The 57,671-nt window shown below is 71.8% G+C and carries 44 protein-coding genes and 4 tRNA genes (2 of these 48 cut by a window edge); 22 read left to right on the top strand and 26 right to left on the bottom strand.

Translation table 11 applies throughout. The features are described 5' to 3' along the window. The 4 genes from ACVCAG_RS00495 to ACVCAG_RS00480 form a co-directional block, all read right to left on the bottom strand. Positions 1-861, bottom strand: partial view of a hypothetical protein gene (locus tag ACVCAG_RS00495; RefSeq protein ID WP_447189281.1) — the beginning only. 1,389 nt of this gene lie to the left of the window's left edge; only the first 861 of its 2,250 coding nucleotides appear in the window; it begins with the start codon at positions 859-861; the stop codon falls past the left edge of the window. Positions 862-1,071: 210 nt separating this feature from the next. Next, a complete protein-coding gene (locus ACVCAG_RS00490; RefSeq protein WP_440086376.1) occupies positions 1,072-2,001 on the bottom strand; it encodes a hypothetical protein in 930 nt (309 codons plus the stop codon). Between the two features lie 889 nt (positions 2,002-2,890). Next, positions 2,891-3,994: a mannose-6-phosphate isomerase, class I gene (gene manA / locus ACVCAG_RS00485; RefSeq protein ID WP_447189280.1), complete on the bottom strand. Its 1,104-nt coding sequence runs from the start codon at positions 3,992-3,994 to the stop codon at positions 2,891-2,893. Next, positions 3,991-4,134 carry a hypothetical protein gene (locus ACVCAG_RS00480; RefSeq protein ID WP_440086378.1) on the bottom strand — a complete coding sequence of 48 codons (144 nt, stop codon included), beginning with the start codon at positions 4,132-4,134 and terminating at the stop codon, positions 3,991-3,993. The genes manA and ACVCAG_RS00480 overlap by 4 nt, the downstream gene beginning before the upstream one ends. 599 nt (positions 4,135-4,733) lie before the next feature. On the opposite strand from ACVCAG_RS00480, the gene rfbC reads away from it, so the two are divergent. Continuing rightward, positions 4,734-5,327: a dTDP-4-dehydrorhamnose 3,5-epimerase gene (gene rfbC, locus ACVCAG_RS00475; RefSeq protein WP_440086379.1), complete on the top strand. Its 594-nt coding sequence runs from the start codon at positions 4,734-4,736 to the stop codon at positions 5,325-5,327. Here rfbC and ACVCAG_RS00470 read toward each other — a convergent pair. After that, positions 5,306-6,403: a TetR/AcrR family transcriptional regulator gene (locus tag ACVCAG_RS00470; protein WP_447189279.1), complete on the bottom strand. Its 1,098-nt coding sequence runs from the start codon at positions 6,401-6,403 to the stop codon at positions 5,306-5,308. The genes rfbC and ACVCAG_RS00470 overlap by 22 nt on opposite strands. Positions 6,404-6,657: 254 nt before the next feature. On the opposite strand from ACVCAG_RS00470, the gene ACVCAG_RS00465 reads away from it, so the two are divergent. Further along, positions 6,658-8,202 carry an MFS transporter gene (locus ACVCAG_RS00465; RefSeq protein ID WP_440086381.1) on the top strand — a complete coding sequence of 515 codons (1,545 nt, stop codon included), beginning with the start codon at positions 6,658-6,660 and terminating at the stop codon, positions 8,200-8,202. Here ACVCAG_RS00465 and ACVCAG_RS00460 read toward each other — a convergent pair. Then, positions 8,108-9,148, bottom strand: coding sequence for a carboxymuconolactone decarboxylase family protein (locus ACVCAG_RS00460; protein ID WP_447189278.1), 1,041 nt, complete (start codon positions 9,146-9,148; stop codon positions 8,108-8,110). The genes ACVCAG_RS00465 and ACVCAG_RS00460 overlap by 95 nt on opposite strands. Positions 9,149-9,387: 239 nt before the next feature. Here ACVCAG_RS00460 and ACVCAG_RS00455 point away from each other — a divergent pair, with 239 nt between their 5' ends. Then, on the top strand, positions 9,388-10,593 hold the full coding sequence (locus ACVCAG_RS00455; protein WP_447189277.1) for a sensor histidine kinase: 1,206 nt from the start codon (positions 9,388-9,390) through the stop codon (positions 10,591-10,593). A 37-nt stretch (positions 10,594-10,630) separates the two neighbouring features. Next, positions 10,631-11,302: a response regulator gene (locus ACVCAG_RS00450; RefSeq protein ID WP_447189276.1), complete on the top strand. Its 672-nt coding sequence runs from the start codon at positions 10,631-10,633 to the stop codon at positions 11,300-11,302. 30 nt (positions 11,303-11,332) lie between these two features. Here the strand turns inward: ACVCAG_RS00450 and ACVCAG_RS00445 are convergent, their stop codons facing one another. The 10 genes from ACVCAG_RS00445 to ACVCAG_RS00400 form a co-directional block, all read right to left on the bottom strand. Continuing rightward, positions 11,333-12,250, bottom strand: a complete 918-nt coding sequence (locus ACVCAG_RS00445; protein ID WP_440086385.1) for an NAD(P)H-binding protein — start codon at positions 12,248-12,250, stop codon at positions 11,333-11,335. 351 nt (positions 12,251-12,601) lie between these two features. Next, complete coding sequence (locus ACVCAG_RS00440) at positions 12,602-13,150, bottom strand: hypothetical protein (RefSeq protein WP_440086386.1); 549 nt, start codon at positions 13,148-13,150, stop codon at positions 12,602-12,604. Continuing rightward, complete coding sequence (locus ACVCAG_RS00435) at positions 13,147-13,605, bottom strand: hypothetical protein (RefSeq protein ID WP_440086387.1); 459 nt, start codon at positions 13,603-13,605, stop codon at positions 13,147-13,149. The genes ACVCAG_RS00440 and ACVCAG_RS00435 overlap by 4 nt, the downstream gene beginning before the upstream one ends. A gap of 34 nt (positions 13,606-13,639) precedes the next feature. Further along, complete coding sequence (locus ACVCAG_RS00430) at positions 13,640-14,422, bottom strand: hypothetical protein (RefSeq protein WP_440086388.1); 783 nt, start codon at positions 14,420-14,422, stop codon at positions 13,640-13,642. 25 nt (positions 14,423-14,447) lie between these two features. Then, positions 14,448-14,948 carry a hypothetical protein gene (locus ACVCAG_RS00425; RefSeq protein ID WP_440086389.1) on the bottom strand — a complete coding sequence of 167 codons (501 nt, stop codon included), beginning with the start codon at positions 14,946-14,948 and terminating at the stop codon, positions 14,448-14,450. Between the two features lie 48 nt (positions 14,949-14,996). Next, a complete protein-coding gene (locus ACVCAG_RS00420; protein ID WP_440086390.1) occupies positions 14,997-16,538 on the bottom strand; it encodes a hypothetical protein in 1,542 nt (513 codons plus the stop codon). Further along, a complete protein-coding gene (locus tag ACVCAG_RS00415) occupies positions 16,535-17,986 on the bottom strand; it encodes a pyridoxal-dependent decarboxylase (RefSeq protein WP_440086391.1) in 1,452 nt (483 codons plus the stop codon). The genes ACVCAG_RS00420 and ACVCAG_RS00415 overlap by 4 nt, the downstream gene beginning before the upstream one ends. 1,011 nt (positions 17,987-18,997) lie before the next feature. Next, positions 18,998-19,069: transfer RNA gene (locus tag ACVCAG_RS00410), tRNA-Val, on the bottom strand. Positions 19,070-19,083: 14 nt separating this feature from the next. Beyond that, positions 19,084-19,154, bottom strand: a tRNA-Cys gene (locus ACVCAG_RS00405). A gap of 27 nt (positions 19,155-19,181) precedes the next feature. After that, positions 19,182-19,253: transfer RNA gene (locus ACVCAG_RS00400), tRNA-Gly, on the bottom strand. Positions 19,254-19,406: 153 nt separating this feature from the next. Here ACVCAG_RS00400 and hutH point away from each other — a divergent pair. After that, positions 19,407-20,954, top strand: coding sequence for a histidine ammonia-lyase (gene hutH, locus ACVCAG_RS00395; protein WP_447189275.1), 1,548 nt, complete (start codon positions 19,407-19,409; stop codon positions 20,952-20,954). A gap of 96 nt (positions 20,955-21,050) precedes the next feature. On the opposite strand, the gene ACVCAG_RS00390 is transcribed toward hutH, so the two are convergent. Continuing rightward, the gene (locus tag ACVCAG_RS00390) at positions 21,051-22,385 is read right to left on the bottom strand and encodes an NAD(P)-binding domain-containing protein (RefSeq protein ID WP_447189274.1); all 1,335 of its coding nucleotides are present in this window, start codon (positions 22,383-22,385) and stop codon (positions 21,051-21,053) included. A 73-nt stretch (positions 22,386-22,458) separates the two neighbouring features. Between ACVCAG_RS00390 and ACVCAG_RS00385 the strand changes: the two genes are divergently transcribed. Genes ACVCAG_RS00385 through ACVCAG_RS00375 form a run of 3 tightly spaced genes read left to right on the top strand, consistent with a single transcriptional unit; the run spans position 22,459 to position 25,197 of the window. Next, the gene (locus ACVCAG_RS00385) at positions 22,459-23,346 is read left to right on the top strand and encodes a LysR substrate-binding domain-containing protein (RefSeq protein ID WP_440086394.1); all 888 of its coding nucleotides are present in this window, start codon (positions 22,459-22,461) and stop codon (positions 23,344-23,346) included. 4 nt (positions 23,347-23,350) lie between these two features. After that, the gene (locus ACVCAG_RS00380; RefSeq protein ID WP_447189273.1) at positions 23,351-24,370 is read left to right on the top strand and encodes a chorismate-binding protein; all 1,020 of its coding nucleotides are present in this window, start codon (positions 23,351-23,353) and stop codon (positions 24,368-24,370) included. Further along, positions 24,367-25,197, top strand: coding sequence for an aminotransferase class IV (locus tag ACVCAG_RS00375; RefSeq protein ID WP_440086396.1), 831 nt, complete (start codon positions 24,367-24,369; stop codon positions 25,195-25,197). Before ACVCAG_RS00380 ends, ACVCAG_RS00375 begins: the two co-directional genes overlap by 4 nt. Positions 25,198-25,316: 119 nt before the next feature. On the opposite strand, the gene ACVCAG_RS00370 is transcribed toward ACVCAG_RS00375, so the two are convergent. Next, entirely contained in the window at positions 25,317-26,714 is a 1,398-nt protein-coding gene (locus ACVCAG_RS00370; protein ID WP_440086397.1) for an LVIVD repeat-containing protein, read from the bottom strand. 100 nt (positions 26,715-26,814) lie between these two features. Here ACVCAG_RS00370 and ACVCAG_RS00365 point away from each other — a divergent pair, with 100 nt between their 5' ends. Next, the gene (locus tag ACVCAG_RS00365) at positions 26,815-27,417 is read left to right on the top strand and encodes a DUF305 domain-containing protein (RefSeq protein WP_440086398.1); all 603 of its coding nucleotides are present in this window, start codon (positions 26,815-26,817) and stop codon (positions 27,415-27,417) included. A 99-nt stretch (positions 27,418-27,516) separates the two neighbouring features. Here ACVCAG_RS00365 and ACVCAG_RS00360 read toward each other — a convergent pair whose 3' ends face one another. Then, the gene (locus ACVCAG_RS00360) at positions 27,517-27,933 is read right to left on the bottom strand and encodes an SsgA family sporulation/cell division regulator (RefSeq protein ID WP_184547867.1); all 417 of its coding nucleotides are present in this window, start codon (positions 27,931-27,933) and stop codon (positions 27,517-27,519) included. Between the two features lie 472 nt (positions 27,934-28,405). Here ACVCAG_RS00360 and ACVCAG_RS00355 point away from each other — a divergent pair. From ACVCAG_RS00355 to ACVCAG_RS00335, 5 genes are all read left to right on the top strand, one after another. Beyond that, positions 28,406-28,477: transfer RNA gene (locus ACVCAG_RS00355), tRNA-Val, on the top strand. A 535-nt stretch (positions 28,478-29,012) separates the two neighbouring features. Further along, positions 29,013-31,916 (top strand): AAA family ATPase, encoded by a 2,904-nt coding sequence (locus ACVCAG_RS00350; RefSeq protein WP_440086399.1) that lies wholly within the window; start codon positions 29,013-29,015, stop codon positions 31,914-31,916. Between the two features lie 1,165 nt (positions 31,917-33,081). Continuing rightward, positions 33,082-36,684: a discoidin domain-containing protein gene (locus tag ACVCAG_RS00345; RefSeq protein ID WP_440086400.1), complete on the top strand. Its 3,603-nt coding sequence runs from the start codon at positions 33,082-33,084 to the stop codon at positions 36,682-36,684. A 260-nt stretch (positions 36,685-36,944) separates the two neighbouring features. Then, on the top strand, positions 36,945-38,846 hold the full coding sequence (recQ, locus tag ACVCAG_RS00340; RefSeq protein WP_440086401.1) for a DNA helicase RecQ: 1,902 nt from the start codon (positions 36,945-36,947) through the stop codon (positions 38,844-38,846). 137 nt (positions 38,847-38,983) lie between these two features. Beyond that, a complete protein-coding gene (locus ACVCAG_RS00335; protein ID WP_440069884.1) occupies positions 38,984-39,646 on the top strand; it encodes an NAD-binding protein in 663 nt (220 codons plus the stop codon). A gap of 117 nt (positions 39,647-39,763) precedes the next feature. On the opposite strand, the gene ACVCAG_RS00330 is transcribed toward ACVCAG_RS00335, so the two are convergent. Next, complete coding sequence (locus ACVCAG_RS00330) at positions 39,764-40,147, bottom strand: winged helix-turn-helix transcriptional regulator (RefSeq protein ID WP_440086402.1); 384 nt, start codon at positions 40,145-40,147, stop codon at positions 39,764-39,766. 87 nt (positions 40,148-40,234) lie between these two features. Between ACVCAG_RS00330 and ACVCAG_RS00325 the strand changes: the two genes are divergently transcribed. Together ACVCAG_RS00325 and ACVCAG_RS00320 are read left to right on the top strand one after the other, a co-directional pair. After that, complete coding sequence (locus ACVCAG_RS00325; RefSeq protein ID WP_440086404.1) at positions 40,235-41,239, top strand: zinc-dependent alcohol dehydrogenase family protein; 1,005 nt, start codon at positions 40,235-40,237, stop codon at positions 41,237-41,239. Positions 41,240-41,394: 155 nt separating this feature from the next. Further along, a complete protein-coding gene (locus ACVCAG_RS00320; RefSeq protein WP_440086405.1) occupies positions 41,395-42,291 on the top strand; it encodes a TIGR03564 family F420-dependent LLM class oxidoreductase in 897 nt (298 codons plus the stop codon). An 89-nt stretch (positions 42,292-42,380) separates the two neighbouring features. Here the strand turns inward: ACVCAG_RS00320 and ACVCAG_RS00315 are convergent, their stop codons facing one another. Then, positions 42,381-42,998, bottom strand: coding sequence for a hypothetical protein (locus tag ACVCAG_RS00315; RefSeq protein WP_440086407.1), 618 nt, complete (start codon positions 42,996-42,998; stop codon positions 42,381-42,383). A gap of 316 nt (positions 42,999-43,314) precedes the next feature. Beyond that, positions 43,315-44,292, bottom strand: a complete 978-nt coding sequence (gene dapD, locus ACVCAG_RS00310) for a 2,3,4,5-tetrahydropyridine-2,6-dicarboxylate N-succinyltransferase (RefSeq protein ID WP_440086408.1) — start codon at positions 44,290-44,292, stop codon at positions 43,315-43,317. Between the two features lie 93 nt (positions 44,293-44,385). On the opposite strand from dapD, the gene ACVCAG_RS00305 reads away from it, so the two are divergent. Together ACVCAG_RS00305 and thrS are read left to right on the top strand one after the other, a co-directional pair. After that, the gene (locus ACVCAG_RS00305) at positions 44,386-44,991 is read left to right on the top strand and encodes a GH25 family lysozyme (protein WP_440086409.1); all 606 of its coding nucleotides are present in this window, start codon (positions 44,386-44,388) and stop codon (positions 44,989-44,991) included. 68 nt (positions 44,992-45,059) lie between these two features. Beyond that, complete coding sequence (gene thrS, locus ACVCAG_RS00300; protein ID WP_440086410.1) at positions 45,060-47,027, top strand: threonine--tRNA ligase; 1,968 nt, start codon at positions 45,060-45,062, stop codon at positions 47,025-47,027. Positions 47,028-47,129: 102 nt separating this feature from the next. Here the strand turns inward: thrS and ACVCAG_RS00295 are convergent, their stop codons facing one another. Beyond that, positions 47,130-47,792: an Asp23/Gls24 family envelope stress response protein gene (locus ACVCAG_RS00295; RefSeq protein WP_440086411.1), complete on the bottom strand. Its 663-nt coding sequence runs from the start codon at positions 47,790-47,792 to the stop codon at positions 47,130-47,132. Positions 47,793-48,127: 335 nt separating this feature from the next. Between ACVCAG_RS00295 and ACVCAG_RS00290 the strand changes: the two genes are divergently transcribed. Beyond that, positions 48,128-48,676: an HIT domain-containing protein gene (locus ACVCAG_RS00290; protein WP_440086412.1), complete on the top strand. Its 549-nt coding sequence runs from the start codon at positions 48,128-48,130 to the stop codon at positions 48,674-48,676. On the opposite strand, the gene ACVCAG_RS00285 is transcribed toward ACVCAG_RS00290, so the two are convergent. The 3 genes from ACVCAG_RS00285 to ACVCAG_RS00275 form a co-directional block, all read right to left on the bottom strand. Next, the gene (locus ACVCAG_RS00285) at positions 48,622-50,937 is read right to left on the bottom strand and encodes a hypothetical protein (protein ID WP_447189272.1); all 2,316 of its coding nucleotides are present in this window, start codon (positions 50,935-50,937) and stop codon (positions 48,622-48,624) included. The genes ACVCAG_RS00290 and ACVCAG_RS00285 overlap by 55 nt on opposite strands. A gap of 164 nt (positions 50,938-51,101) precedes the next feature. Next, complete coding sequence (locus ACVCAG_RS00280; protein ID WP_440086414.1) at positions 51,102-52,706, bottom strand: family 10 glycosylhydrolase; 1,605 nt, start codon at positions 52,704-52,706, stop codon at positions 51,102-51,104. 159 nt (positions 52,707-52,865) lie between these two features. Next, positions 52,866-54,998 (bottom strand): elongation factor G-like protein EF-G2, encoded by a 2,133-nt coding sequence (locus ACVCAG_RS00275; RefSeq protein WP_440086415.1) that lies wholly within the window; start codon positions 54,996-54,998, stop codon positions 52,866-52,868. A 289-nt stretch (positions 54,999-55,287) separates the two neighbouring features. Between ACVCAG_RS00275 and pgsA the strand changes: the two genes are divergently transcribed. The 3 genes in view from pgsA to ACVCAG_RS00260 are tightly spaced (at most 12 nt apart) and all read left to right on the top strand, a layout consistent with a single transcriptional unit that may run on beyond the window. Next, the gene (gene pgsA / locus ACVCAG_RS00270) at positions 55,288-55,905 is read left to right on the top strand and encodes a phosphatidylinositol phosphate synthase (RefSeq protein WP_440086417.1); all 618 of its coding nucleotides are present in this window, start codon (positions 55,288-55,290) and stop codon (positions 55,903-55,905) included. Between the two features lie 12 nt (positions 55,906-55,917). After that, positions 55,918-56,850 carry a phosphatidylinositol mannoside acyltransferase gene (locus ACVCAG_RS00265; RefSeq protein ID WP_440086418.1) on the top strand — a complete coding sequence of 311 codons (933 nt, stop codon included), beginning with the start codon at positions 55,918-55,920 and terminating at the stop codon, positions 56,848-56,850. Further along, on the top strand, positions 56,847-57,671 hold the 5' portion of the coding sequence (locus tag ACVCAG_RS00260; protein WP_447189271.1) for a glycosyltransferase family 4 protein. 432 nt of this gene lie beyond the right edge of the window; 825 of the gene's 1,257 nt are visible here — the first part of the coding sequence; its start codon is at positions 56,847-56,849; its stop codon lies beyond the right edge, outside the window. The genes ACVCAG_RS00265 and ACVCAG_RS00260 overlap by 4 nt, the downstream gene beginning before the upstream one ends.

Here is a 57,671-nt window from a genome sequence, read left to right as displayed (position 1 = left end):
GCCCACGAAGAGGCCGGGGGCGCTGATCGCAGTCCCGCCGTCGCGCCTGCTGGAGTATCCGGCGCCGCTGATCGCCTCGGTGGGCTCGAGGGTGGCGTCGCGGATCAGGAACTGGCCGGAGATCCGGGCGTTGCCCAGGTCGACGCGGCCGCGGATCAGCGGGCGACGGCCCGTCTGGTCGCCGATGAGGAAGACGCTGCCGCCGATCTGCGCGTCGCCCAGGTCCAAGGCCAGCCCGCGGTCGGGACGGGTCAGCCGGGCACCGGTCAGGTCCAGCGAGCCCGCCACCTGAACCCCCAGCAGCCGCATCCCGCCGCGTGCCTCGAAGCCGTGCAGCAGCCGGATCGTCCCGCCGACCCGCATCCGGTCGGCCTGGACCGCCCGCATCGCGGAGTCGATGACCGTGTCCAGGCAGATCAGGCGCCCGCCGATCTCCGACTCGCACAGCCAGACGGCCGCGCTGCGGGAGGTGCTGGCCGAGGTCCACAGATCGCCGGTGACGTGCGACCTGGACAGGTCCAGGTCGCGGCGGACCCGCAGCCCGTTGGCCAGGATTCCCGGCACCGCGCAGCCGTCCAGCACCAGCAGGTGCAGGCCGGCCCCCTCCAGCAGGAGGGGCCGGTCGAACACGCAGCCGGTGAAGCGCAGGGGGAAGGGCACCTCCATCCCGCTCAGGTCGAGGTCGCCGCAGATTCTCGCGCCCTGGATCGCCGGCCCGCGCGGGTCCATCTCCTCGCGGCCGCGCCGGCACAGCTCACGGATCAGGCGGCCCTCGACGACGAGCTCCTCGCCGTCCCGAGCCCGCAGGACCCGGCCCGCCACGCAGGCCCGCAGCAGGGTCACCTCGTCGATCACGGTCACGCCGCGCGGCCTCCCGTCGGTCCAGGAGAAACAGGGGGAGCCGGCTCCTCGGCGGGAACCGGCCCGGCCACCCTACCCAGGGGGCTCGCGGTGTGGCCTCGACGCGGCGACGGGACGCGGGCCGCCCCGGCCGCCGTCGCGCCCGCTGTGGCGGGCGTCCCCGTCGCCGCGCGCTGCGGCCGCCGCCCAGGCCGCCGCCCAGGTCGCTGCCTAGGCCGGTGGCGCGAGCCGTTTCACCTGGTCGCGGGCGTTCGCGTCGAGGTTCGCCTGGAGCAGCCCGTTGTTGACCCCGGGGTCGCAGTCGGTCAGGACCCGGACGGCCGCGGGCGGTCCTTCCGGGTAGCCGAACAGGAGAAGGAGGGTGTCGCCCTGTGCGCCCCCGCCTCCGCGGCACACGTTCTCGCTCGGCCGGGTGTCCAGGGAGTTCAGCGTCGCCGCCAGGGCCTCGGCCGTCGGCCCGCCGTGTTCCAGCCGGGGAGACGGCCTGTCGTACGAGGCCTGCCCGCAGACCAGGACCGAGACGGGTTCGCCGGGCACCATCCGCTCGTTCTGGCCCCTGCGCCCGGGAAACCCGTGGCAGGGGTCGTCCGGCCGCGCGGGGCTCCACGTACCGGTCCGGTAGGCGGTGGTGATGTCCCGCCCGACGTACGAGCGGCTGCCGACGGTGCCGTTCGTCGTCGTCACGCAGGAGTTGACCTCCTCGGCGCTGCCCACCCACAGGGCCTCCCCGCGGGGATAGGCGAACCTGATGAGGTAGTTGGTCATCGCCCCGCCCTTCTGCGTGCACGGGCCGCCGGGATCGGCCGTGGTCACCGGGAGGTAGTCCAGGTCGCGGGCCATGGCCCCGGCATCGCCGGTCAGGGTCCGGGATCCGGCGAGCCGCTCCCCTCCCGGGCGCGCGTTGTGCCCCGGGTAGGCGCAGATCATCGCCGTGACCGGCTCTCCGGGGACGAGCGACTCCCCGACCCCGTCGAGGTCGGCGGCTGCGGGCACCCATCCGCCTGGCCTGTCGCCGTCCCAGCGTTCCGGGCACGATGCGGGCACGGACGACGGTGCGCGCACCGCCTGCGAGATCAGCGTGGCCGCCGCGCACACCGCCATCACGGCCAGGGCGACGCGGACACTGCGGAGAAGTCTCACGATGCTGGAACGTCAATTCTCTGAGAAAGGTTCGAACGGTGGTGGGGAGGAGCCGTGCGCCTCGCCGGCTCGGGGACCTTTCACGAGATTTCCGCGTACGCGTCAGGTACCGGGCGGCGTTCCGTCTCCCCGTGGGAGGCGGACGCGAACGTCGGGAGATTCCTCACGTCTGCCTCCTGGTTCACTTCCTGGGGGCGAATCCGTGCCTGACCTCGCCCTTGGTGCAGCGCGGGCAGGGGCGGTACTGGCGAGGGAAGAAGGTGGCTTTCAGTGTGCCAGATCCGCTGCATTTGCGGCATTTTGATAGATAGTTACGGATCCAATCGGAAATAACCCATATAGCGAGAACGGCGATGATGAGCAGCGCGGTTTCCACGGTGAACTCCACCTGGTGAGGGTTCCATGAGGCCTTCCCTCATAACACCCCGTGTTCACGCCGACGCGTTACGTTTCGATGGGCGGTATATCGCCTGCTCATATCGGTTGCGGCGACACCCGGAATGTGATTACCCCTCTTGTGGTGTTTTGGGGTGGGGCGGCGGCCGGTGCAGGCAGGTCGGCACCGGATAAACCGGACGGCACACCTTCATCCCCGCGCCCGTCCCCGGCTCCCCCCGTGGGAGCCGGGACCGGGACGCTCAGCCGGTCGCGAGGTGCTCGGCCTCGTGGTGCAGTACCTCGACCAGGATCAGCTCCAGACGGAGGTCCGGATCCGTGAGGTCGTCGGACGGTGTCATCGAATACCTCCAGCCTCGCCGGTGGGGACGCCCCGCCTACCTCGGGGGTGTATCCGCCATACCAGGCCGGTATGAACGCGAGGGCCCCGCGCGGCGTCCCGCGCGGTCCCGCCCTCCGGCCCCGGCGCCCTCAGGGGCGGCCGGGGAGCACGTCAATCGATTCCGGGTTCCGCCCAGAAGACCGTTCCCGAGCCGTGCAACCCGACGGGCCCGTGGGCGGCCGGGACGAAGACGGACTCACCGGGACGCAGGGTGTGCTCGCCGGTCTCGATCTCGCCCTCGGTGCACAGCAGGATGCGCGGCACCCCGCCCTCCAGGGTGAGGCCGGAACCCGGGACGGCCGTCCCGAGGCGGAACTCGGGGACGGGGGTCCGGTAGAGGTTGCCGACCGGCTCGACCCGCAGGGCGGGGACCGAGGGGTCGGTGACCCGCAGCAGCTCCTCCACGTCCATCGGCTTGCCGGTCAGCCCGGCGCGCAGCACGTTGTCGGAGCCGCCCATGATCTCCACGCCGAACCCGCTCAGGTAGCAGTGCAGGACCCCGGCGCCCAGGAAGAGCGCCTCGCCCGGCCGCAGCTCGTGGCGCCGCAGGAACAGCGGTGCCAGGCAGGCGGGGTCCTCCGGGTGGATTTCCGCCAGGCGTACGACCAGCTCGTTGTCGGGGCCGCCGGCGGTCGAGGCGGCCCGCGCGACGGCGGCCACGAGGTCCGCCCTGCCGTCCTTCGGCCACTCCACCAGCGCGCGGAGCGCGGCGGAGGCGTCTCCGGCGGCCAGCGGCGCGACGACGGGCTCCAGCTCCGCGACGCCCAGCCCGCCGATGAGGGCCGCCGCCTCCCGGGGAGGACGGAATCCGGCCAGCGCGGTGAACGGGGTCAGCGCGCAGATCAGCTCGGGCTTGGGGAACGGGTCGACGTAGGTGCCCCGGGCGAACCCCTCCCGCGCCTGCTCCTGCGAGGGGTGGACCTGGAGCGAGAGCGGCAGGTCCACGGCGATCAGCTTCAGCAGGTACGGCAACCGCGAGCCGAACCGCTCGACGGTCTTCTCGCCCAGCTCGGACACCGGGTCGGCGGCCACCGTCTCGGCGAGGGAGTGCCACGTCCCCCGGCGCAGCACCGACGACGAGCCGGACGGGTGGGTGCCGAACCACATCTCCGCCTCGGGCAGCTCCGCGGGGGAGGAGCGCCCGGCCAGCGTGGCGATCGCCGTGCGCGAACCCCAGTCGTAGTTCTTCACGGGGTTGCGCAGGAGGTCCGTCATGACGCCTCCACCGATGCGGGCACGGCGGTGCCGGGCCGCCCGCGGCCGTTCTCCGGCCGGGAGGACCGTCGCGCGCGCGTGCCGCCGGGCCCGGTCTTGCCTGCCGCCGCGCGGGCGGTGGGGATGAAGGAGTCGTTCATGATCCTCTGTGTCCGTGTGAGTCCGCGAGCGGTAATCGGAATGCCGCAGAACGCCGATGTTACGCGTCCTCGATGTCGTACGGCCGCCGGGGCGTGCCAAGACACCGTACGGCCGTCGGGGCGTGCGCCGAGATCTGGTGCCTGATCCGGGGCCGGGGACGGTCGCGTACCGGCGGGAGCGTGACGACGCGGTGCCGTACGCCGCGAGGGGAGAACGTCGGCGCCGCGTTCCGGTGACGGGCGCACGGCCGGCGACGCGCTGAACGTGGGGCGGGTTTCATGGTGTCCGGGAGGTTGCCGGACGCCCGGAAGAGGTCCTCGAGGGGTGTCACGCGATCGCGTGACACCCCTCGCCGTCCCCGCTGGCCGGAAGTGGCCAGACCGGCCGGTCACCGGCCTGACGGGTGCCAACCTGGGACGACCCGGTCACGGCGCCCCGGAACGGTCCCGCGGAAGGCCGTGCGCGCCTTCACGACGTACGGCGGCGGGTTCACAACGGGCCGGTGGTCCTGGAGACTCCGCTGGGGAGCACCCGCCACGCGTGCCGTTCCTCTGGGAGCCGCCCCGGACGGGGCGGGGCCACGGAAGGAGAGGTGAGCATGCGTTCGCTCGGCATCGAGGGTGCGTGGGTGTTCGAACCGAAGGTGTTCCTCGACGACCGGGGCAGTTTTCACGAGTGGTTCCGTCTGGAGGCCTTCCGCGAGACCACCGGCCGGGCCCTGGCCCTCTCGCAGGCGAACTGCTCGGTCTCACGCCGGGGGACACTGCGTGGCGTACATTTCGCCGATGTCCCACCAAGTCAGGCCAAATACCTCAAATGCGTCAAAGGTGCGGTTTTCGATGTGGTCGTCGACATCCGCGTCGGATCGCCCACCTTCGGGCAGTGGGAATCGGTGATCCTGGACGACGAGGACCACCGGGCCGTCTACGTCTCCGAGGGGCTCGGCCACGCCTTCATGGCGCTGACCGACGACGCGACCGTGGTGTACCTCTGCTCCGAGGGATACGCGCCGGGGCGCGAGCACGGGGTCGATCCGCTCGACCCGGAGCTGGGGATCGAGTGGCCCTCGGGGGTGGCGCCGCTGCTGTCGGACAAGGACGCGACGGCCCCCACCCTCGCCGAGGCCCGGCGGCAGGGCCTGCTCCCCGCGTACGAGGAGTGCAGCCGGTTCTACGCCAGGCTCCGGGCCTGAGGCGGCGTCTCGCTGTCACGGGGGCCGGCGGTCGAGGCTTCCGGGCCCACCGCCGCGGCCTTTCCGCCGCCTCGGGACGTCGCGCCCGCGGGCTCGACGTCGTGCCCCGGCTCTCCGTCGTGTGCCGGCCGGTCAACCCCCGGCCGGTCGGCCCCCGGCCCCGTCCGGTGGCCCTCTATCAGGACGGCGAGACCGTCGAGGAGGCGCCGCAGCCCGAACTCGAACCACTCGTCGAGGTCGATCGCGTCGCCCCGCTCCTCGTGGAGCCTGGACAGCATCGGGAACCGGCCGGACTCCAGGATCTCCTGGAGCATCGGGGCCTTCAGGGCGCGCCGCTGCCTCATGGTGACACCGGTGCGCCGCTCGCTCTCCACCTCGTTGACGAGCAGCAGGGCCCAACCCTGCACGTGGGCGCTCACCATGATGGCCACCCGGTGCATCGTCATCAGGTCCAGGCCGAGACCGTCGACGGCCCGCATCGACCGTTCGACGTCGGCGAGCACGTTCGGCCCGAGCGGCGGCTGGGGCGTGGCGATGACCCGCAGCACCCACGGATGCCTGGAGTACATCGCCCACTCCCGCCTCGCGGCGAGCTCGAGCCCCGCGCGCCAGTCCCCGGGGACGGGGTCGCAGGGCGCGCTCTCGCCGAAGACGGCCTCGACCATCAGCTCGATCAGGGTGTCCTTGCCCGGTACATAGCGGTACGGCGACATCGTGCCCGCCCCCAGTTCGGCCGCGACGCGGCGCATCGACAGCGCGTCCAGTCCCTCGGCGTCGGCGACGCGGATCGCGGTGCGGACGATCCGCCCGGTGCTCAGCCCGTCCTGAGGCTCACGGCGCTCCGGCTCGGTCTCCGCCGCCCGGCCGCCCCCTTCGGCGGGCTTCGCCCGCTCGGCCCGCGCGAGCGTGCCGGAGGCGTCGCGGGCAGGCGTGAGGGAGGGCCCGGGAGGGGTGGCGGCCCGCTCGGCCGCCCTGGTCCGGTACGCCCGCGCCTGGCACGCCCGCGAGCAGTATCGGGGACGCCGCCCCCGGCGCGCCGCGTTCAGGGGTGCCCCGCACTGTACGCACGTCGACATGCGTTGTCCTCGCTCGATTACGTCACTTCCGGCTGCTGGTGACGAAATTCTAGCACGCGCTTTCGTGACGTAATAGCTGCGGCAGGGGGAGGTGGGCGTGATGAAATATCCAGCACGACGAAAAGGAATCCTTGTTTTCGCAGGAATAAAGCGGAAATCTTGAATGCCGATCGGATCATTGATGATTCCCGATACTTGTGCGTACGATGTATGCGTCCAGGTGCGTACGCTGTACTCGCGGGAGGTCGGGATTCATGGTGAAAGGTGCGGCGGGGGGAAGGGAGTGGCTCGGGCTCGCGGTGCTGGTGCTGCCCGTGCTGCTCGTCTCGGTGACGGTGACGGTGCTGTACTTCGCGCTGCCCTTCCTGAGCGCGGACCTCGCGCCCACCGGATCCCAGCTGCTGTGGATCGTCGACGTCTACGCGTTCCTGCTGGCGGGTCTGCTGGTCGCGATGGGCGCCCTGGGCGACAGGATCGGCCGCCGCAGGCTGCTGCTGGTCGGCGCGGCCGTCTTCGGCGTCACGTCCGTCGCCGCCGCGTACGCTCCCAGCGCCGAGCTGCTCATCGCGGCCCGCGCCCTGCAGGGGGCCGCGGCGGCGAGCCTGATGCCGCCGACCCTGGCGCTGATCCGCGACATGTTCCGCGACCCGCGGCAGCGCCGGACGGCCGTCGCGCTGTGGGCCGCGAGCTTCGCCGGGGGAAGCGTGCTCGGGCCGATCGCGGGCGGGTGGCTGCTGGAGCGCTTCTGGTGGGGGTCGGTCTTCCTGATCAGCGTTCCGGTCATGGTCCTGTTGCTGGTCCTGGGCCCCTTCCTGCTGCCCGAGCACCGAGCCCCGGCCTCGGGAGGGTTCGACCTGCCCGGTGCCGCGCTGTCGCTGGCGGCGGTGCTGCCGGTCGTGTACGGGATCAAGCAGCTCGCCACCGGCGGCCCGGCTCCGGTGGCGGTGCTCGCGGTCGCCGCGGGGCTGGCGCTCGGCGCCGCGTTCCTGCGCAGGCAGCGCGGCCTGGCCGACCCCATGCTCGACACGCGCCTGTTCGCCGACCGGGACTTCACCCTGCCGCTGGTCACGAGCACGCTCGCCGTCTTCGCGCTGGTGGGCCTGTTCTACTTCGTCGCGCAGTACCTGCAGCTGGTGCTCGGGCTGGGGCCGCTGGTGGCCGGGCTGCTGACGCTGCCCGCGGCCGGCATGGCACTCGTCGGCTCGCTCGTGGCCGCGGGGATCTCGCGCCGGGTCCGCCCCGGGCACATCCTGGGAGCGGGCATGGCGCTCGCCGCCGCGGGATTCCTGGTGGTGAGCACGCTCGACGCGGACTCCGGCCGGTGGCTGCTCGTCACCGGACTGCTCCTGCCGGGAGCGGGGATCGGCGCGGTGCAGGCCCTGGCCTCCGGGATGATCGTCGACGCCGCCCCGCCGGAGCGCGCGGGCTCGGCCTCGGCGGTCCTGGAGGCCGCCACCGAGCTCGGCGGGGCGCTCGGCGTCGCGATACTGGGCAGCGTGGGCCTGGCCGTCTATCGAGACCGGTTCGCCGCCATGGCCCCCGAGGACCTGCTCCCCGACGACTCGGGGGCGGCCGGGGAGGGACTGGGCGGGGCGGCAGGGGTGGCCGCCCGGCTGCCGGAACAGGCCGCGGCGGAGCTGCTCGACGTCGCCCGCACCGCCTTCACCGGCGGGATGCAGGTCGCCGCGCTCCTGTGCGCCGCCCTCATGGTGACGGCGGCGGCGTCGGCCGCGATCCTGCTCCGGACGGTGCCGGCAGATCCCGGCGGATCGACGCCTCGACGCCTTCGACAGCGGTGATCGCGCCGTACGCGAGCAGCCGTACCAGGTCGGCGTCGTCCGGATGACCGGCACGCCAGGCCGCGACGTCGGCGTCGGTGACGCGGTACGGCGCCAGCGCGGCGAGCAGGGCGAGCCGCACCCCCGGCCGGTCGGCGACGGGCAGGTCCGCCGGCGGCCCGTCCAGCCACCCGCCGTCCATCGCGGGATGCTCGCCGTCCCACCCGCCGACGGTCTCCAGCACGGCCGCGCGGGCCCGCTCGCCGAGCAGCGCCCGGCCCGCGCCCGCCGCCTCCCGCAGCGCGGCGAAGGCGGTGCCCACCGGCGTGCCCGCCGCCCAGGCGGGCTCCGGGGTCGTGGCCGGCCCCACCAGCAGGGGAAGGCTCTCACCGGCCGGCCGCCGCCTGCGTACGGTACGGGCCAGCACCCTGCCACCCAGGCTGCGGACCAGCCGGGAGTCCTGCAGCCTGCCGGGCAGCATGCTGTCGGTCAGCAGGGCCGAGGCGATGCGGTTGATGAAGTGGAAGGTCAGGGCGGTGCCGACGTACTCGGCGGTGTGCTCCCCGGGGAACGGCGCCACCGGCGGCCGCGCCGTGCCCACCGCGCGGGTGGCCGTGGCCCAGCCGAGGAGCGCGGCGTGCCCGGGGTCGGCGGGCGTGCCGCCGCGCGCGATGACCTCGGCCAGTTCGTGGTCGCCGGTGGCGTGCAGGAGGGTGGTGTGCGCGGCCACGCAGTACGGGCACCGGTTGGCCACGGACACGCCGAGCGCGACCACCTCCCTGCCCGTCCTGGAGGCGGGCCCGGCCACGAGCGACTCGCGCAGCAGCGCCCAGGTGGCGGCGAGCAGGTCGGGCGCGGGGGAGAGCGTCATGAGGACGGGCATCCCCGCGAGGCCGAAGTCGGTGGTCGCCTGGCCGTAGACATCGGCGATCCGGCCGGTCGCGGCCTCGGGCGTGACGGGAGTCACGTATCGGAAGGTGTTCGCCATCTGCCGTCGTTCCCATCGTGGTGGGTGGTCGGAATGCCGCCGACCGGTCCGGTGAGCCGATGGTCGCCGATCCGCCCGTCGCCGGGCGTCGCACCGGCGGATGCTCCCGGGCCCGGCACCGGGGGTGTAGCGGCCCCGGGGCTACTCCACCGGGAGTAGCCCCGGTCCCCTCTCCGTGGAGGAGGCGGCGAACGCGGCGCCCGGTCTATTGTTCGAACATGAGTCGCATACGCGGATGGCGCCGTCACGTGCGCGGGTGGCGGGAGTGCGCGTACGGATGGCGCGATCGGGTGCGCGGGCGGGGCGGTCGCGGGCAGGTGCCGGACGCGGTGCTCGCCGGGGGGATCGCCCTGCTGCTGGTGGCGGGCACGCTCGCCGGGCCCGCGCAGGGCGCCCCGCACGGGCCGGCCGAGTACGCGCTGCTGCTCGCCGGCGCCCTGTCGCTCGCGGTCCGGCGCCGCTTCCCGGCCGTGGTCGCGCTGGTCGCCGCGGTGTGCATGACGGCCTACTCCGTGCGGGCCGGCACCGGCCCCCCTGCGGCCTTCCCGGTGCTGGTGGCCGTCTACACCGCGGTCCTGGCCGGTCGCCGCGCCGCCGCCGTGGCCGCGGGCGCCGTGTTCCTGGGCGGCGACCTGGCGCTCGGCCTGTCGTCCGGGTCCGGAGGGGTCTCGCAGAACTCCACCGGCCTGCTGGTCGGCTGGTTCGTCGCCGCGGGCGTCATGGGCGTGGTCTCCCGCCACCGCGGGGACGACCTGAGACGGGCGGAGGACCGCGCCGCCGAGGCGGAACGCACCCGCGAGGAGACGGCCCGCCGCCGCGCGGACGAGGAGCGGTTGCGGATCGCCAGGGAACTGCACGACTCGCTCACCCACAGCATCTCCGTGATCAAGGTGCAGGCCGGGGTCGCGGTCCACCTCGCCCGCAAGCGGGGTGAGGAGGTGCCCGGACCGCTGCTCGCCATCCAGGAGGCCAGCGGGGAGGCCATGCGGGAACTGCGCGCCACCCTGGAGGTGCTGCGTGACGACGGGCCGCCCGGCAGCGGGCTCGACCGCCTCGCCGAGCTGGTCGAGCGGTCGCGGGCGACGGGCCTGCCCGCGACCGTGGTCGTGGAGGGGGAGCGGCGGGCGCTCTCGGCGGACGTCGACCGCACCGCGTACCGGATCGTCCAGGAGGCGCTCACCAACGCCGCCAGGCACGCCGGTCCCGCGGTGGCGTCGGTGCGCATCACCTACGGCACGAAGGAGCTGACCGTGCAGGTCGACGACGACGGCAGGGCGGCGCCCGGTGCCGACCCGGTGCCCGGGGTCGGGCTGAGCGGCATGCGCGAGAGGGTCACCGCGCTCGGCGGGCGGCTGCGCGCCGGCCCCCGCTCCGAGGGCGGTTTCCGGGTCCGCGCCGAGCTCCCCGTGGACGGTCCCGCGTGACGCGCGCCCGCGCCGGGCTCCCGCCGGAGGGCGCCCCGTGATCCGCATGCTGCTCGTCGACGACCAGGCGCTCATCCGCGCGGGATTTCGCGCCCTGCTCGACGCCGAGGACGACATCGAGGTGGTGGCGGAGGCGGCCGACGGGCTGCGGGGCGTCGAGCTGGCCGTCCGGCACGTCCCCGACGTCGTGCTCCTCGACATCCAGATGCCCGTGCTCGACGGTATCGAGGCGACCCGGCGGATCGCCGCCCACCCGGGCCTGGCCGATGTGCACGTCGTGATCCTGACCAACTACGGGCTCGACGAGTACGTCTTCGACGCCCTGCGCGCGGGCGCGGCCGGATTCCTGGTCAAGGACACCGAACCCGAGGACCTGCTGCACGGTGTCCGGGTGGCCGCGCGGGGAGACGCCCTGCTCTCGCCCGCCATCACCCGCAGGCTGATCGACCAGTACGTCTCCCGGCCCCCCGACGTGGACACGGACGACGCGCTGAAGATCCTCACCAGGCGCGAGCGGGAGGTCGTGGCACTGGTCGCCCGGGGCCTCAGCAACGACGAGATCGCCGCGCACATGGTGATCAGCCCGTTCACCGCCAAGACCCACGTCAGCCGCGCCATGATCAAAACCGCTGCCCGCGACCGTGCCCAGCTCGTCGTCCTCGCCTACGAGTCGGGCCTGGTCGCGCCCCGGTCCGCGGGCGGCCCGTAGCCGGCCGGCCGGACCGGGCGGCACGGGCGTTCACCGGGTGAAGTCGGCGGCCCGTTCCGCGACGAACTCCTCCACCGTCGTCGCGGGCCTTCCCGTGACCGCCTCGACGTCCCTGGTCGCCCGGTCGTAACGGTTCAGGCGGTGCAGGCGCGCCATGGTGATGACGTGCTCCTCGGTGTGCGCGGGGAGCCCGGCGGGGGAGAGGACCTCCTCGACCCAGGTGTCGAGCGGGACGTCCACGTAGGTGATCTTCCTCCCCAGCGCCCGGGAGTACTCCTCGGCGACACCGGTCATCTCCTGGGACCGGGGTCCGGTCAGCTCGTAGACGTTCCCGATGTGCGGTCGCGGGTCCTCCAGGATCGTGGCGACGACGGCCGCGACGTCGCCGGCCGCGACCGGTGACGTGCGGCCGGTGCCGAAGGGAAGCCGGATGGTCCCGCTGACGGCGATGGAGCGCGCGGCCAGCGTCGTGAACATCGGGTTCTCCAGGAAGGAGGTGGGCCGGACGTGCACGACCGGAAGCCCGGACCAGTCGAGCACCTGCTCCGACAGCCAGTGCAGCCGCTGCTGGTGGGACTCCTCGGTGCTCAGCGCGTTCATCTGGGACACGGTCATCTGCGAGATGCCGACCAGGGCCTCCAGGGCGCCCACCGCGCGGGCGACCGTCGCGACGGTGGCGGTGGCCTCCAGGTACGACGGTGACACGCTCATGCCGAAGAACATCCGGGAACAACCGTCGAGGGCGTCGGCCACGTCGCCGGGCCGGGTGAGGTCGCCGATCACCACCTGGGCCCCGAGGGCGCGCAGCGCGTCCGCGCGCTCGTCGTCGCGGTGCGCCATCGCCCGAACGGGCAGGCCGTGTCCGCGCAGCAGCCCGACCACGGTGCGGCCGACGCCCCCGATGGCCCCGCCGGCGCCGGTGACGAGGACGGGATCGTCGTCGGCCATCGCCGTGCCTCCTCACTGCCTCGCTCCAAAGCCCCGGCCGATCGCCGATCACGGCTCACCCGGCGCTCCGACGTACCGTATTCGAGACGTTACTCCAGGCCACGGCGCCACCTGGCCGCGGGGTCATCGGCCCGGTGAGGGGTTCGGGTACGGAAGCCCCGGCGGGGCGCGGTCGATGGGGACGGACCGTTCCGGGGCCTGTCCGGCGTTGATCTCGGCTCGGCCCGTACCGATGACGGTCGTCCCGCTCCCCTGGGCGCGGGACGAACGTCATCGGCCGGTCACGGCCGCCGCCCGGCGGCCACCATGACCTCCACCTTCACCACACCGCGCCGGCGGCCCCGGATGCCGTCAGACGGGCAGTACCCGCAGGGAGGGGTAGCGGACCGAGTTCAGGTACAGCTTGTCGGTGCCGTGTTCCTTCTCCAGCTCCAGGACGAACCGGTAGCGGTAGAGCCCCGGCCGGGCCTCGCTCATCACCGCCCCGGCCCAGTAGTAGTAGACGGCGGTGTACTGGTCGCGCATCCGGTCGGGGGCGCCGTAGACCTTGAGCTCGGTCATGATCCGGCGTTCGGCGACGTCGTCCTCGTCGCCCTTCTCGATGTCGAGGAAGACGATGTTGTTGATCTTCGGCATCGGGGGCCAGGTGCCGTCCGCGCCGCGGTGCATGTCGATCGGGCGGATGATCCAGTTGATCACCTGGCCCTGCTTGCAGATGGTCTCCAGATGGTCGCTGCCCTGCCCGATCCCGCCGACGCTGTTGTCCATCATGTAGAGGCAGCCTTCGAGGGACTTCGTCGCGGCGGCCCGCTCCATGTCGACGAGGGTCACCACGTTCAGCTGGACGGAGTTGAGCTGGCCGCGATCGGCGAAGTCCGTGGCCGCGTACGCCTGGGTCATCGGCCTTCCTTTCCCTCGTTGACGGGACCGGCCAGGGCCGGCCGGGCGGTGGGGGTGAACGGCGTGCTGACGGTGCCGAGCAGGAACGAGAGCCGGTACGGGACCGGTTCGGTGAGGTCCTGCTTGACCTCGGCGGTCCAGAACACGATGTCGGTGCCGGGATACACCTTCTGCGTGGGCTCGGCGATCCGCGGGTCGATCTCGATGTCGCTGAGGGACACGTAGGTCTCGCACTCCAGCGGGATCACGTTCCACAGCAGGGTGTCGCCCTTGCGTACCCGGCTGTGCAGCGCGGGGGTGCCGAAACCGGTGGACCCCGCGGCCTTGTTGGTGTCGTAGAAATAGAGGTTGTCGTCCAGGCTCTCCGACGCCAGCGCGGCCACGGGGTCGACCACCGCGGTGATCGTCACGGGCCGGGCGGGCCGGCGTTCTGGCTGCTTGTTCCTCGGGGGCATGTGGCTCCTCCGCTCGAAAACGCTCCGGATCGGGTCAACGGACGGCCGGGACGGCCGGGAGGGGGAGCACGCCCACTCCGGCACCGGTGAACCCGTTTCGCTTCGGGTCGTTGATGATCTTGAGGCTGGACGTGCAGGTCATGTCCACGGACTGCCAGACCATCTCGTCGTTCTGCTCGACCAGCTCGTGCAGCTGGACGTGCACCGTGTACGGGTAGACCCCGGGCCGGCTCGTGTCCACGGTCGCGGCCCAGTACCAGCCGTCGTAGATCATGTCGGGCGACCCGTACTGGGCCGGATACATGATCTTCTCCGTGACGGCCTCGCCGGTGATGTCGGTGATCACCGGAGCCGGGTAGTTGTACGCGGCGGAGCTGCTCGTGGTCTTGCCGGTGACGTCCAGCAGCTTGGCCGCGGTGAGGCCGCGCCCGCCGCCCTGCTTGCCGGCGCGCTTGCCGACCCGCCGCTGCAGCCGCTTGAGATCGGTGTCGCTCACGCCGTCCTCGGTGTTGAGCGAGGCCAGCTCGTTCAGCGTGCGCCGGTCGTCGGCGCGTTCCTGCTCGGCCAGGTAGTTGCGCGGCACCGTCGGGGGGATCGACCCCAGCGCCGCGGGCAGCCAGTTCAGCACCTGCTCGGTCGCCTGCGATCCGTCGAGGAAGTGGGTGCCGGGCACGATCGTCACCAGCTGCTCGGTGCCCACCCCGGCCGAGCCGAACAACTTCATGTTGTCGAACCAGTACGTGTTGCCGTCGAGCGACCGCGTCCGGAGCGCGTTCTCGACGTCGAAGAGCACGATGATCCCGTGTTGCTGGGCCATGAAACCGCCTTTCGCAGAACGTGGCTCACACGCGCAGCAGCGCGGGCGAGTCGATGTGCAGCACGCTGTTGGGGCCTTCGTGGAGCCTGAGGGAGAGCCGGTACCGGTACGGGACGCCGGGCGTCATGTCATAGGGCACGACGCCCTCCCACACCAGCAGGTCGTGGTTCTCGTATCCGTTGGAACCCGTGGCGTCGACCCTCGCCCCGGGCACGGCACCGGGTGCCGCGACGCCGGAGGGCGCCGCCGGGTGCGGCGACGCGGCCTGGCCGGCCGGGGACGGGACGGCCGTGCCGGACAGGAACTCGATGGCCTGGATCTCGACCGGGGTCTGCACGTCCACGTGGATGGGTGTCCACTGGACGACCTGTCCCGGGGCCACCGCCGTGATGAGCTCGGGGGTCCCCTGGTGTTTGCTCCCCGCCGAGCTGTCGTCGACCAGCGAGAGATTGCCGTTGTGCAGCGTCCGGTCGGACAACGCCCCGACGGCGTCGACCATCACGACGATGCTGATTCTCTGTTTCATCGATCCTCCCTTGTCGGATGTCATGTGGACGTACGGGCCGCCACGTGCTCAGCCCCGGTCCCTGACCAGCGGCGTCTTGCCGACGGTGGTCCGTTCGATCTGCGGTGAGGAGGGGGGCACGAACACCAGCCGGAACCCGTATCCGGTCTGCTCGATGGCCGCCGCGTTGGCCTCCCGGTCGTTGAAGAGCGACAGGGAGCTCGGCAGCGCCTGGGTGAACAGCTGCCGCGTCCCGCTCGGGCCGAGCGCGTGCTCGACGGCCGCGGTCATGCCCTCGGCGTCGTCCACCGCCGCCAGCAGGGTGAGGGTCCGGTCCTCACGGTGGTTGTGGAACTGGACCTCGTGCGCGACCAGGTCCAGGTCGACGCCGGTCGTCGAGCGCAGCCGCCCGCGCAGGGCCGCGTAGGCCAGCGTCGCCGAGTACTGGCTGTCGTTGAGGTGCAGCACGTCGGCGGTGCGCCCGGCGAACTCGAATCGCTCGGTGCGCAGCCCCGGCCCGTTCAGGGCGGGGCGGCGGATCATCCGGTCGCCGAGCTTGAGCCGGAGCAGCGGCGTCTCGTCGGCGTGCAGCCGGGTGACGACCAGCTCGCCCTCCTCGCCCTCGGCGACGGCTCGGCCGTGCTCGTCCACGATCTCCACCAGGTGCAGCCCCGGCACGGCCGAGAGCGCCGGCGAGGCATGGTCGAGCTGGAGCCCGACGCACTCGGCCTGGGTGGCGGCGAAGTAGCTGAGGATCGACACGTTGGGGAAGAACGCATGCAGCTCGTCGCGCTTGCGCTGCGGCAGGGAGCCGCTGCCGTACATGGCGACCCGGAAGCTCGCCCTGGCGTGCGGGGGCAGGCCCGCGCCCAGCTCGGGCAGGAGCGCGATGCCGGCGGTGATGCCCATCAGCGCCTTGTGGCCCGGGTAGGAGAACATGTGCTCCAGCACCGGCGCGCTCACCGGCCCCGCGCCGATGTAGTTGACCTCCGGGACGTGGGACAGGACGCCGCCGACCATGGTCCCGCTGCTCCACATCTGGTAGTCGGCCAGGGTGGTGAACAGCCAGCGCGGCGCGGGACCGCGCAGGTAGCGGCCGAGCTGGTAGGCGCCCATGAACGCCCCGGCGATGCGGTAGGTGTCGCGCAACTCCCGCAGGGAGTACACGATCTCCAGGGGCATGCCGTCACCGGTGCCGCCGCTGGCCACCACCTCGAACCCGCCGTGGTCGAGCGGCACGACCATCCCGGCCCGCGCGCCCATGAACATGTCCCGCTGCACGGTCTTGTCCGAGAGGGGGATCCGCTCCCACTCGGACATGTCGGCGGGCGCGTCGCGGACCCCGAAGTAGTGCAGCCGCTCGCGCCACAGCGGGTTGAGCAGCGCGATGCCGACGAGCTGCTGGAGCCGGCGGAACACCAGCGCGTTCTGGAGGTCGAGCGGGGACTCGCAGTACGGGACTCCGGCGAGCCGCCCGCACTCCTCCAGCTTCCCCGCGAACGACGGCAGCCGGGTGACGTCGTCCACCGAGCGGGGCCGCAGCTCCTCCTCGGGGATCAGCCGTGCCGCCAGCTCCGCCGAGGTGGCGATGTCCAGATCCGTCATGGTCATGAGTGACTCCCGTTTCGCTGGTCGTGCCGGGTCGTGGCGCTCGCGCGCAGCACCCGTTGCCCGATGTCCCTGATCTCGGCGATGAGCATCGCCAGGTGGTCGGCGTCGATCAGGTGGTTCATCACCACCACGCGCAGCGCCGCCACCCCGTCGATGTCGACCTTGGAGATGAAGAAGCGCCCGCCGTCCCGGATCCGGTTGCGGATCTCCAGCTGCAGCCGGTGCACGGTCGCCGGTTCCAGGCCGTCCGGCCGGTACCGGAAGCACAGGATGTTGGACTCCGGCTCGTGCGCCACGGCGAAGTCCGGCTCGGCGGCGAGCATCCGGTACGCCTGCCGGGTCATCGCGCACAGCCGGTCGATCCGCTGCGCGAACAGCGCCGGGCCGTAGACCGACCAGACCGTCCAGAGCGGCATGATCATCGGGCGTTTCGTGCACTCGAAGTTCTTGTCCGCGCTGTCGTAGGCGCTGTAGACGTCCGGTTCCTCGTCGAAGACGTAGCTGGCGCGCTGCCGGAACGCGCCGCGCGCCGACGTGCCGTCGCGGTAGAAGAGCAGCGTGCACGGCGCCGGCATGAACAGCATCTTGTGGGCGTCCCAGGTCAGCGAGTCGGCCTGCTCGATGCCGCGCAGCCTGTCCCGGTGCCGGTCCGACAGCAGCAGGCTGGCCCCGTGCGCCCCGTCCACGTGGAGCCAGAGCCCATGCCGGCGTGCCACGGCCGCGAGCTCCTCCAGCGGGTCGAAGGCGCCCATCGACGTGGTCCCGGCCGAGGCCACCAGGCAGAACGGCCGCAGGCCGCGCCGGTATGCCTCGGTCAGTGCCGGGCCGGCCAGATCGGGGCGGATCCGCCCGGCCCGGTCGACCGGGAGCCGGACGATCTGCCGCTCGCCGATGCCGAGCACCCCGGCCGCCCGGGTCACGCTGTAGTGGGCCTCCTCGCTGACCGCGATGGCCGGGGGCCCCTGCATGTCGCCGGCGCCGCGCGTCCAGATCTGCGGGAAGGCGCGGTTGCGGGCGGCCAGCAGCGCGGTCAGGTTGGCCAGGGAGCCCCCCGAGGTCGTCACCATGGCGAACCGGTCGCGGCTCCAGCCGATGAACCGGTTGAGCTCCTCGGCCATGAGCCGCTCGGCGACGCTGGGGAGCTGCCCGGCCTCGTAGAAGGAGGAGGGCTGGTTGACCACCGAGCCGACCAGGTCCATGAGGCTGGCCAGCGGCACCACGCCGGAGAACTGCCGTCCCATGTAACCGGGCGAGTAGACCGGGATGCCGGTCCCGGTGTACAGGTCGACGATCTGGTTGACCCGGTCGGCGTCGAAGTCGGCGACGCGCTGCCGTTCCGGGGTCATCAGCCCCCGCGCGGCCTTCAGCAGCACCGCGGGGTCGAGGAGGTCGAGCCCCCGGACCGACCGGTCGCCCAGATACGTCGTCAGGCGGCTGACGATGTCCACGGCGCCGTCGTGGAAACGTCCGGGGTCGAAGGCCGCGGTGAGGGCCGGCGTGGGAGACCGGGAGCCTTCGCCGGTCGCTGGCTCTGGAGTCGTCGGCTCTGGAAAGGAACTCTGGACATCGGAAAGCGAACTCGTCACGGAGGAGGCTCCAAACGATCCGGCGTCGAGAACGCCATATGGTCGCGCCTGGACGGGAGTTCGGAGATGGTGAATTGAACTCCCGGGCGATCACATGGAGGTTCTCGTGAATAAATACGTGATCTGTGGTGGTGCGTCGATCGAGAAAGAGATCTCCGGTATCCGGGGCGCGAGGCGGAATTCGCGCCGCCGGGCCGTTTCGACGCCTTGGAACGGTCCAACTTTGGGAGGGAATGTTGATCGGTGATGGTGGGGGATGGCGCGAAGGGCGTCGCCGCCCCTGCTCACGTCCTGTTCGATCGGCCCGGATCGGTCCGGCGGCGATGCCGCCCGACGATCAGGATCTGGAGGAGATCCGTCGTCGACGAACAGCGATTAATTCGAGGTGAATTTCACTCGCCGAATACGTTGGCACGCCCGTCATGTAAGCGACCTAACCATTGATGACGGGAGGGGCGCAAGACCTCGGACGCAGGTGGAGTGGCAGATTCCGGCCACAGTTACTCACGCGCGGCGATTGGGATGGGGAGATGCGCGGTGACTCTTAGTTGTTTTGGGGCTTATGGGTTTTTCCTGCGAACGTGGATTAAGCCCGGCATTCGAGGTCGCCGCCCCCGCGCCTGCGGAGCCCTCGATGGAAGACCGTGTGAGGGCGCCGAGCCTCCCAGGGCGAGAAGACTCCAGGCCGATCCCTTGATCCCGGGGACTCCTGATGCACCCGAACCGGGCATGTCATCCCGAGAGGTCGAGGTGCCAGGGAAACCCGTTCGGACGCGGCGCGACGGGTTCCTGCGAGATCCGGGGGCGACGGCCGAACGCGAGAGGCCAGATCCGAAGATCTTCGGATCTGGCCTCTGAGCTGGTGAAACCGGGTGGACGATACAGGGATTGAACCTGTGACCTCTTCCGTGTCAGGGAAGCGCTCTCCCGCTGAGCTAATCGTCCTCGCTGAAAACCAGAGGTGGAGACGGGATTTGAACCCGTGTAGACGGCTTTGCAGGCCGTTGCCTCGCCTCTCGGCCACTCCACCGAGTGGGGGGCACATGCCCCTTTTCCGAGCGGAAGACGGGATTCGAACCCGCGACCCTCACCTTGGCAAGGTGATGCTCTACCACTGAGCCACTTCCGCGTGTCTCCGGGACCGGCCCGGACTCACGGTGAGAACTCTAGCGAATACCCGGCGACTCCCCAAACCGAATACGACCGGTATCTTGAGATGTAAGGAGCCAGCAAGGGTTTCACCGGTTACTAGTGCTCCCCCCTACGCGAGAGAGTTGACAGCATGCGCGACAACGAGGTCGTGAACATCGGGCCGGAGCCGCTGAGCTTCGAGGAGGTCGTCAGGGTCGCCAGGCACGGTGCCCCCGTACGTCTGGGCGACGACGCCGTGGCCGCCATGGCGGCGGCCCGCACCCGCGTGGACGAGCTGGCCGAGAGCCCCACCCCCGCCTACGGCGTCTCCACCGGGTTCGGCGCCCTGGCCACCCGGCACATCGACCCCTCGCTCCGCGCCCAGCTGCAGCGATCCCTCGTACGCTCGCACGCCGCCGGGTCGGGACCCGAGGTCGAGATCGAGGTCACCCGGGCGATGATGTTGCTGCGCCTGCACACCCTGGCCACCGGCCACACCGGCGTGCGCCCGAAGACGGCCAAGGTGCTGGAGAGCCTGCTCAACGCGCGGATCACCCCCGTCGTGCACGAGTACGGAAGCCTCGGCTGCTCCGGCGACCTCGCGCCGCTCTCCCACGTGGCCCTCACGATCATGGGCGAGGGCGTCGTCCGCGACGCCGCAGGGGAGCGGGCCGACGCCGCGGAGGCCCTCAAGCGGGCGGGCATCGAGCCCGTGGAACTGGTGGCCAAGGAGGGGCTCGCGCTCATCAACGGCACCGACGGCATGCTCGGCATGCTCATCCTGGCCATGGACGACCTCACCCGCCTGTTCAGAACCGCCGACGTGAGCGCGGCCATGAGCGTGGAGGCGCTCCTGGGCACCGACCGTGTCTTCGCCGCCGACCTGCAGGCCCTGCGCCCGCACCCCGGGCAGGCGGCCAGCGCCGCCAATCTCAGGGCCCTGCTCGGCGGCTCGCAGATCATGGAGTCCCACCGGGACGGCACCTGCACCCGCGTTCAGGACGCGTACTCCCTCAGGTGCGCCCCGCAGGTCGCCGGGGCCGCCCGCGACACCCTGGCGCACGCCGCCCTGGTCGCCGGGCGGGAGCTGGCCTCCGCGATCGACAACCCGGTGGTCCTGGCCGACGGCCGGGTGGAGTCCAACGGCAACTTCCACGGAGCCCCCGTCGGCTACGTGCTCGACTTCCTGGCCATCGCGGTCGCCGACATGGCGAGCATCTCCGAGCGCCGCACCGACCGCATGCTGGACGTGGCCCGCAGCCACGGCCTGCCCGCCTTCCTCGCGGACGACCCCGGCGTCGACTCCGGCCACATGATCGCCCAGTACACCCAGGCGGCGGTGGTCTCCGAGCTCAAGCGCCTGGCCGCGCCCGCGAGCGTCGACTCCATCCCGAGCTCCGCCATGCAGGAGGACCACGTCTCCATGGGCTGGTCGGCCGCGCGCAAGCTGCGCCGCTCGGTGGACGGTCTCACCCGGGTGCTCGCGGTGGAGGTCCTCACCGCCGCGCGGGCCCTGGACCTGCGCGCCCCGCTGCGGCCCGCCCCGGCGACCGGGGCCGTGGTGGACGTGCTGCGCCAGTCCGTCCCCGGTCCCGGCCCCGACCGCTTCCTCGCGCCGGAGATCGAGACGGTGGTCCAGCTCGTCGCGGCCGGCGCGGTCGTCGCCGCCGCCGAGACGGTCACCGGTCCCCTGTCGTAGGGCGGTCACGGCGCCGTCACGGGCCGCCGGCGCGGTGATCCCGCCGTCACGGCCCGCAGGCGAGCCCGGTGGACGCCGCCGCCGTCATCGCCGCCGTCACCGGCCCGCGGGGAGGGCGGCGATCACCTCCACCTCGATGAGCAGCCCCGGCCGGAACAGCCGCGAGACCTCCACGGTCGTGCTGGCCGGGGGTGCGCCGGTGATGAAACGCTCGCGCACGGCCCCGTACTCCCGCAGCAGCGACATGTCGGTGAGGTGGCTCCGGATGTGGGTCACGTCGTCGAACGTGCAGCCCTGGTCGGCGAGGACGCGTGACAGCAGGTCCATCACATGTTCGGACTGGCGCGTCATGTCCCCCTCGCCGACCACCTTCCCCTCCCCGTCCAGTGCCACCTGCCCCGAGACGAACAGCAGGCCCGCGGCCCTGGTGGCGTGGGAGTAGAGCCCGTTGGTGGCGGGAACCGTGGCCGGGTTCAGTCTCGTCACGCCGGTACGGCCCGGTCCTCCCTTTCCGGTGCCTCCGATGTCCTCTGTGTCATCTGTGCCCCTGATATCCCCGGCTTCCCTCGTTTCCGCCTGACCCGTCTGGCGAGGCTCGCCCGTCCGGTCCGCCCCGGTGGGACCGGTCGCGGCGACGTGCGTGAAGATCGCGGTCAGGTCCGCCCCGCCGAGCCCGGCCGCCACCGCGCCCGCCAGCCTGGCCCCGGCCGCGGCGGCGAGCGTCTGGGTCCCGTGCGCGGCCAGCTCCATGTCCTTGGCCGCCAGGCCGAGGGCGTAGCGCGTCCCGTACGGACCGCTCTCGACGGCCGGGCGGACCCGTTCGACGAGCGGTCCCAGCGGCGTGCCGCCGAGCACGTCCAGCAGGGCCGCGGTGTCCACTCCGGTCGCCTCCGCGTACGCGACGGTCTCGGCGAGCAACACCTGGGCGGGCACCAGCGCGCTCATCACGGCCAGTTTCATCGCCGCGCCCGCGCCGGGGCCGCCGGCCTCGAGCACCCGGCCGAACACCTCCAGCGCCTTCCGGCAGCGGGCCAGATCCTCGGGCAGGCCCCCGGCCAGCACCACCAAGGTGCCGTCCGCGGCCGGTCCCACGCTGCCCAGGACCGGCGCGTCGACCAGTCCCACCCCCGGGGGAAGCAGGTCGCGCAGCCCGGCCACCGCCTCGGGCCCGATCGTCGACATCTCCGCGACCACCGTCCCGGGCCGCAGACCCGGCGCCGCGTCCGCGAGCACCCGTCTCGCCGCCGCGGGGTCGGCGAGCATCGTGACGACCAGCTCCGCGCCCGCCACGGCCTCGGCGGGCGACGCCGCCGTGGCGGCTCCCTCGACCGCGCGGGGGGTGCGGTTCCACGTCGTCACCGTGTATCCGGCGGCCACGAGCCGCCGGGCCATCGGGGCGCCCATGCGTCCCAGACCGAGAAAGGAAATCATGCGCTCCACGCTACGAACCGGCAAGGCATTCCACCAGCGACTAGATTGCATGCAAGCCATGCGAAGGAGGAATGTGTTCGACGTCGAAGGCCTGCGCCTGCTGGACGCCGTGGCCCGCACCGGGTCGTTCACGGCAGCCGCCGCCAGGCTCAACTACACCCAGTCGGCCGTGTCCCGCCGCATCGCCGCCCTCGAACACCGCGCGGGCGGCCCGCTGTTCGAGCGGCTGCCGCGCGGGGTGCGGCTCACGCCCGCCGGTGAGGCGCTGCACCACCACGCCCAGGTCGTCCTGAACCGGCTGACCAGGGCGGAGGAGGAGCTGGCCGGGATCCTCGGCGGCTACCGGGGGCGGCTGCGGGTGGGGGCGTTCGCCACCGCCAACGTCGCGCTCGTGCCCGGCGCCCTGCGCGCGTTCCGCCAGGACTTCCCCGAGGTCGAGCTCGTCCCGATCGAGGGGCCCAGCGGGAGCCTGCTGCGCCGCATGCGCGAGGGCGGCCTGGACGTCGCGGTGGTCAGCGACTACCCGTCCGAGCTGCCCCGCGAGGAGGAGATCGAGATGATCGAGCTGGCCGACGACGAACTGCTCGTCGCGCTGCCCCGCGATCACCGGCTGGCGGCGGAGGAGATCGTCGACCTGCGCGAGCTGCGGGAGGCGACCTGGATCGAGGCGCCACCGCCCGGCCGGGCCACCGCGCTCGCCGCGGCCTGCGCCCGCGCCGGGTTCGCGCCCCGCGCCACGGTCAGGATCGCCGAGTGGACGGGCAAGTTCGGGTTCGTCGCGGCCGGGCTCGGCGTCACGCTCGTCCCCGCCATCGCCGCGTACGCCGTACCGGCCGATCTGGTGCTCCGCTCCCTCGGCGACCTCGCCCCGCGCCGGACCGTCTACGCGGCGCTGCCGCCCACCCCGCTGCCCGCCGCCCGCACCCTGGTGCGGCTGCTCGCCGAGCGGGCGGGACAATAGGGCAGTGCATGACTCTTTTGCGCATGTCACCGGATATCTGGCCACGGGCCTCCGGGACCTCACCACCGATCTCGCCGCGCTGGACGGCGAGGGATGGTGGGCCGTCGTGATCGACTACGAGGGCAAGGTGACGTGCGCCAGGTTCGGGGACGTCCGCAGGGCCCCGCTGCCCGCGCCGCGCGGCCCCTGGCGCGGGCCGCACCCGTCGTCGTGGCGCACCTCCCTGGACCGGGCCGCGTACGAGGACGGCGTGCGGCGCATCCGCGCCTACATCGAGCGGGGCGAGGTCTACCAGGCCAACCTGTGCCGGGTGCTGAGCGCGCCGCTCCCCGCGGGGCGGGGGCCGGACCCGCTGGCCCTGGCCGTACGGCTGGCGGAGGGCAACCCCGCCCCCTACGCCGCCACGGTGAGCCTGCCGGGGCTGAGCGTCGTGTCGGCCTCCCCGGAGCTCTTCCTGTCCAGGGACGGCGACGTGGTCGAGTCCAGGCCGATCAAGGGGACCGGGGTCACCGCGGCGGACCTGCTGGAGAAGGACTACGCGGAGAACGTGATGATCGTCGATCTCGTCCGCAACGACCTGGGCAGGGTCGCCGCGGTCGGTTCGGTGAGCGTGCCCGCCCTGTGCGATGTGGAGGAGCACCCCGGTCTCGTACACCTGGTCTCCACGGTCCGGGCGCGGCTGGCGCCCGAGTACGGGTGGCCGGAGCTGCTCTCCGCGACCTTCCCGCCGGGATCGGTGACCGGCGCTCCGAAATCCTCGGCCCTGCGAATCATCGATGAGCTCGAACCAGAGCCGCGCGGCCCCTACTGTGGAACCGTGGGCTGGGTCGACGCCGACCGGAGGCGGGCGTCCCTGGCCGTGGGGATCCGCACGTTCTGGCTGTCGTCCGACGAGATCCGCTTCGGTACGGGCGCGGGCATAACCTGGGGTAGCGATCCGCGACGCGAGTGGGACGAGACCGAGCTGAAGGCCTCCCGGCTCATCGCGCTGGCATCAACATCAGGCTCAGAAGGAGTCGCATGAACGTACCCATATGGCTTAACGGGGCGCTGGTCTCCCCGGATCAGGCCGTCGTCTCGGTGTTCGATCACGGCCTGATGGTCGGTGACGGGGTGTTCGAGACGATCAAGTGCATGGACGGCGCCACGTTCGCGCTCACCCGCCACCTCGACCGGCTCACGCTCTCGGCGCGGCGGATGGACCTGCCCGACCCCGACGTGGCCGCGATCGCCGACGGGATCCGGGCCTGCCTGGCAGAGGCCCCGCCGTGGCGGCTCGGCCGCGTCCGGGTCACCTACACCAGCGGCCCGGGACCGCTCGGCTCCGACCGGGGCGACCAGGGCTGCACAACCGTGGTGATCGCCGACGAGCAGAAGGCGTTCCCGGCCACCGCCGACGTCACCGTCGTGCCCTGGCCACGCAACGAGCGCGGCGCGCTCGCCGGGGTGAAGAGCACCTCCTACGGCGACAACGCCAAGGCGCTGTTCTTCGCCAAGGCGAGGGGCGGCGGCGAGGCGATCTTCGAGAACCTCGCGGGGAACCTCTGCGAGGGCACCGGCAGCAACATCTTCGTCGTACGCGACGGGCGGCTGCTCACCCCCACGCTCGCCTCGGGCTGCCTGGCCGGGGTCACCCGCGCGCTCGCCCTGGAGTGGTGCGGGGGCATCGAGGAGGACGTCCCGCTCTCGGCCCTGTACGAGGCCGAGGAGGCGTTCCTGACCTCCACCACCCGTGACATCCAGCCGATCCGCGCGGTCGACCGGACCGTGCTGCCCGCCGCGCCCGGCCCGATCACCGCCAAGGCCATGCAGGTCTTCGCCGAGCGCTCCGCCGCCGACCTCGATCCCTGAGCCCGGTTCCCCGGGATTCGTTCCCGTTCCCGATGCGACGTTCCCGGCTCCGGTGAGGGCGTGCCCACCGGAGCCGGGAACGGGCCGTCCGGCGGTCACGGACCGGCCGGACCGGCGGGCTAGTAGGACACCTGGGTCTGCGCGTTCAGCTCCTTGGTCCTGACCTTGGCGGCCGGGTCGGTCAGCGGGTCGTCGATGCGGAGCACGTCCAGGCCCTTGGTGATGTCACTCGAGTAGATGTGGCCGTTGTAGTAGTACGCCGACCAGGAGCCGCCGACTCCCGGCACCGGGCCCCGCTCGAAGAAGCCGATCTCCCGGGGCTTGGTCGCGTCGGTGAAGTCCCAGACCGACACCCCGCCCTGGTACCACGACTGGACCATGATGTCCTTGCCCGGCACCGGCAGCAGCGATCCGTTGTGCGCGACGCAGTTCTCCTCGGGCGACTGCTCCCTCGGGATCTTGAAGTAGCCGCGGAGCGTGAGCCTGCGGTCCTTGCCGAGGCCGTACACGGCGTTGGCGCCCTTGGTCTTCGGGGTGTTGGCGTCGCAGGTCGCGCTCACGCCGCCGCCCAGCTCGTCCCCGAAGACGACCTTGGTGGCGTCGTTGTTGAACGTCGCCGAGTGCCAGATGGCGAAGTTCTCCTTGTCGCTCACGTGCTGGAGGACCTTGGGGTTGACCCGGTCGGAGATGTCCATCAGGATCCCGTCGCCGAAGCAGGCGGCGGCGGCGAGGTCCTTCTCCGGGTAGACCGTGAGGTCGTGGCAGCCGCCGATGGCCCCCTCGACGGCCTTCTCGGAGAGGGCCGGCTGCGAGACCACCTTCGCGGTCTTCGGGGCCTCGACCGGCACCTCGACCACGGAGATCTTGTTGTGCGGGGGCGGGCAGGTCGCCGTACCGGGCTCGGGGCCGGGGGAGGAGATGTAGAGGTAGACCTTGTCCGGGCTCTTGCCGGGGACGAGCGTGTGGGTGTGCGAGCCGCAGTCGGTCTGGACCGCCGAGACGAACTTGGGGTTGGCCTTGTCCTCGATGTCGAAGATCCGGATGCCCTCCCAGGCGTCCGACTCCGGCTCGCCGCGCTGGGCGTCGCACTCCGGGCCGACCCGGGCGGAGTCGATCGACAGGAACAGCAGGTTCCCGCTCACCGAGATGTCGTTCTGCTCGCCGGGACAGAGGACCTGACTGGCGATCGAGGGCTTCGACGGGTCGGAGATGTCGAAGACGCTGAAGCCGTCGAAGTTGCCGACGAACGCGTAGTCGCCCTGGAAGGCCAGGTCGGTGCCCCACGACTGGGGCCCGTCGAGCGGGGCGCTGGGGGGCACGTTGGCCAGGTGCGTGATGTTGTCGCTGTGCGTGCCGTCCCCCGAGATTCCGGGAGCGGGGGTCTCCGCCGTCTGCTCCGAGGCGCTCGGGCTCCCCTCGGGGGTGGGCGCGGCCGCCGCGGACGGTGGCGAGGCAGTGGGAGTCGGATCCGCCCCACACCCTGCCACGAGAAGTAGCGCGGACAGGACGAATGCCACGATCGGTCGCACGGTGCCCCCATTACGTCGGTCCACTTGCCCCATTATTGAAGCTATGCGGAGGATGCGTGTGCCGAGTCAGGGTATCGCGGTGATCATAATGGCAGCGGTTCTCGGTGGATGCGCGGAGGCCGGATCGGAGCGGTCCATCCCGCTCGTCGCCGAGTCCGGCGCGCCTGTGATCATCCCGGGTGGCCCGGGGGAGGCCGGTCGCACGGCGATGCCCGGCGAGCGCCTCGGGGAGTCCGAGGCGCGCGTCACCGCGGCCGACGTCAGGTTCGCCGAGGGCATGATCCCGCATCACCGGCAGGCGCTGGAGATGGCGGCACTGGTGCCGGCCCGGTCGTCCTCGCCGGTCCTGCGGAAGCTCGCCGAGCGGATCACCGCGGCGCAGCGGCCGGAGATCGCGGCCATGACCTCGTGGTTGAGGTCGGCCGGACGCCCTCCGGGCGAGCACGGCGGCCACGACGACCACACGCTCCCGCTGGAGGAGATGAACCGGCTCAGGGCGGCCAGGGGGGCGGCCTTCGACACCCTCTTCCTGACCCTCATGATCACCCATCACGAGGCGGCGGTGACGATGGCGGGGCTCCAGCTGCGCGAGGGCGCCGACCGGGTCATGCTGGCCACCGCCAAGGACGTCGTCTCCGGGCAGGGCATCGAGATCGCCCGGATGCGGGACCTGCTCAAACCCGGGACGTAGCCCCGAACCCGAGACGTGGTCTCAATGCGGGACGTGGCTTCGAACCCGGGTCGGGGCCTCAAGCCCGGGCTGGGGCCCGGCGGCCCCGCCGGGAGGCCGTCACGAACTCCAGAGCATGTTGCTGAGCTCGGCGTCCAGATCCATGAAGTCGGTCTCGCGACCGGCGGGGACCAGCTCGTACGTCCGGTGCAGGAACTCCGTGAGCGGGGCCAGGGGCACCTCGAACAGGGCCTGCCCGAACGGCGACGTGAGGCTTATGTGCAGCGTGCGCTCGCCGTCGGCGCGCGCCGGCCACACCTGCACGTCCCCGTCGCCGACCCGCCGCACGATGCCGACCGTCAGCAACTCGCGAGCGAAGATCCACTCGACCGGTTCGTCGTTGCCCACGTGGAAGGCCATCCTGATCGCGTACGGATCACCGGCCGTATAGCTGAGCCCGGCGAGCAGGGGGACGGTGGTACGGTCGGGGACCACAAGCCGAAGGCCTAGCTCGGCAGAGACGGTGGCGCTGTTCATCGTCAGCCAAACCTTTTTCGTCGTCGGTCCCCTCTGCGGGGCTTTCACTGCTCTCACTGCTCCGAAACGGCCTCGTTCCTCGCGAGCTATCACGCGGAACAAAGAAACCTGTAGGAAAGATTCCGCCTCGACGCCCTTCTGTAACACACATCACAGCGCGACATTTGGGCATCTACCTGGCTAAACATCACCAACAGGGCCGTATTTGCAAGGGTTTTGCGTCTCGTTTTGGTCACCGTCGACTCCCTGGCGGGGCGTCTCGGGTGATTCGGGTCGAGCGCGGGTCGTTCGGTGCTTCTACGGATCAGGACGATGCTATGACACCGTAGCCCCCCGCCGGATGCATCCTCAGACCTTTGCCTCCCGACCGTGTCGTCTTTCAAGATCATTTCGTTGGCGGATACCGCTTCGCGAGCACTCCCGGATTGCTGTATGGTTTTCCACGTCGGCACCGTGAGGGGCCGCGCAGGGCGGGCGATTAGCTCAGCGGGAGAGCGCTTCGTTCACACCGAAGAGGTCACTGGTTCGATCCCAGTATCGCCCACACTAGCAAGTCGCAGGTCAGAGCCTCCTGGTTGACGTCAACCGGGGGGCTTTTTCCATGATCGGACACCTCGTACGGCGGGAGTCGCCGGGACCGGCTCGGGGCGGGGCACGTCCTGTCCGCGCGGCGGCCCACGAGGGCACGGGGAGGCGCCCTGATGCCCCTAGGACGCCGGAACGGCGCCCCGCCCCCTCCCGCGCTCCGTGAAAGCGCGTTCAGGACGCTGCGGCGCCCTCAGGGTCGAGCCCGGCCGGTGACGCCGCCCTCGGGCGCGGGGCGGCGGGCCCTCCCCGGAAGGCCGCGGAAAGCCCCCCCGCCTCCGGGACTCCGAGGCGGACCGGAGGCGGGGGAGAGTCCTCGGCCTCCGGCTGTGGCCGGGCGCGGCAAGGAGAGTCCCCGGGCTCCCGAACTCCGCGGCGACCGGGGACGGCGGGGAGGGTCCTCGGTCTCCGGGACCCCGGCTGCGACCGGGGACGGCGGGGAGGCGTGCCCAGAGGGACGCCTGACTGTCGGTGGCCGGTGGCATCCTGGGGGCGTGAGAGCCCACACGGTAAGCCCCCTGTTCGTCGGCCGCGCCGACGAGCTCGCCGTCCTGGAAGGCGCGCTCGCCAGGGCTCGTTCCGGATCGGCCTCGACCGTGTTCGTGGGAGGCGAGGCCGGGGTCGGCAAGACCCGCCTCGTCCGCGAGTTCACCGAGCGCTCCGACGGCGCCCTGGCGCTGGTCGGCGGGTGCCTGGAGCTGGGCACCGACGGCCTCCCCTTCGCCCCCTTCACCGCGGTGCTGCGCAAACTCGCCCGCGACCTGGGCCACGACGGCGTCGCCGCGCTGCTGCCCGGCGGGGCGACGCGAGGGCTCGCCCGGCTGCTGCCGGAGTTCGGTGAGCCGGAGAGAGAGGACGCCGAGGCGCGGGCCCGGCTCTTCGAGCAGATCCTGGGCCTGCTGGAGCGGCTCGCCGAGACCCGGCCGACGATCCTGGTCATCGAGGACGCCCACTGGGCCGACCGCTCCACCCGCGACCTGCTGTCGTTCCTCGTCCGCTACCAGCGCCCCGACGTGCCCCTGCTGACCCTGGTCACCTACCGGGCCGACGAGCTGCACCGCACGCACCCCCTGCGCCCGCTGCTGGCCGAGCTGAGCCGGGTCGACTGGGTCACCCGGCTCGACCTGCGCAGGCTGAGCCGCCGGGAGGTGGGCCAGCAGGCCGCGAGCATCCTCCACGGCGAGCCGGTCGCCGACATCGATCTGGTCTACGCGCGCAGCGAGGGAAACCCGCTGTTCGTCGAGGCGCTGCTCAGCGGGGGCGAGGGCGAGACACTGCCCGACTCGCTGCGCGACCTGCTGCTGGCCAGCGTCGAGCGCCTGCCGAAGGAGACCCAGGAGCTGATGCGGCTGGCCGCCGCCGGCGGGGCGAGGATCGAGCACACGATGCTCTCGGCCGTCGCCGGGGCCGACGACGGCGACCTTTCCCGCCTGCTGCGCCCGGCGGTGGCGGGCAACGTGCTCGTGGTCGACGGCGAGACGTACGCCTTCCGGCACGCCCTGATCCGCGAGGCCGTCCACGACGACCTGCTGCCCGGTGAGCGCACCCGCCTGCACACCCGTTTCGCCGAGGCCCTGGAGGCCGACCCCGGCATCCTGCCCGCCCCCCGGTCGGCCATCGAGCTCGCCCACCACTGGCACGCCGCGCACAACCCCCTCTGGGCGCTGATCAGTGCCTGGCACGCGGCCGCGGCCGCCAGGAAGGCGGCGGCCTACGACGAGCAGCTGCGCATGCTGACCCGGGTGCTCGAGCTGTGGGAGACGGTGCCCGACGCCGCGGAGCGGATCGCCGCCGACCACGTCGACGTGCTCCGGCAGGCCGTCACCGTGGCGCACCTGGCGGGGGAGTTCGAGCGGGGCATCTCCCTCGCCAAGGCGGCCCTGCGGGAGATCGACACCGCCACCGACCCGATCCGCGCGGCCCGGCTGCTGCGCCAGCGCGGGCTCGTCAGGTACGACCTCGGCAGGGACGGGTACGTCGAGGACCTCCGCACCGCCGCCAAGCTCGTTCCGGCCGAGCCGCCGACCTCCCTGCGCGCCCGGGTCCTGGAGAACCTGGCACGCGTGCTCAGCGAGCACGGCGACCGGGCGGAGAAGGAGGCGACGGCCGAGGAGGCGATGCGCATCGCCCAGGAGGTGGGCGACACCGACGCCGAGGCTCACGCGCTCATCACCCTCACCTGGGCCGGTTGCCGTTACTCCCGGACGGAGGACGAGATCGCCGCGTTCGCCCGGGCGCGGGAGAACGCGGGCAGGGCCGGCTCCTACCACGCGCTGATGCGGGCCGTCATCTTCGAGTCCGACGCCCTGGAGGGGGCCGGGTGGCATGAGCGGGCCGCGGAGGTCGCCCGCCGCGGCGTCGCCGACGCCGAGGCGTACGGCCTGGCCCGCACGTCCGGCGCCTTCCTGGCGATCAACCTGGTCGAGCCACTGGTCTCGCTGGGCCGCTGGGACGAGGCGTCCGAGGTGGTCGAGCGCGTCCTCGAGGTCGCCCCGCCGGCCCCCTACCGCGCGAGCCTGCAGGGCCTGGCCACCGACATCGCGCTGGCCCGCGGAGACCTCGACCGGGCCGAATCGCTCATCCGGGCCTCGCGGGCCGTGTTCTCCAGGGGCACCTACCGGAACCAGACGACCCTGCCCCACCTGCGCAGGGAGATCGAGCTGCTGGTGGCGCGCGGCAGGCACGACGAGGCGTCCGCGCTCGTCGAGCGGACCTTGGACGAGCAGGACCTGGAGATCACCCCCCGCTACGTCTGGCCGCTCCTCCTCGCCTGCCTGCGAGTGGCCGTGCCCTCGCTGCCCTCGCTGCCCTCGCTGCCCCGGCTGCCCCGGCTGCGCGCCGTGGCCGCGAGGCTCGGCGTGGAAGGGGAGCTCCAGAGGGCGCACAGCCTCACCTTCACGGCCGAGGCCGCCCAGACGGAAGGGGTGCTCGACCGGGGGGCGTGGGACGCGGCGGCCGCCGCCTGGGCCGCGCTCCGCCAGCCCTACGCCGAGGCCTGCGCCCTGCTCGGCGCGGCACGGGCCGCCGTCGCGGCGGGGGAGCGCGACGAGGCCGCGCTGAGCCTGCCCCGGGCGGCGGAGCTCGCGGCGCGCGTCGGGGCCCGGCCGCTCGCCGCCGAGATCGTCTCCCTGGCCAGACGGGCTCGGATCCCGCTCTCCGGAGAGCCCGCCTCCGCCGAGCCGGTCTCCGAAGGGGCCGGGTTCGGGCTCACCGCGCGCGAGCACGAGGTGCTGGGCCTGGTGGCGACCGGCCGCAGCAACCGCGAGATAGCGGGGGAACTGTTCATCTCGGCGAAGACCGTTAGCGTGCACGTCTCCAACATCCTCGCCAAGCTGGGCGCCGCCTCGCGCGGGGAGGCCGCGGCGACGGCACACCGGCTGCGCCTGTTCGAGGGGTGAAGCGTCACCACGTCTCACGTTGCTGTCCGTTAAGCCACATATTTCAGACTAAATAGCCCAAAAAGCTCTTGTTCCGTGTCATCCGGGTTCCGTGCCGAGCCGCGCGTCCCCGGTGCTCCGGCGTGGCGCCTTCCGGTCCGGCCGGCCGTTGTGAGGACGGTGTCGTGCGGGCCGCGCCGTACTGGCCGGGATGTGCGGGCCGTTACGTGCGGACCGGGAGGTGCGGGCCGTTATGTGCGGACCGGGAGGTGCGGGTCCGCGAGTTTCGTCGGCCCGCTTCCCTCACGCAAGCCGTTTCGTGCGGCGGTGTTTCCGGGGCGTGTCCCCGGTCCCCGTCACGTCGCCGGCGCCCCCTCCGTCCCGCCGCGCGGGACCTCCCCGAAGGGTTCGCGCCCCCTCGCCTACCGGCCCCGAACGGGGCCCGAAGGCCCCCGTGGCAGGCAGATCGGCCGGATCGCACGCGGGGTCGCGCGGCGAAGTAAGCCGCCCTTCTCGACCCGTTGACGCGGCCGTAGCACGTATGTAACATTTGGCCAGCGCAATGCAAAAATATTGCAAAGTCCTGTTAAATTCTCTCTGTTCTCCGCAACTTACGGCAGTGATGTGCTGCGCCCGGCACGTCCCTCCCACCCCTCCGGAGAGGCCCCAGGTGATGTCGTTCTCGGCATTGCGCGGCCGGTCGCCGCCATGGCGGCCCCGGTTGCGACACTCTGCGACACTCGTTGCCCCCGCGCCGACGCTGACCCGTGGCCGACGGCAGGGCCGTCACGGCCCGCGCCCGGCAGAGCGTCCCGCGCCGCCGCTGCAGCCGGTCAGGGGTCCCGTGGTTCCGGACGTCTCCCGCCCGGGGCCCGCCGACAGACCCGACCAGGTCCGATCAGATCCGACGTTCACCCATCGCTCGTCCCGCCGGTCGTCCCCACAGGAGGAACACCGGCGCACACGGCGACCAGCACCCCCCAGCGACGAACGAGGCACGGCCCGCGGATCGGCCCGCACAGACCACCCGGCCGGCCCGCCCGCCGGATTCCGGGGACCCGGAAGAAGCGGGCCGGGGATCCGCGCCTCGTGGGCGAGGCACTCCCGGGTGCCGAGCGCGTCGCGTGACGGAGGCCACGGCCTCTCTCCCGACCCTGTCGTTCCAGACGAGAGATAGAGGAACGCAATGAGAAAGCAGTACCTGGCGTTACGGCTGATGGCGGCGATGGCCGCGACCAGCCTGCTCGCTCTGGCCGGGGCGGTCGTCGCACCGGCCTCGGCGGCCGCCGGCCCCAACCTGGCGGCGGGCAAGTCAGCCTCGTCCAGCAGTGTCAACGCCCCCTACGGTGCGGGCAACGTCACCGACGGCAACGCCACCACCTACTGGGAGAGCAGCAACAACGCCTTCCCGCAGTGGGTGCAGGTGGACCTCGGAGCCGCGGCCAGCGTCAACCAGGTCGTCCTGAAGCTGCCGCCCGCGACAGCCTGGGAGACCAGGACGCAGACGCTGTCGGTGCTGGCGGGCACGAGCGCCACGCCCACCACGACCGTCGTGGGCTCCGCCGGCTACACCTTCAACCCGGCGACCGGCAACACGGTGACGATCAACTTCGCCGCGACCAGTGCCCGCTACCTGCGGCTGAACCTCACCGCCAACACGGGCTGGCCCGCCGGTCAGATCTCCGAGTTCGAGGTGTACGGCCCCACCGGCGGCGGTGACACGACGCCGCCGAGCACACCGTCGAACCTGGCCTACACCGAGCCGGGCTCGGGCCAGATCAGGCTGACCTGGAACGCCTCGACCGACACCGTCGGCGTGACCGGTTACGACGTCTACGCCAACAACGCCCTGCGCGGCAGCGTGGCGGGCAACGTCCTGACCTACACCGACACCCAGCCGGCCACCGCGACGGTGTCCTACTACGTCAAGGCCAAGGACGCCGCGGGCAACCAGTCCGGCAACAGCAACACCGTCACCCGCCAGGGCAGCACCCCGCCCGGGTCGAACCTGGCCGTCGGCAAGGCGATCACCGCCTCCTCCTCGGTCTTCACCTTCGTGGCGGGCAACGCCAACGACAACAACACGGCGACCTACTGGGAGGGCAACGGCGGCAGCTACCCCAACACGCTGACCGTCGGCCTCGGGGCGAACGCCACCCTCAGCTCGGTCGTGCTGAAGCTGAACCCCGACAGCGTCTGGGGAACGCGCACGCAGAACATCCAGGTCCTCGGGCGGGCGCAGAGCTCGAGCACCTTCACCAGCCTGGCCGCGGCGGCGAACCACACCTTCGACCCCGCCTCCGGCAACACGGTGACGATCCCGGTCAGCGGCGCCTACGCCGACGTCCAGCTCAGGATCACCTCGAACACCGGTGCCCCCGCCGGTCAGATCGCCGAGTTCCAGATCATCGGCACCCCGGCGCCGAACCCGGACCTGACGGTCACCGCTCTGACCGCGTCCCCCGCGTCCCCCGTCGAGACCGACTCCGTCACGCTCTCGGCCACGGTGCGCAACGCCGGCTCGGCGGCCTCCGGTGCGACGAACGTCAACTTCTACCTGGGCACCACCAAGGTCGGCACCGCCTCGGTCGGCGCGCTGGCCGCCGGAGCGTCCGCCACGGTGACCGCCAACGCCGGACCCCGTGACGCGGGCAGCTACCCGCTGAGCGCCAAGGTCGACGAGGACAACGGCGTCATCGAGCAGAACGAGTCCAACAACACCTTCGCGGCCTCCGCCCCGCTCGTGGTCAGGCCGGTCGACACCTCCGACCTGGTCGCCACCACCAGCTGGACCCCCGGCAACCCGTCCAACGGCGCCGTCGTCACCTTCTCCGTGGCGATCAGGAACCAGGGCACCGTGGCCTCCGCGAGCGGCGCCCACGGCATCACGCTGAACGTCCTCAACGAGGCGGGCACCGTCGTCCGCACCCTGACCGGCTCCCACAGCGGCGTGATCGCGCCGGGTGCCACCACCGGCCCGGTGAACCTGGGCACCTGGACGGCGGTCAACGGCAAGTTCACCGTCAGGACGGTCCTCGCCGACGACGCCAACGAGCTCCCGGTCAAGCGGGCCAACAACACCAGCACCCAGCCGTTCTTCGTCGGCCGCGGCGCCAACATGCCGTACGACATGTACGAGGCCGAGGACGCCGTCGTCGGCGGCGGGGCGGCCGTGGTCGGCCCCAACCGCGAGATCGGCCACGTGGCGGGTGAGGCGTCCGGCCGCAGGGCCGTGACGCTGAACAGCACGGGCAGCTACGTCGAGTTCACCACCAAGGCCAGCACCAACACCCTGGTCACCCGCTTCTCCATCCCTGACGCCCCGGGCGGCGGCGGCATCAACTCGACGCTGAACGTCTACGTCAACGGCACCTTCCTCAAGCCCATCAACCTGACGTCCAGGTACGCCTGGCTGTACGGCCCCGAGGCCGGTCCCAACAACTCGCCCGGCTCCGGCGGCCCGCGTCACATCTACGACGAGGCCAACGTCATGCTCGGGACCACCGTCCCGGCCGGCAGCAAGATCAGGCTTCAGAAGGACCCCGCCAACAGCACGACGTACGCGATCGACTTCATCAACACCGAGCAGGTCTCGCCGATCGCGAACCCCGACCCCGCCAGGTACACGACCCCCGCCGGCTTCACCCACCAGGACGTGCAGAACGCCCTTGACCGGGTGCGGATGGACAACACCGGCAACCTGGTCGGCGTCTACCTGCCGGCGGGCACCTACCAGACGTCCAGCAAGTTCCAGGTCTACGGCAAGGCCGTCAAGGTGGTCGGCGCCGGCCCCTGGTACACCCAGTTCCGGGCGCCCGACAGCCAGGACAACACCGACGTCGGCTTCCGCGCCGAGGCCAGCGCGAACGGCTCGTCCTTCGCGAACTTCGCCTACTTCGGCAACTACACCTCGCGCATCGACGGTCCGGGCAAGGTGTTCGACTTCGCCAACGTCGCCGACGTGGTGATCGACAACATCTGGAACGAGCACATGGTCTGCCTCTACTGGGGCGCCAACACCGACCGGGTGACGATCAAGAACTCCCGCATCCGCAACATGTTCGCCGACGGCATCAACATGACCAACGGCAGCACGGACAACCTCGTCAGCAACAACGAGGCCCGCGCCACCGGTGACGACAGCTTCGCGCTGTTCTCGGCCATCGACGCCGGCGGCGCCGACATGAAGGGCAACGTCTACGAGAACCTGACGTCCATCCTGACCTGGCGGGCCGCGGGCGTCGCGGTCTACGGCGGGTACGACAACGTCTTCAGGAACATCTACATCGCCGACACGCTGGTCTACTCCGGCATCACGATCAGCTCGCTGGACTTCGGCTACCCGATGAACGGCTTCGGCGCCAGCCCGCCCACCAGGTTCGAGAACATCTCGATCGTCCGGGCCGGCGGTCACTTCTGGGGACAGCAGGTCTTCCCGGCGATCTGGGTCTTCTCCGCCTCCAAGGTCTTCCAGGGCATCCGCGTGAACAACGTGGACATCGTGGACCCGACCTACGGCGGCATCATGTTCCAGACCAACTACTCCGGAGGCCAGCCGCAGAACCCGGTCACCGACACGATCTTCACGAACGTCTCGATCACCGGTGCGAGGAAGAGCGGCGACGCCTTCGACGCCAAGTCCGGCTGGGCCATCTGGGCCAACGAGATGCCCGAGCCCGGTCAGGGCCCGGCGGTCGGCTCGGCCACGTTCAACAACCTCCAGATGAGCAACAACTTCCAGAACATCAAGAACACGACGTCGACCTTCACGATCAACGTCAACCCGTGATCATGTGATCTCGTAGGAGGACCGCGGGAGAACCGCGGTGCCGGTGCCGCCGGGAGGTCCGACCCTCCCGGCGGCACTTCTCCCGTTCGGTCCCCCGTCAGGCGTGGGTGCCCGGGCTCCGCACGGTCCCGCACGGCCCCGCCGGACACCGGTGTCCGGGTCCCGCACGGCGCCGGGCAGCCCCGGGCAGCCTCGGGCGACGTCCGTGCTTCCTGCCTGTTTGCCGCCGACCAGCGAGAAGATCCTCGTACAATGTCCCGATGGCTTCCCCCGAGAACGGCCCCGAGGTGAGCGACGCGTCGCGGGTCCTGCAGCGCGTCTTCGGCTACGACTCGTTCCGGGCGGGCCAGCAGGAGATCATCGAGCACGTCGTGTCCGGCGGCGACGCCCTCGTGCTCATGCCGACCGGCGGCGGCAAGTCGCTGTGCTACCAGATCCCGGCCCTCGTGCGGAAGGGCACCGGAGTGGTGATCTCGCCGCTCATCGCGCTCATGCAGGACCAGGTCGACGCCCTGACCGCGCTCGGCGTGCGGGCCGGGTTCCTCAACTCCACCCAGGACTTCGAGGAGCGCCGAGCCGTCGAGTCGGCCTTCCTGTCCGGCGAACTGGACCTGCTCTACCTGGCGCCGGAGCGCCTGCGGGTCGACGCCACGCTGCGCCTGCTCGACAGCGGGGTGATCTCGCTGTTCGCCATCGACGAGGCGCACTGCGTGGCCCAGTGGGGGCACGACTTCCGGCCCGACTACCTCGCCCTGTCCGCGCTGCACGAGCGCTGGCCGGACGTGCCGCGCATCGCGCTGACCGCGACGGCCACCGAGGCCACCCACGCCGAGATCGCCTCCCGCCTGAACCTGGAGGGGGCCCGCCACTTCGTGGCGAGCTTCGACCGCCCCAACATCCAGTACCGCATCGCCCCCAAGAACGAGCCCAAGCGGCAGCTGCTGGAGCTGCTGCGCACCGAGCACGCCGGGGACGCGGGCATCGTCTACTGCCTGTCCCGCAACTCGGTCGAGAAGATCGCCGAGTTCCTGGTGCAGAACGGCATCGAGGCGCTGCCCTACCACGCGGGGCTCGACGCCCGCGTCCGCGCGGCCAACCAGGCGCGCTTCCTGCGCGAGGACGGCCTCGTCATGGTCGCCACCATCGCGTTCGGCATGGGGATCGACAAGCCCGACGTGCGCTTCGTCGCCCACCTCGACCTGCCCAAGTCCGTCGAGGGCTACTACCAGGAGACCGGCAGGGCCGGGCGTGACGGCCTGCCCTCCACCGCGTGGCTCGCCTACGGCCTCCAGGACGTCGTGCAGCAGCGCAAGATGATCGACACCTCCGAGGGCGACGACGCCCACCGCCGCCGCCTCGCCGCCCACCTGGACGCCATGCTCGCCCTGTGCGAGGCGGTCGAGTGCCGCCGTGCGCGGCTGCTCGCCTACTTCGGCCAGCAGGGCACCGCCTGCGGCAACTGCGACACCTGCCTGTCGCCGCCGGAGTCGTGGGACGGCACGGTCGCCGCGCAGAAGGTCCTGTCGACCGTGTTCCGGCTCATGCGCGAGCGCCGCCAGAAGTTCGGCGCCGGCCAGATCATCGACATCCTCCTCGGCAAGAAGACGGCCAAGGTCATCCAGCACGACCACGACGGCCTGACGGTGTTCGGCATCGGCACGGAGCTGAGCGAGGCCGAGTGGCGCGGCGTGGTGCGCCAGCTGCTGGCCCAGGGGCTGCTCGCCGTCGAGGGCGACTACGGCACGCTCGTGCTGACCGAGGCGAGCGCGGAGGTTCTGGGCCGCAAACGCCAGGTCCCGCTGCGGCGCGAGCCGGAGAAGGCGTCCAGGGCGGCCAGAGGCTCCACGTCGTCGGCGTCCTCCACCTCGCGCCGGGCCGAGCCCGTCGAGATGCCGGAGGAGGCGATGCCGGTGTTCGAGCTGCTGCGCGCCTGGCGTGGAGCCACGGCGAAGGAGCAGGGCGTGCCCGCGTACGTGATCTTCCACGACGCGACCCTGCGCGAGATCGCGACCAGGGCTCCCTCGTCGCTGACCGAGCTGGGCGCGATCAGCGGGATCGGGGAGAACAAGCTGGCCAAGTACGGTCAGCAGGTCCTCGACACCCTCGCGGGATCCGGCCGGGAACCCGGTGGCGGAGAGGAAGCCCTTCTGGAGTTCCCCTGAGGTAGAATCAGGCGAATTCGGGCCTGATGGCTCGCGCAGTGAGACGCATATAGGAGCCTGGAGGCTGTCGTCCGCCTCCGGGCTTCTCGCGTTGGCGGATCCCCCCGTGACTGCGGACTCCCGAAAGAGGACGATCGTTGGCTGACAGAAGGAACGATCCGGTGGTGGTCGTCGGGCTCGGCCGTTTCGGCAGCTCCCTGGCTGTCGAGCTGTTCCGCAGGGGTACCGAGGTGCTGGCCATCGACAGCCGCCCCAAGGTGGTGCAGAGCCTGGCGGGAAAGCTCACCCACGTCGTCGTCGCCGACTCCACCGACATCGAGGCGCTGCGGCAGATGGGGGTGCCCGACTTCTACCGGGCGGTGGTCGCCATCGGCACCGACCTGGAGTCCAGCATCCTCACCACGTCCCTGCTCGTCGAGCTGGAGATCGAGGACGTCTGGGCCAAGGCGGTCAGCCGCGAGCACGGCCGCATCCTGGAGCGGGTCGGCGCCCACCACGTGATCCTCCCCGAGCACGACATGGGGGAGCGGCTCGCCCACCTGCTCAACGGGCGGATGCTCGACTACATGGAGGTGGACGGCGACTACGCGGTGGTCAAGACCCGCCCGCCCCGCGAGTACGTCGGCGTGCCCCTGGGTGAGTCCAACCTGCGGCGCAAGTACGGCGTGACCGTGGTGTGCGTGAAGGGCCAGTACGACGAGTTCACCTACGCCGACGCCGGAACCGTGCTGGGGTACGGGGACGTGATCGTCATCGCGGGCAAGATCGAGCAGGTGGAGCGGTTCACCGAGCTGCCCTGAGCCTTTCCGGCCCCGCCCGGCCCCGCCCGGCCCCGCCGTGCTCTCGGGCCTTCCCGTCGTGTTCCCCCGTGATACCGGCGGCCGTCGCCCCGTCGGCGAGGCCGCCCGTCGCCAGGGTCAACCCGCCGCGCGAGCCCGAGCGGAGGCGGTGGCTTCCGCGGCCTCCTGGAAATCGACGATGGCCCCGCCGTGGTCCCTCGCCCAGTTCGTCAGGACCTCGATGGGCTCGACGAGGGTCCGGCCGAGGTCGGTGAGGCTGTACTCGACCCGCCGTGGCGCTTCGGCATGGCGTTCGACCAGGCCGTACCGCTGGAGCCGGCGCAGCGTCTGGGTGAGGACCTTGCGCGAGACGCCGCCGATGAGGTCGACGAGCTCACCGTGCCTGCGAGGCTCATGGCTGAGCCCGAAGAGCACGAGCACGGCCCATTTGTCGGAGATGATGTCGACCGCCAGGCGCGTGGGGCAGTCGGCGAGGAAGGCTGGTCCAGCCGCGTTCTGCATGAGAATCGAAGGTACCAGGAGGTAACCCACGACTCCGTAACGTCTTCCGCGAGCAACGAAACCAGCACCGGACGCGGAGGAGTCACCATGTCACGAGTCGTCGTCTTCGACGAGTTCGGCGGGCCGGATGTCATGCACGTCGTCGAGGAACCGGTCGTCGAGCCCGCGGCCGGCGAGGTACGGGTCAGGATCGAAGCGTTCGCCGTCAACCCGCTCGACCAGATGATGCGTTCCGGCGCCTTGCCCGCAACCGTCCCCCTGCCGCACGCTCGCCTCGGCGTCGAAGGAACCGGCGTCGTCGACGCGCTGGGCCCCGAGACCACCGGGCTGGAGATCGGAGATCCGGTCATCCTCACGGCCATTCCGGACGCGAGCGTCAGGGGCAGCTACGCCGAACACACCACGGTCCCCGCGAGCCGGGTCGTCGCCCGGCCGGCCGGGCTCGGAGTCACGGAGGCGGCGGCGATCTGGGTCGCGTACTCCACCGCCTACGGCGCGCTCGTCGAGAAGGCGAGGATGCGGCCCGGCGACCACGTTCTCATCACCGCCGCGTCCGGCGGCGTCGGCCGGGCGGCGATGCAGATCGCCAACCAGATCGGCGCCGTGCCCATCGCCGTCACCCGGCACACCGCGAAGAAGGACGACCTGCTCGCCGCCGGCGCGGCCGCGGTCATCGCCACCGACCAGATGGACGTCGTCGAAGCCGTCCGCCACCACACCGGCGGGACCGGCGCCGACATCGTCCTCGACGTTGTCATGGGCCCCGGCCAGCAGGATCTCCTGAAGGCGGCCCGCCCCGGCGGAACACTGGTCGCCGCGGGCTTCCTGGACCCTCGGCCCACCCCCTTCCCGGGAGGCACGCCGCTCACGATCTTCGGCTACCGAAGCTTCGAGCACACCCTCGACGCCGTCGTGGTGAAGCGCATGGCGGCCTTCCTGAACGCCGGTGTACGCCTCGGTGCGCTGCGGCCCGCCATCGACAGGGTGTTCGCCCTCGACGACGTCGTCGAGGCACACCGCCACCTCGAGAAAGGGCTCCACGCCGGGAAGAAGATCGTCGTCACGGTCCAGGACTCCGGCGACAGATCGTGATCTTTTGGTGTGTCGGTCGACCCGGCGACGAACCCGCCGGGCAAGAGCTCACACCGGCCGCGTCCGGCGCCGACCGATCACCGAAATCAGCTGATCACAACTTGTCGCCGGAGTAATAGACTGGGCGGACATTACTAGAATGGAGTTCGGTAGCGATGCGATTCGGACTGTTCCTCAGCGGCTCCCAGAAACCGGACGCGTTCGGCGACCTGCGGGAGCGGATCGCCCGCGGGGCCGATGACGGCTTCTCCTCCGTCTGGATGTCCCACACGTTCGACCTCGACACCCTGACCGCGCTCGCCGTGGCCGGAAGCCAGGTGCCCGGGATCGAGCTCGGCACCGCCGTCGTCCCGACCTACCCGCGCCACCCGGCGGCCCTCGCCCAGCAGGCGCTCACCGTCAACGCCGCCCTCGACGGGCGGCTCGCCCTCGGCATCGGGCTCTCGCACCAGATCGTGATCGAGGGCATGTACGGCATGAGCTTCGAGCGGCCCGCCCGCCACATGCGCGAGTACCTGTCGATCCTGATGCCGCTCGTACGCGGGGAGAACGCGGCCTTCGAGGGGGAGACCCTCACGGGACGGCTGGGGCTGAACACGCCGGGGCCGAGGGACATGCCCGTGCTCATCGCCGCCCTCGCCCCGAGGATGCTCAAACTGGCCGGGGAGGTGGCCGACGGCACCGTGCTGTGGATGACCGGTGCCAGGACGGTGGCCGAGCACGTGGCGCCCGCCGTCACCGAGGCCGCCCGGGCCGCCGGGCGGCCCGGGCCGAGGATCGTGTGCGCGCTGCCCGTCTGCGTCACCGACGACGCCGAGGCGGCCAGGGCGCTGGCCGCCGAGCGGTTCGAGATCTACGGTCAGCTGCCGTCGTACCGGGCGATGCTCGACAGGGAGGGTGCCGAGGGCCCGGCGGACGTGGCGATCATCGGCGACGAGGACGAGGTGTCGGCGCGGATCGAGACGCTCGCCAAGGCCGGGGTCACCGACTTCGTCGCCGCCGAGTTCTCCCGGGGCACCCGGACGAGGGAGTTCCTCAAGAGCCTTCTCTGAGGGTCCTGCCGCCTCTGAGGGCTCTGCCGCCGCGTCCGCGGATCCTCGCCGCGCGATGGCCCGCTCCTCCGAGGGAGGGCCCGCCCCGCTCAGACGCCGAAGGCGCTCAGGGCCGCCCAGGCCGTCCCCGCGCCGGTGACGGCCCCGGCGGCGACCTGGGCGGGCGTGTGGTGGGTGAGCCTGACCCGCGCCCAGCACACCATCGCCACGACCAGCGCGCCCGCGACCAGCGTGGGCACGGCGGGCAGCACGTGGGCCAGCACCACCACGGTGCCCGCCGACACGGCCGCGTGGAAGGAGATCTTCCACCGGAGGGTGATCGGGACCGTCACCGCGAGCGCGGCCAGCATCGCGGTCACGGTGGCCACCAGAAGCCGGGGAGCGCCCAGCAGGATCAGCAGCGTCAGCGCGACGACCACCGAGGCGACCGCCACCAGCAGCGGAACCGTACGGCTCGCCCGGTCGACCAGGTGATGGGAGTCGAGGCGCCCGGAACGGACCCCGTTCAGGATCACCAGGGCCGGGATCCCGCCGCACAGGGCCGAGGCCACCAGGCCCCAGACCGCGCCGGGCCAGCCGTCGGCCATCAGCCCGACGAGCGGGGGCAGCCCGATGACCAGCACCTGCGGCGCGAACAGCCCGGTCACCCACCGGGCCGCCGCCCCCGCGGTGCTCTCGCCGTCGCCCGCCGTCTCCTGACCGGTCATCTCAATCCTTCCAGCGCGGAGACCCCGCTCCCGGGCTTGCCGGTGAGGGGGCCGGCCCGCCCGCGTCGACATGAGGCCTGTGGGACCTCTGGGGCCCGTGAGGCCACCCTGTCAGCTGAGGGGTCCGAGAACGAACATCCACGGGCCCCTACCGCCTCAGGGGCGCGCGGGCGGTCGCGACGGTGTCCCCGGGTGTCCCCGGTGCCCCGGACAGTGACCGGCAGCGCCCCGGACAAGCGCTCCGGAGAGCGACCCGGCGCACCCGCGAGGACGGCGGACCGCGCTCACGGATGCGCTCCCGGGTGGGCCGGGATGGTCAGTCGTTGGCGTGCAGGGTGCTGTTGAGCTCCACGCCCGTCCCCCGGCGGGGCACGGCCTCGACCGCGCCCGAGGTGGAGTTGCGGCGGAACAGCAGGCCGGAGGCGCCGGAGAGCTCGGCCGCCTTGACCACCCGCCCCTCGGGCAGGGCCACCTTGGTCCCGGCGGTGACGTACAGGCCCGCCTCCACGACGCAGTCGTCGCCCAGGGAGATGCCGACGCCGCTGTTGGCGCCCAGCAGGCAGCGCCGTCCGATGGAGATGACCTGCTTGCCGCCGCCGGACAGGGTGCCCATGATCGAGGCGCCGCCGCCGACGTCCGAGCCGTCGCCCACGACGACGCCCGCCGAGATACGGCCCTCGACCATGGAGGTGCCGAGCGTCCCGGCGTTGAAGTTGACGAAGCCCTCGTGCATCACGGTCGTGCCGCTCGCCAGGTGCGCGCCGAGGCGGACCCGGTCGGCCTCGGCGATCCGGACCCCGGTGGGCACCACGTAGTCGACCATCCGGGGGAACTTGTCCACGCCGTAGACGGTCACCTGCCCTCGGGTGCGCAGGCGGAGTCGCACCTCCTCGAAGCCCTCGACGGCGCACGGGCCGTGGTTGGTCCACACCACGTTGCTGAGCAGGCCGAACAGCCCGTCCAGGTTCTGGCCGTGCGGCTGGACGAGGCGCGCCGACAGCAGGTGCAGGCGCAGGTAGGCGTCGTGGGCGTCGGCCGGCGCCTCCGACAGCTTGGTGATGCCGGTGCGTACCGCGACCACCTCCACGCCGCGGTCCTCGTCGGGACCGAGCAGCGCGGCGACCCCGGAACCGAGCTCCTCGACCGCCTCCTGTTCGGTCAGCCGCCTGGTGCCCGGTGAGGAGGGCTCGCCCAGCTGTGGGGACGGGAACCACGTGTCGAGCACGGTTCCGCCGGTGGTGATGGTCGCGATGCCGGCCGCGTGCGCGCCGGAGATCTGGGCTGCTGCGTTCACGCCGACCAAGCCTAGCCAAAGCAGCCGCAATGGCAGCACGCCGAGGGAGCGTCGGGCGTGTGCCCGCGGTGCCCGCTGGCTAGCGTGGCCGCCATGTTGCAGGGGATCGACGTGTCGAACTGGCAGGGCGCCGTGAACTGGGGCGCGTACGCGAGGGGCGGGGTCTCCTTCGCCTTCGCCAAGGCGAGCGAGGGGAGCACCTTCACCGACAAGTGGTTCGGCACCAACTGGAACGGCATGCGCGAGAGCTGGATCGTCTGCGGCGCCTACCACTTCGCCCGCCCCGCCGGAGACCCCGAGGCGCAGGCGGTGCACTTCCTGCGGATCGTGCAGCGGGCCGGTGGGCTGCGCCGGGGGGACCTGCTCGCGCTCGACCTGGAGACCGACGACCACCTCCCGGCGCCCCGGGTGGCGCGCTTCGCCCGCAGCTGGTGCCAGGCGATCGTCGCGCTGTCGGGGGTCAGGCCGGTGATCTACACGTTCCTGTCGTTCGCGCGCAACGGCAACTGCGCCGGGCTGGAGCCCTACCCGCTGTGGATCGCCGCGCCCGACCACCCCCGGGGCCGGCCGGAGGTGCCGAGGCCGTGGAACAAGTGGACGATCCACCAGCACTCGAACAAACCCGTCGATCGCAACGTCTTCCGCGGCACCCGGGCCGAGCTGACCTCCCTGGGCTACCGCCGGAGCCGCAAGGCCTGAGAAATCGCGTTGCCGACACCGGTAGCATCGGTTTCAGACCATCCATCGACGTCTCCCAGGGAGCAACCGTGTCCGCCGTGCCAGAACTTCGTATCACCCTCGCCGGAGCCGTGCGTGTGGTGGCGGGAGGCACGACGTACGGGGAGGCGCTGGAGGCGGACGGCCGCTCGGTGGTCGCCGCCCGCGCCAACGGCGAGCTGAAGGACCTCGCGGCCCCGGTGGCCGAGGGCGACGTGATCGAGCCGGTCCCCGCGGGCAGCCCCGACGGGCGCGCCATCGTCCGCCACTCCACCGCGCACGTCATGGCCCAGGCCGTCCAGGAGATCTTCCCCGAGGCCAGGCTGGGCATCGGCCCGCCGGTCGAGAACGGTTTCTACTACGACTTCGACGTCAAGGAGCCGTTCACCCCCGACGACCTCAAGCGCGTCGAGAAGCGCATGCGCGAGATCGTCAAGCAGGGGCAGCTCTTCTCCCGCAGGCCCGTCTCCGACGAGCAGGCCGCCGAGGAGCTCGCCTCGGAGCCGTACAAGCTGGAGCTGATCGGCCTCAAGGGCGGCGCGGCCGACGAGGAGAGCGTCGAGGTGGGCGGTGCCGAGCTGACCATCTACGACAACCTCGACGCCAAGACCGGCGAGCTGCGCTGGAAGGACCTGTGCCGCGGCCCTCACGTGCCGACCACCCGGTCCATCCCGGCGTTCAAGCTGATGCGCTCGGGCGGCGCCTACTGGCGGGGCAGCGAGAAGAACCCGCAGCTCCAGCGGATCTACGGCACCGCGTGGGAGTCGCGCGAGAAGCAGGACGAGTATCTCCACCTGCTGGAGGAGGCCGAGAAGCGCGACCACCGCAAGCTGGGCGCCGAGCTCGACCTGTTCTCCTTCCCCGACGAGCTGGGCTCGGGCCTGCCGGTCTTCCATCCCAAGGGCGGCGTGATCCGCCGCGTGATGGAGGACTACTCGCGCAAGCGGCACGAGGAGGCGGGATACTCCTTCGTCAACACCCCGCACATCACCAAGGAGGGGCTCTACAAGCTCTCCGGTCACCTCGACTGGTACGCCGACGGCATGTTCCCCCCCATGGAGCTGGAGGGGGCCAAGTACTACCTCAAGCCGATGAACTGCCCGATGCACAACCTGATCTTCAGGTCGCGCGGGCGCTCCTACCGTGAGCTGCCGCTGCGGTTGTTCGAATTCGGGACGGTCTACCGCTACGAGAAGTCCGGCGTGGTGCACGGCCTGACCCGGGTGCGCGGCCTCACCCAGGACGACGCGCACATCTACTGCACCCGTGAGCAGATGCGCGACGAGCTGAAGTCACTGCTGCGCTTCGTGCTCGACCTGCTGCGCGACTACGGCCTCGAGGACTTCTACCTGGAGCTGTCGACCAAGGACCCGGTCAAGTTCGTCGGCAGCGACGAGGACTGGGAGGAGGCGACCGAGACCCTGCGCGAGGTCGCCGAGTCGGAGAAGCTGGAGCTGGTGCTCGACCCGGGCGGCGCGGCGTTCTACGGGCCGAAGATCTCCGTCCAGGCCCGCGACGCGATCGGCAGGACCTGGCAGATGTCGACGATCCAGCTCGACTTCAACCTGCCGCAACTCTTCGATCTGGAGTACCAGGCGACCGGCGGCTCCCGGCAGCAGCCCGTCATGATCCACCGGGCGCTGTTCGGCTCGATCGAGCGCTTCTTCGGCGTCCTGGTCGAGCACTACGCGGGCGCGTTCCCCCCCTGGCTCGCGCCGGTCCAGGTGGTCGGCATCCCGATCGCCGAGGCCCACGCGCCCTATCTCCAGGACCTGGCCAAGAAGGCTCGCGAGCGGGGCATCAGGATCGAGGTCGACGCCTCCGACGACCGCATGCAGAAGAAGATCCGCAACGCGCAGCGGTCCAAGGTGCCCTTCATGCTCCTGGCGGGCGACGACGACATCGCCAACGGCGCGGTCTCCTTCCGCTTCCGCAACGGCGAGCAGAAGAACGGGGTGCCGGTCGACGAGGCGATCGCCGAGATCGCCGACGCGATCGAGCGCCGGGTCCAGGTCTAAAGAACCTCCCCGTGGGCGGCTGAGGCCGCCCACGGGTGTACGGGGGGCTTCACGGCCCCCCGTACGTCGTTTCCGGGCCCTTCCGCCGGGGCTCTCGGCGTCCTACGCGTCGTTTCCCGGCGCGGCGGGAGCCTCGGGGCCGGTCTCGCCCGGCATGCGGACGTCCTCCACGTCGACGTTGACCTCCACGACCCGCATGCCCAGCATCCGGCTGATGGTCCGGGCCACGTTGGTCTTGACCTCGTTGGCCACGTCCATCACCACGTGCCCGTACTCCGCCACGATCGTCACGTCCACGGCCGCCGTACGGTCCTGCACGTGGGCGTTGACGCCCCGGGGGCCGCGCCTGGCGATGCCCGCGCGCTCGCGCATCGGCTCCACCGCGTGGGCGGCGTCGCCTCCCAGCTCGGCGACGCCCGTGACCTCCAGCGTGGCGAGGGCCGCGACCTTCTCCACCACCTCGTCGGCCACCTTGATCCGGCCCTTCACCACGGCGGAGGAGATCGGGGACGACGGAGACACCGCCGGCACCGCCCGGGCGAGGGTGGGGCGGGGCGTGTCGTCCGGCGCCTCGGACACGGGTGAGGGCTCGGGGAGCGCCTCGACCACGGCCAGGAAGGGCTCCCCCGTGGAGGAGACCGGCTCGCCGGGGGACGGGACCGACGGAAGCGACGCCGGCGGCTCCGGCGGCTCCGTGGCGGCGGACAGGGACAGGGACAGGGAGAACGGGCGGGTGGGCCTGCCGCCCGTCTCGGCGGAAGACACAGAAGACACAGAAGACGTGGAAGACGCTGGGGACCCGGGGGACGCGGTCTCCTCGGTCGGCTCCTCGACGGAGACGTCGGTCATGGGGTACTCCTCGGCAGTCGATGATCGTGCTTGGGGGATTCTGCCGGAAATTCACCGCATTCGTCCGTCAATACCGTGTGACATACGCCGCCCGATTCGTACCGGCACCGGATCCGGGCGGTCCGGGCCCCGGGCGGTGGCACGCGAGGGCGCGAGCAGGGATCCCGAGTGGGCGGTACGGGCGGGGCGGCGGGGCGGCGCCGGGGGAGGCGCAAGACCGCGGGGATCGGCGTGGCAATATGCTGGCGACCATGAGCAACGAGCCGGAGGCGCAGCACGGAGCGGGGACACCGGACGCGTTCCAGAGACTCTGGACTCCTCACCGGATGGCCTACATCAAGGGAGCCAGCAAACCCACCGGCTCCGGCCCCGAGGACGGCTGCCCGTTCTGCGAGATCCCCCGCATGAGCGACGAGGACGGTCTGATCGTCGCCCGGGGTGAGACGGTCTTCGCGCTGCTCAACCTCTACCCGTACAACTCCGGCCACCTGATGGTCTGCCCCTACCGGCACGTGCCCGACTACACGGACCTCGACGAGGCGGAGACCTTCGAGTTCGCCGACTTCACCCGGCGGGCGCTGGTCGCCCTGCGCAAGGCCAGCGGCGCGCAGGGCTTCAACGTGGGCATGAACCTGGGCGGTGTGGCGGGCGCCGGGATCGCCGCCCACCTGCACCAGCACGTGGTGCCCCGGTGGGGCGGCGACACCAACTTCATGCCCGTCGTCGGCCAGACCCGGGTGCTTCCTCAGTTGTTGCGCGACACCAGGGAGTTGCTCGCGGGGTCCTGGCCCGCGTCGTAGCGCGGGGCGCCGTCGTCCAGGGCCTTGATGCCCGCCGACAGCGTCAGCGGCACGGCGAGCGCCAGCGCCATGGACAGCACCGCGGCGCCCGAGTCGTTGACCAGCATGCCGACCACCCCGCTGACCAGGGTGCCGATCAGCCCGGCCCGCAGGGCGGGGGAGTGCGCGAACGCGGCGGGCAGCACCCCCGCGGTCGCCTGCTCGGGGCGTAGCAGCGCGTAGACGAGGAACGCCACCGCGGCGATCACGACCGGCATCAGGTTGGGGCTGAGCAGCGTGCCCACCATCGCGCCGAACTTGCGGCCGATCACCTCAAGGGCCTCGCCGGTGAACACCTGGCCGACGAAGCGGCCCAGGTGCGTCTGCGAGCCCGGCGGGCGCAGGTAGTCGAGGTAGGCGATGGACATCACGATGACGCCGCCCGCCACGCAGAACGCGCCCAGCTTGACGATCGAGACCCGCCTGCCCGCGATCAGCAGCGCGGTCACCGCGATGCCCGGCACGAACGCGATCACCCCGCCGAAGTCGCTGCCCACGCCCGGCCAGCCGCCCAGGATCATCGCGAAGCCGCCCAGCACCGCCACGACGGCGGCGGCCACGATGCTCGCGCGGCTCCCGCGCGCGGGCCGATCCGCCACGACGGCGGCGGCCGCGATGCTCGCGCGGCTCCCGCCCGCCGGGCGATCCGCCGCGACGTCGCCCGCCGAACCCGCACGGTCGCCCGGCGCCGTCCGGTCCGCCACGGCGCCGCCCGCCTGGTCGCCGGGCGCCGTCCGGTCCGCAGGGGTGGCGGCCGGTGCGCCCGCGCGGTCCCCGCGCGTCAGCCGGTGCGCGATCGTGGCGGCCAGCAGCAGCACCGAGGTGGCGAAGAGCGCGAACGGGATGTTGCCCAGGCCGTAGTAGCGGGCCCCGACCACGGCGCTGTATCCCATCACGCTGTTGAGCTGCAGGGTCGTCCCGGTCAGCAGGTCGCCCGCCAGCACCGTCGCGGTCACCCCGGCCACCACCGCCAGCGGCCCGAGCGGCGCCCGGCGCCAGGGCCCCGCCAGCGCCGCCGCGGCCAGCAGCAGCGCGCATCCGGCGATCCCGCCGACCAGCGCGAGCACCGGCGATTCCGCGTGGTGCCAGGGGGTGAGGTTCACCAGGTACGTCGACACGGGCACCGAGGCCAGCACCACCGCGGCCACCCGGATGCCGGTCAGCCCCCGCCTGCGGCGCAGCAGCAGGAACGCGGTCAGGTAGAAGGCGACCTGCAGCACCGCGACCGCGGTGAAGAAGATCCCGCCCACGTTCCTGATCGTCTCCCCGGCCACGTCGGCCCTGTCCAGCTCGACGCGCGCCGCCTCGGTGCCGCCGGTACGCCTCTCGCTCGCCTGCCAGGGCACCCCGATCACGCCCGGAGGCGTCGCGATCCCCGTCAGGGAGAGCATCGTCGCGGTGATGTCCGGCAGGATCGTGGTGTCGTCGCGGTGGGTGGAGGCCGCCCCCAGGAAGCGGCCGGAGACGTCTCCGTCGCGCATCATGGCCACCCGCAGATGCGGGTTGCCGCCGTGGTCGGACAGGCCCGCCAGCAGCACGCTGACATCCTTGGGCAGCACGGTCAGCACCGCCCCCGCCTTGGCGTCGGCCAGGCGCAGCGCCGCGGCCCGTTCCTGCGCGGTGAGCCGGTCCTCGTCCCGCGACAGCCGCTCGCCGGTCACGTACGGCCGGATCAGGTCGTCGACGTCGACGGCCATCACCCGGCACCTGGTGAGCACGTCGGAGCGGATCTGCGCGGGGGAGGGGGCGTACACGTCGACCCTGCCCGAGCGGTCGGCCAGCGCCAGCGCGGCCCCGGGGCCGATCGCCAGCGTGCAGTCACCGGCGGCGTGGACGGCCTCGCCGAGGGCGCCCGCGTTGCGCTGGCCGGCGACGTCGTGCAGGTATCCGTAGTCGGGGATGATCGCGCCCGCCTGGTCGGACTCGGGCAGCGGGGGCAGCCCGCAGCCGTAGCCGACCGCGGACCTCACCCCGGCCGACACCGTCAGCCATCCGTCGTAGGGGCAGGTCACCCTGCCCACCGCGCGGACCGACAGGGATCCGACCGCGCTCAGCCCGGCCAGCTGCCACAGGTTCGGGGTGCCGGTGGGGCTGAGATCACTCCACCGCAGGCCGGGAACGCCGATCAGCATCACCCGCCCGTCCGCCTGCGTGGCGGAGTGCGCGGCCCCCGGCCACAGCAGGCCCAGCACCATCGCAAACGCGACAAGCGTCCGCTTCACGAACGACCTCCCCTTCAGCTCCTGCCAAGTGCTGGCACCGTAGGGGAAGATCGTGCCACGGGTCCAGCCGCCCGGGGGACCGGCGGGTCGCCGCCGCGCCCGGGGCCCGGGTCCTCACGGGGGCTTTCTCGTTCGCCGTCCGCGCGGGGAGCCCCGGGCGGGGCTCAGGTCCCGGCGGGCGCGCTCTCGTTCTGCAGGCGGTCGAGGGCGGTGACCAGGTAGGTGCCGCCGCCCGCCGCGGTGAAGGCCTGGCGGTCGCCGGCCACCGAGGGCACGATCGCGACCAGGTTGCGGGCGTCGGCGGTGGCGCACTCTCCCGGCCTGCCCGAGGCGATCCGGTAGACCGCGTACGAGCGGGCGTCCGGGGAGCTCTTCCAGCTCAGCGAGGTGCCCTGGAGCCGCACGTCGGCGGGCTTGGCCGGGGCCCGGCCGCCCCGGTCCCTCATCAGCGGCAGCAGCGCCGGGCGGCCGTAGTGGTCCTTCACGACGCGGTCGAGCGCGCCCAGCGGGTTGGTGGAGAGCTGCTTGGCGCTGAAGTAGACGTCGCCGGAGACCTGCCCGTACTTGCGGTTGCGCGTGAGGTGGGAGGACATCTCACCGGGCCTGGTCCAGGCGGCGGTATCGGTGGCGCCGACCCGGTACAGGCCCTGGCCGATGTAGAGCTGCACCCCGGTGCCCTTGACCTCGTTCGCCCACCAGGGCATCAGCACGTCGTAGTCGGCGATCTTGAACCCGCGCGGCCAGTACAGCTGGGGGATGACGTAGTCGACCGTGCCCTTCTTGATCCAGTGGCGGGCGTCGGCGTAGATGGAGTCGTACGCGGACATGCCGCCGGTGGCCGAGCCGGTGGGGTCCTCGGACTTGTTGCGCCAGATCCCGAACGGGCTGACGCCGAACTTCACGCTGTTCCTGACCTCGTGCACGGTCTTGTCGACCTGCGCGATCAGCTTGTTGACGTTGGCGCGGCGCCAGTCGGCGAGCTTGGTGCCCTTGCCGTACTTGGCGAAGGCGGCGCCGTCGGCGAACTTCGCGCCCGCGACGGGGTAGGGGTAGAAGTAGTCGTCGAAGTGGACCCCGTCGACGTCGTAGCGGGTCACCACGTCCTTGACGACCTTGGTGACATAGTCGCGGACCGCGGGAAGGCCGGGGTTGTAGTAGGCCAGATCCCCGTATTTCACGATCCACTCGGGGTGCAGCCGGGCGGGGTGCCCGGCGGGCAGCTTGGACAGGTCGCCGTCGGCGGACGCGCGGTAGGGGTTGAACCACGCGTGGAACTCCAGGCCGCGCCGGTGGGCCTCGGCGACGAGGAAGGGCATCGGGTCCCAGCCGGGGTCCTTGCCCGCCGTACCGGTCAGATACTGCGACCACGGCTCCAGGTTCGACTTGTACAGCGCGTCGGACGCGGGGCGGACCTGGACGAACACCGCGTTGAACCGCCGCTTGACCGCGTTGTCGAGGATCTTGACGTACTCGGCTCGCTGGCGGGCCGGGGACAGGCCGGTCCGCGAGGGCCAGTCGATGTTCTTGACGGTGGCGATCCACACCCCGCGCAGCTGCCGCTTGGGATACCTCGCGTCCACCTCGCACCGGGCCGACGCGGAGGCGGCGGTCGTCGCGCCCGTCGTCGAGTCGACCGTCTCGGCCGAGACCGCCGAGCTCTTCGCGGCCTTCGGCCGGGCGGGCGCGGCGTCGGGGCCGAAGGTGTAGGCGGCTCCCGTGGTCAGGACGGCGAGGGCGGCAGCGGCCAGAAGAGGGCGTCCGTATCGCATGGTTCCCCAGTGTGGCACCAGCGCCGGTGTGCTCTGACCGGAAAAACGAAATCCTTTCGTGATGACTCTGTTACATGTGTGCATGCTGGGAGACGTGCGCCGGACGGTGCGCGCTCCGCGGGGGGCGGGGCTACGTCCGGCGCACGTCTCACCGCCCCGTCAGCTGGTGACTTTGTCCATCAGATGCGAAGGAAGCGGCTCGTAGCGCAGGAAGACCCGCCGGAACGTCCCCGTCCCGTGTGACATGGATCTCAGATCGATCGAGTATCGCGTGATCTCCAGCTCGGGCACCTCGGCCCTGACCAGGGTGCGCCCCACGCCCACCGGCTCCGTGCCGAGCACGCGGCCCCGGCGCGAGGACAGGTCGGACATCACCGCGCCGACGTGGTCGTCGGAGACCAGGATGGACACCTCGTCGACCGGTTCGAGCAGCAGCGTGGGCACCTTGGCCGCGGCCTCCTTCAGCGCGAGCGCCCCGGCGATCTGGAACGCCATGTCGGAGGAGTCGACCGAGTGGGCCTTGCCGTCGTACAGCGTCACCCGCACGTCCACCATGGGGTACCCGGCGAGCACCCCGCGCTGCATCTGGGTGCGCACCCCCTTCTCCACCGAGGGGATGAACTGGCGCGGCACCACGCCACCGACGATCTTGTCCACGAACTCGAAGCCGCCGCCGGACGGCAGGGGCTCGACCTCCAGGTGGCAGACGGCGAACTGGCCGTGGCCGCCGGTCTGCTTGACGTTGCGGCCCAGGGCCTGGCAGCTGCCGCCGAAGGTCTCCCTGAGCGGCACCCGCAGCTCGGTCTTCTCCACCTCCACGCCGTGCCGCCTGCTCAGCCGGTCGAGCAGCACGTCGGTGTGGGCCTCGCCCATGCACCACAGCACGAGCTGGCGGGTCTCGGGGTTGTTCTCCAGCCGGAGCGTCGGGTCCTCGGCGACCAGCCGCTGCAGCGCCTGGCCCAGCTTGTCGTCGTCGGCCTTGGACCGGGGCTGGATCGCCACGGGCAGCAGCGGCTCCGGCATGGTCCAGGCCGTCATCAGCAGCGGGTTCTCCCGGTCCGACAGGGTGTCGCCGGTCTCCGCGCGCGACAGCTTGGCCACCGCCGCGATGTCCCCGGCCACGCACTTGGCGGTCGTCCGCTGGTGCTTGCCCAGCGGCGAGGAGAGCGCGCCGATGCGCTCGTCCACGTCGTGGTCCTCGTGCCCGCGGTCGGACAGGCCGTGTCCCGATACGTGCACCGTCATGTCCGGGCGCAACGTGCCGGAGAAGACCCGTACCAGGCTGATCCTGCCCACGTACGGGTCGCTGGTGGTCTTGATGACCTCGGCGACCAGCGGCCCGTCGGGGTCGCAGGTGATGCCGGAGACGGGCCGGCCGTCGATCGACATGATCTCCGGCATGGGGTGCTCGGGCGGGGAGGGGAACCCCTGGGTGACGAGCTCCAGGACCTCCAGCGCCCCCACGCCGGTCCCCGTGGCCAGCACCGGGTAGAAGCCGCCGCGCGCGACGGCCTTCTCCAGGTCCTCGATCAGGGCCTTGGTGTCGATCTCCTCGCCGGAGAGGTAACGGTCCATCAGGGACTCGTCCTCGCTCTCCTGGATGACGCCCTCGATCAGGGCGCCCCGGTAGACCTCGATCTGGTCGGCGTAGGCGGGGCCGGGGGAGTTCTCGCTCCGGGTGCCGGTCGCGTAGTTGTAGAACTTCTGGCTCAGCAGGCCGATCAGGCCGTTCACCTTGCCGTTGGTCACCACCGGCAGGTACAGCGGCGAGACGCCGTCGCCGAAGGCGTCCTGGCAGGCGGCGAGGGCGTCCTCGAAGTTCGCCCGCTGATGGTCGATCTTGGTGATCACGACCGCGCGGGGCATCCCGACCGCCGCGCACTCGTCCCAGAGCATCCTGGTCAGGCCGTCCACGCCCTCGACGGCCGAGACGACGAACAGCGCCGCGTCGGCTCCGCGCAGCCCGGCGCGCAGGTCGCCGACGAAGTCGGCGTAACCGGGGGTGTCCAGCAGATTGATCTTGATGTCGTTGTGGACCACGGGGGCCACGGTCAGGTTCACCGAGCGTTGCTGGCGCACCTCGACCTCGTCGAAGTCGCTGACGGTCGTGCCGTCCTCGACCCTGCCGGGCCGCTGGACGGTCCGTGTCGCGGCCAGCAGCGCCTCCACAAGTGTTGTCTTCCCGGCACCGGAATGGCCGACCAGCACGACGTTTCGTATCATGCCCGGCTGGTCGGCCGCGGGTGCCCTCCCCGCGGCTCCCGCTGTTCCGCCGGTTGCTCTTTCCGCCACATCGCCTCCCGCGTCGTTGCCGAAGGGGCGCGGCCTGGTGGGGCCACACCCCCGGGGTCCGCTGCCGAGCTCGCGCACCGCGCGGACTCGGTCTGTTCACCAAATACCCATGTGGCGAATATCACAAGAGGGATGTGGCGATCCTCTTGCGATAGGCGGACCTGATCGCTATCCGTCCGGACCGTCCCGGCGGCTCCGCGCCGCCCTCGCGAACGTCGTTCCCCCATGGCTCGCCGCCCCCCGTCGCCGATGCGCGCTCGCAGGCCCGGTGGCCTACGATCGGAGCGCCATGCTGAAACTTCTGCGCCCCGCCGTCACCAGGCTCTTGACCCCGCTGGGCAGGGCACTGACCCGCCGCGGGATCAGCCCCAACGCGGTCACCGCCGTCGGCACGCTCGGCACCGTCGCCGCGGCCCTGTTCTTCTACCCGCGGGGCCAGCTGTTCGTGGGCACGTTGGCGATCACCTTCTTCGTGCTGGCCGACCTCCTCGACGGGGTGATGGCCAGGATGACGGGCCCGGGAAGCACCTGGGGCGCCTTCCTCGACTCCACCCTCGACCGGGTGGGCGACGCGGGCATCTTCTCCGGGCTGGTGTTCTGGTTCGTCGTGAGCGGGCAGCGGGTGCTTGCGGGGGTCGCCCTGTTCTGCCTCGTCGCGGGGGCTGTGGTCTCGTACGTCAAGGCCAGGGCCGAGGCGCTGGGCATGACGTGCGACGTCGGCCTCGCCGAGCGGCCGGAACGCCTGGTCGTCGGCCTGGTCGCCGCCGGTCTCGGCGGCCTCGGCGTGCCGTACATCCTGGCCGCGGGGCTCTGGCTGCTCGCCGCCGCCAGCGCGGTCACGGTCGGCCAGCGCCTGCTGCACGTGCGCCGGCAGGCCGTTTCCCACCCGCCACGGACCCTCCGCTGATCGGAAAGATCGATGACCGACAAGCCCTCCCCCCAGGATCGTCTCGTCGCCGCGGCGTTCGGCGCCGGTTGGACGATCGTGCCCCGCCTGCCCGAGAGGCTCACCGCCTGGGCCTTCCGCGCCGCCGCCGACCGGCTGTGGAGGCGCCGCGGCAAGTCGGTGCTCAGGCTGGAGGCCAACCTCGCCAGGGTCAAGGGCACCTCGCCCGGCGACCCGGCGATCCGGGCGCTCAGCCGCGACGGCATGCGCTCCTACTTCCGCTACTTCCACGAGGTGTTCCGGCTGCCCTCGATCCCCATCGAGGAGATCGTCTCCCGCATGCGGGTGGTCGGGGCCGAGCCCGTCTACGACAACCTCGCCAGGGGGCGTGGCGTCGTCATGGCCCTGCCGCACATGGGCAACTGGGACCAGGCGGGCGCCTGGTTCGCCGGCACGGGCCACCCGTTCACCACGGTCGCCGAGCGGCTCAAGCCCGAGTCTCTGTTCCACCGCTACACCGCCTTCCGCGAGGGGCTCGGCATGGAGGTGCTGCCGCTCACCGGCGGTGACGGCCACACCTTCGGCACCCTGGCGCAGCGCCTGCGCGCGGGCCTGCCGGTCGCCCTTCCCGCCGAGCGCGACCTGACCGCGAACGGGGTCGAGGTGCAGTTCTTCGGCTCGGCCACCCGGATGCCCGCCGGTCCCGGCCTGCTGGCCGTGCACACCGGGGCCGCCCTCATCCCGGCGATCCCCTACTTCGAGGAGGACGGCTGGGGGCTGCAGTTCCACGAGGAGATCGCGATCCCGGCCGAGGGCACCAGGAAGGAGAAGGTGGCCGTCGTCATGCAGAGCCTCGCCACCGTCTTCGAGAAGGGCATCGCCGAGCACCCCGAGGACTGGCACATGCTCCAGCGCCTCTGGCTCGAGGACCTGGAGCCCCGGGAGACCCGGGAGAGCAGGCCATGAGGATCGGCATCGTCTGCCCCTACACGTGGGACGTGCCGGGCGGCGTCCAGGTGCACATCCAGGATCTGGCCGAGGCGCTCATGGCCGACGGCCACCACGTCTCGGTGATCTCCCCGGCCGCGGAGAACGCCGAGCTGCCCCCGTACGTGACCTCGGCGGGCCGCGCCGTCCCGGTGCCGTTCAACGGGTCGGTGGCCAGGATGTCGTTCGGGTTCCTGTCGGCGAACCGGGTGCGCCGCTGGGTGCGCGAGGGCCGCTTCGACGTGCTGCACGTGCACGAGCCGGCCATCCCCTCGCTCGGGCTGCTCGCCTGCTGGGTGGCCAGGGGGCCGATCGTGGCCACCTTCCACGCCTCGTACGGCAACTCCCGCTCCTTCTCGGTCGGGGTGCCGGTGATCATGAGCGCGCTGGAGAAGATCGGCGGCAGGATCGCCGTGTCCGACGCCGCCAGGAAGACCCTGGTCGAGTTCATGGGCGGTGACGCCGTGCTCATCCCCAACGGGGTGACGGTGAGCCGCTACGCCGAGGGCGAGCCGCTGCCCGGCTGGGACGAGGGCGAGGTGATCGGCTTCCTCGGCAGGATGGACGAGCCGCGCAAGGGCCTGCCGGTGCTGCTGGAGGCGTTCGCCCTGCTGGCCGCCGAGCGGCCCGCGCTGCGCCTGCTCCTGGCCGGGCCCGGTGACGCCGACGAGGTGCTGGAGCGGGTCCCGCCCGCCTTCCACGACCGGATCGGCCTGCTCGGCATGGTCAGCGAGGAGGACAAGGTACGCGCCTACCACACGGTCGACGTCTTCTGCGCGCCCAACCTGGGCGGTGAGAGC

This window comes from Streptosporangium sp. G12, from assembly GCF_052983175.1.
The sequence above is the reverse complement of the archived record's forward strand: the minus strand, read 5'-3'. Positions and strand labels throughout refer to the sequence as shown.

What these genes read in the sequence shown, in the direction of transcription:
- ACVCAG_RS00440 (WP_440086386.1), bottom strand. Translation starts at nt 13,150, where the DNA reads ATGACCCAGGCGTACGCGGCCACGGACTTCGCCGATCGCGGCCAGCTC.
- ACVCAG_RS00375 (WP_440086396.1), top strand. Translation starts at nt 24,367, where the DNA reads ATGAACGTACCCATATGGCTTAACGGGGCGCTGGTCTCCCCGGATCAG.
- ACVCAG_RS00470 (WP_447189279.1), bottom strand. Translation starts at nt 6,403, where the DNA reads ATGTCGACGTGCGTACAGTGCGGGGCACCCCTGAACGCGGCGCGCCGG.
- ACVCAG_RS00430 (WP_440086388.1), bottom strand. Translation starts at nt 14,422, where the DNA reads ATGGCCCAGCAACACGGGATCATCGTGCTCTTCGACGTCGAGAACGCG.
- ACVCAG_RS00315 (WP_440086407.1), bottom strand. Translation starts at nt 42,998, where the DNA reads ATGACCGGTCAGGAGACGGCGGGCGACGGCGAGAGCACCGCGGGGGCG.
- ACVCAG_RS00360 (WP_184547867.1), bottom strand. Translation starts at nt 27,933, where the DNA reads ATGAACAGCGCCACCGTCTCTGCCGAGCTAGGCCTTCGGCTTGTGGTC.
- ACVCAG_RS00325 (WP_440086404.1), top strand. Translation starts at nt 40,235, where the DNA reads ATGTCACGAGTCGTCGTCTTCGACGAGTTCGGCGGGCCGGATGTCATG.
- pgsA (WP_440086417.1), top strand. Translation starts at nt 55,288, where the DNA reads ATGCTGAAACTTCTGCGCCCCGCCGTCACCAGGCTCTTGACCCCGCTG.
- ACVCAG_RS00320 (WP_440086405.1), top strand. Translation starts at nt 41,395, where the DNA reads ATGCGATTCGGACTGTTCCTCAGCGGCTCCCAGAAACCGGACGCGTTC.
- ACVCAG_RS00465 (WP_440086381.1), top strand. Translation starts at nt 6,658, where the DNA reads ATGGTGAAAGGTGCGGCGGGGGGAAGGGAGTGGCTCGGGCTCGCGGTG.
- ACVCAG_RS00425 (WP_440086389.1), bottom strand. Translation starts at nt 14,948, where the DNA reads ATGAAACAGAGAATCAGCATCGTCGTGATGGTCGACGCCGTCGGGGCG.
- ACVCAG_RS00390 (WP_447189274.1), bottom strand. Translation starts at nt 22,385, where the DNA reads ATGATTTCCTTTCTCGGTCTGGGACGCATGGGCGCCCCGATGGCCCGG.
- ACVCAG_RS00290 (WP_440086412.1), top strand. Translation starts at nt 48,128, where the DNA reads ATGAGCAACGAGCCGGAGGCGCAGCACGGAGCGGGGACACCGGACGCG.
- ACVCAG_RS00280 (WP_440086414.1), bottom strand. Translation starts at nt 52,706, where the DNA reads ATGCGATACGGACGCCCTCTTCTGGCCGCTGCCGCCCTCGCCGTCCTG.
- manA (WP_447189280.1), bottom strand. Translation starts at nt 3,994, where the DNA reads ATGACGGACCTCCTGCGCAACCCCGTGAAGAACTACGACTGGGGTTCG.
- ACVCAG_RS00365 (WP_440086398.1), top strand. Translation starts at nt 26,815, where the DNA reads ATGGCAGCGGTTCTCGGTGGATGCGCGGAGGCCGGATCGGAGCGGTCC.
- ACVCAG_RS00435 (WP_440086387.1), bottom strand. Translation starts at nt 13,605, where the DNA reads ATGCCCCCGAGGAACAAGCAGCCAGAACGCCGGCCCGCCCGGCCCGTG.
- recQ (WP_440086401.1), top strand. Translation starts at nt 36,945, where the DNA reads ATGGCTTCCCCCGAGAACGGCCCCGAGGTGAGCGACGCGTCGCGGGTC.
- rfbC (WP_440086379.1), top strand. Translation starts at nt 4,734, where the DNA reads ATGCGTTCGCTCGGCATCGAGGGTGCGTGGGTGTTCGAACCGAAGGTG.
- ACVCAG_RS00480 (WP_440086378.1), bottom strand. Translation starts at nt 4,134, where the DNA reads ATGAACGACTCCTTCATCCCCACCGCCCGCGCGGCGGCAGGCAAGACC.
- ACVCAG_RS00330 (WP_440086402.1), bottom strand. Translation starts at nt 40,147, where the DNA reads ATGCAGAACGCGGCTGGACCAGCCTTCCTCGCCGACTGCCCCACGCGC.
- ACVCAG_RS00345 (WP_440086400.1), top strand. Translation starts at nt 33,082, where the DNA reads ATGAGAAAGCAGTACCTGGCGTTACGGCTGATGGCGGCGATGGCCGCG.
- ACVCAG_RS00455 (WP_447189277.1), top strand. Translation starts at nt 9,388, where the DNA reads ATGAGTCGCATACGCGGATGGCGCCGTCACGTGCGCGGGTGGCGGGAG.
- ACVCAG_RS00420 (WP_440086390.1), bottom strand. Translation starts at nt 16,538, where the DNA reads ATGACCATGACGGATCTGGACATCGCCACCTCGGCGGAGCTGGCGGCA.
- ACVCAG_RS00265 (WP_440086418.1), top strand. Translation starts at nt 55,918, where the DNA reads ATGACCGACAAGCCCTCCCCCCAGGATCGTCTCGTCGCCGCGGCGTTC.
- hutH (WP_447189275.1), top strand. Translation starts at nt 19,407, where the DNA reads ATGCGCGACAACGAGGTCGTGAACATCGGGCCGGAGCCGCTGAGCTTC.
- ACVCAG_RS00305 (WP_440086409.1), top strand. Translation starts at nt 44,386, where the DNA reads ATGTTGCAGGGGATCGACGTGTCGAACTGGCAGGGCGCCGTGAACTGG.
- ACVCAG_RS00445 (WP_440086385.1), bottom strand. Translation starts at nt 12,250, where the DNA reads ATGGCCGACGACGATCCCGTCCTCGTCACCGGCGCCGGCGGGGCCATC.